The sequence below is a fragment of the Meridianimarinicoccus roseus genome, from assembly GCF_003172915.1.
GTDB classification, from domain to species: Bacteria; Pseudomonadota; Alphaproteobacteria; order Rhodobacterales; family Rhodobacteraceae; genus Meridianimarinicoccus; species Meridianimarinicoccus roseus.
The window spans coordinates 113,130-170,321 of record NZ_QGKU01000033.1; the positions used below are offsets into that span (position 1 = coordinate 113,130).

A 57,192-nucleotide genomic window follows, 5' to 3' on the forward strand; every position below is an offset into this window, starting at 1 on the left:
CTTGCGCCCGGTTTCCGCGCCGAGGGCCGGATATGGCTGGACGGGCAGGACATCACCCGCACGCCGCCGCATCTGCGCCGGGTGGGCATCCTGTTCCAGGACGATCTGCTGTTCCCGCATCTCAACGTGGCCGAGAACCTGGCCTTCGGCCTGCGGCCCGGCGGGACACGCCCTGACAGACTGTCCCGAATCGAGGCCGCGCTGGACGAGATCGGGCTGCCCGGCTACGGACCGCGTGACCCAGCGACGTTGTCTGGCGGGCAGAAGGCGCGCGTGGCGCTGATGCGCATGCTGCTGTCGGAGCCCTGCACGCTGCTGCTGGACGAAGCTTTCGGCGGCCTGGACGCCGCGCTGCGCCAGCAGATGCGCGCGCTGGTCTTCGACCGCGCGCGCGACCGCCGCCTGCCAGTGCTGATGGTCACCCATGACGCCGAGGATGCCGCCGCAGCCGGGGGCGAAATCGTCAGGCTGGGCTGAGGGCAGTCTGCCGACGCCGGATCAGAGCGCGCAGGAAGCGACTGGTGCCGTCGGCGCTTCGATGCCGAGCGCGTCAAGCTCGTCCGGGGTAAACACGCGGCTTCGCGACAGGAACCGCTTTTCCCGACCGTTATCGAGAGAAAACATACCGCCCCGGCCCGGCACCACGTCCAGGATCAGCTGGGTGTGCTTCCAGACCTCGTATTGCGGGCCACTGATCCAGACCTTAACGCCGTCGATCTCGCCAAGGCAGACATCGCTCTGGCCGATCTTGAAGTCATCAGCCGGGTAGCACATCGGTGAGGAACCGTCGCAGCAACCGCCCGACTGATGAAACAGGATCTCGCCGTAATCTGCCTTGATCTCGGCGATCAGGGCGCGGGCCTCGGGCGAGGCAGTTACGCGCGCGGGCGCGGTTTTGGTTGTGGCAGCGTCGGTCATCGTGTCCTCCCAAGATGGTGCGCGGCCGATGCTGACCGCTTCAGGTACGGAATATGACACGAACCGGGGCCGCTGCCACCTCCCTAAGATGCGGGGCGCGCATTTCGCCCCGGTATTACCAGGAGTTGTAGCCGAGATACTTGCCCGACATCTTCACTTCGACCCGGTCGCCCTTGGGGTTCTCGACCCGTTCGACCGTCATGTCGAAATCGATGGCAGACATGATGCCGTCGCCGAACTTCTCCTGAATCAGCGCCTTGAGCGTCGGGCCGTAGACACCGACGATTTCGTAGAAGCGGTAGATGCAGGGATCTGTCGGCACGCTTTGAGTCCAGACCTTCGTGGGACTTTCGGCCAACACCTCGGCCGCGCCGTTCGGCAGGTTCAGAAGGCTGGCCAATGCCTCGGCCTTGTCCATCGGCATCGCGTTCATGCCCATGGCCGCCGAATGGGTCCAGACCGGCGACATGCCGATGGAGTCAGCGATGCCTTCCCAGGTCATCCCGGCCGACTTCTTGGCGGCGATGATATGCGCGGTCACGTCTTCCTTGGTCAGCATGTCGGGCATTTGGACAGAATCTTTCATGGTTGTCTCCGTTGGTCTTTCGTTCAGTGGTTGACGGCCCGCAGAACCGGCGCCTCGTCGGCCGCCTCCGCGTCGGTGGTCTTGTCGATGCGCACGGTTTCAGGCGTGGCCGGGGCACCATCCGTCTGGCGGCCGGCCAGTTCGCGCGACCGTGTTCCAAGGAACTGCACAAGGTGGTTGCGGATCGCATAGTAGTTCGGATGCTCGATGATCCCGGTGCGGGTGCGCGGCCGCGGGATCGTGATCTCTACTGACTCCGCGACGCGAGCATAGGGCCCGTTGGTCATCAGCAGAATGCGGTCCGCCAGCAGGATCGCCTCGTCGATGTCATGGGTGATCATGAACACCGTCTGTTCCGTGCCACCCCAGATCTTCAGCAGTTCGTCCTGTATCGTGCCCCGCGTCAGCGCATCGAGCGCACCGAAGGGTTCGTCCAGCAGCAGCAGCTTGGGATGGTTGGCGAAGGCCCGCGCGATCGACACCCGCTGCCGCATCCCGCCCGAAAGCTGGCTGGGCTTGCGGTGAATCACGTCGCCCGACAGGCCGACCATTTCAAGATACTTGCGGGCATGGTCGGTGACTTGCGCGCGGGTCCAGTCGGGGAATCGTGCCTGCACTGCGAAGGTGACGTTCTTCAGCGTGCTCAGCCAGGGCAGCAGCGAATAGTTCTGAAACACGACACCGCGGTCGAGGCTGGGCCCCGACACGGCATAGCCGTCCATCTTCACGACGCCGCTGGTCGGTTCGGCAAGCCCGGCGAGGATGTTCATGATGGTGGACTTGCCGCAACCGGAATGGCCGAGGATCACGACGAATTCGCCCTTCTCGACGCCGAAGCCGGCATTCTCGAACACGGTCAGCGTGCCGCCTTGCCCGTCCGGGTAGGTCTGGGTCAGATTTTCGACGCTCAGGAATGGTTTGGTCATGGAGTGCTCCTATTCCACGTAGGCGACGGCGCGCTGCAGGACCCCAAAGGCCGCGTCCAGCGCCATGCCCACCACACCGATCATCAGGATCGAGAAGATCACCGATGTCAGGTCGAGGTTGTTCCACTCGTTCCAGACGTAATAGCCGATGCCTGTTCCGCCCACGAGCATCTCGGCCGCGACGATCACCAGCCACGCGATGCCGATTGAAATGCGCATGCCCGTGACGATGGTTGGCGCGGCAGCCGGTAGGATCACCGTGAAGGCGGTGCGCAGGGGGCCAAGTTCGTGGGTGCGGGCGACGTTTACCCAGTCTTGACGCACCCCGGCCACACCGAAGGCGGTGTTAATCAGCATCGGCCAGATCGAACAGATGAAGATGACGAAGATCGCCGATGCCTCGCTGTCCTGAATGATGAACAGCGCCAGCGGCATCCACGCCAGCGGCGAGATTGGGCGCAGCACTTGGATGAACGGGTTGAGGGCCTTGTAGGCGACCGGAGACATGCCGATCAGGAACCCAAGCGGGATCGCGATGAGCGCGGCCAGCGCATAGCCCGTGAGCACCCGGTAGATCGAATACCCGATCTGGATGCCGATGCCCTTGTCGTTGGGCCCCGCATCATAAAACGGGTCGGACAACTGTTCCCATGCCTTCGCCATGACCTGGCTGGGCGGCGGCACGCCTGCGCGTTCCTGCCCGAGGCCCATGAGGCGCTCGTATTCCGTCAGTTCGGTTGCGGCCTTCTGGGCGGGAATGGACAATTCCCACACCAGAAGCCCGACCGCGAGCAGCAGAAGTGACAGCACCGCCGCCCGCTGATTCAGCGATAGACCCGCCATGCGTTACCCCTTGCCGATCGCGAAGCTGGAAACATAGGCCTCCGGTTCCGCCGGATCGAAGGTCTTGCCCATGATCGTGTGCGTCTTGTAGGTGACATCGGGCGCGTCGTAGCCCAGTTCCTCCATCACCTTCTTGGCGTCGGCGGCCAGATAAACCTGCTCGGCCACGGCGCGGTAATCCACGTGCTCTTCGATGTAGCCCCAGCGCTTCATCTGGGTCAGGATCCATACACCCATCGAATGCCACGGGAACGGGTCGAAATCGATGCGGTCCGGCACTTGCTTTACCTCGCCCAGACCGTCGGCATAGGTGCCGGTCAGTACCTGTTCGATCACCGGGACCGGCTGGTTCAGGTAGTTCGTGGGCGCGATTGCAGCCGAGATTTCCTTGCGGTTTTCCGGATTCGACGCGTATTGCGTCGCGTCGATGATCGACTTCAGCAGTGCGCCATAGGTGTTGGGCAACTCCTGCGCGAAGGACAGCGGCGCCGCGAAGGCGCAGCACGGATGGCCTTCCCAGATTTCCTTGGTCAGGATGTGGATGAAGCCGATGCCCTCCCAGACCGCGCGCTGGTTGAACGGGTCCGGCGACAGGTAACCGTCGAGATTTCCGGCGCGCAGATTGGCGACCATCTCGGGCGGCGGGACGACACGGATCTGGATGTCCACATCCGGGTCCAGCCCGAATTCCGCCACATAGTAGCGCAGCAGGAAGTTGTGCATGGAGTATTCGAACGGAACGCCGAAGGTGAAGCCCTTCCACTGTGTCGGGTCGCGCTTGTCGAGATGCTCGTTGCTCAGGACGATGGCCTGCCCGTTGATATTCTCGACCGCTGGCATGATGTAAGGCTGCGCAACCGACCCCGCGCCCAGCGTCATCGCCAGCGGCATTGGCGTCAGCATGTGGGAGGCGTCGTATTCACCCGACAGCGACTTGTCGCGCGCCACGGCCCAGCCGGCGGTCTTGATGACCTGCGCGTTCAGACCGTAGCGTTCGTAGAAGCCCATCGGCTGCGCCATGATGATCGGAGTGGCGCAGGTTATCGGCACGAAACCGATGTTCAGGTCGGTCTTCTCGGGCGGACCCAGATCATCGAGGATAGCGGCCTTGGCCTTGTCGAGCGGGAAAACCGACGCCAGCGCAGCGGCCACTGTGCTGCCCCCCAGCATCCCCATGAACGAACGGCGCCCGATATCGCTTTGGCCGAAGACCGACCGCACGATCGCACTTTCGACGGCCCGGTCCAGCATGTCCTCGCGGCTCATGCGGGCCGGATCGGTGCCCGCGGGTGCAGTGCAGGCATGGCAGCCGCAGTCGGCGCCGTGGCGCAGGTCGGTCTTTTCGGAAAACGGGTTTCCAAGGCTTTTGATGGTCATCGCTTACCCCACTGAAATTGATCTCTATCAGTTTCGGCCGGTCAGCACGACGGGAGAAGCGCAAAGCACGAAAAGCCGTGATGCCATCAAGTATATGTTAATAATTTATAAAACACGGAATGTCGCAGTCGGCATATTACTATTTTTCGTAAGTTACGTTTTTTCGTATTGCCCAAGGCAGCCCGCCATGCGCTCATAGCGCCATGCGAGACACCCCCGACCGGGACGATTCCCTGGACCTGATGTCACTGGCCCCGACGCTGATCCTCGATCCGGCGAGCGATACGGTTCTGGCCACGAACCCGCAGGCTGCGGAACTTCTGGGGCTCGATCCGGCGCAGGGCGCGCGCTTCTCGCGCCACCTGGCGGACGGGCCGGCGCAGATGGTCGTCTTCGCCGACGAAGTCGCCCACCGCGGCACGGCATGGACACGGCGGGTCAAGATGCTGGCGGCCGACGGCACCGCGCTTGATGTGGAACTGCGCGGGAAGTTTCTGGAACACACCGAAGGCGCCCGCCTGCTGCTCACACTTATCGACCTGCACGAGATGAACCTGCGGGCCGAGATCGCCCAGGCCGCCGAAATGCAGCGCGCAGGCCTGTTCGAATGGCACCGCGCGCAGGCCTTCTTTTCGGAACTGGAACGCCGTAACCAATTGATCCTGAACGCGGCAGGCGAAGGCATCTATGGCGTGAACGCCGATGGCAAGACGACCTTCGTGAACCGCGCCGCGCAGGAGATGCTAGGCTGGACCGCCGACGACCTTCTGGGCACCGATATCCATTCCAAGATACACCATCACCACCTGAACGGCGAATTCTATCCGTCTCACGACTGCCCGATCTACCAGTCCTTCCGCTTCGAACAGGTCAATCGGATCGAGGACGAGGTGTTCTGGCGCAAGGACGGTCGCCCGATCCGCGTCGAATATGTCTCTACCCCGATATACGACCAGCAGGTGCTGGCTGGCGCCGTGGTGATCTTCCGCGACATCACCGAACGCAAGGAAAACGAACGCCTGCTGCGCGAGGCGCTGGACGAAGTCGCGGCCTTGCGCGACCGGCTGGAACAGGAAAACGCCTATCTCCAGGAGGCGATCATCTCGGAACGGGCGCATCACGACATAATCGGCACTTCGCCCGCGACACGGCAAGTGCTTGCCCGGATCGAGATGGTGTCGCGCACCACCGCCAACGTCCTGATCACCGGCGAGCCCGGCACCGGCAAGGCTCTGGTCGCGTCGGCCATACACAAGGACAGCGACCGCCGCCGCCGCCCGCTGATCCATGTCAAATGCGGCGCGGTGTCGTCGGATACGCTGGAAAGCGAATTCTTCGGTCACATGCGCGGCGCCTTTCCCGGCGCGCTGCGCGATGCGCCGGGAAAGCTGGAACTGGCGCATGGCGGCACGCTCCATCTTGACGACGTGACCGAACTGCCGATGGAAATGCAGGGCCAGTTGCTCAGCGCACTTCAGGCCGGCGAGGTGCGGCGACTTGGCGACACCCGCGCGCGGCAGATCGACCTGCGGGTCATCGCTTCGACCAGCCGCGATCTGGACCGCGAGGTCGCGGCTGGGCGCTTCCGCGAAGACCTTTTCTTCTACCTGAACGTGTTCCCGATCCACTGCACACCGCTGCGCGACCGGCCGGAGGACATTCCGCCGCTGGCGATGCACCTGCTGCGCCTGGCCTGCAAACGGCTGAACCGGCGCACGCCGGTCATCACGGAAGGTACGATGCAGACACTGACGCGATACCCCTGGCCGGGCAATGTGCGGGAACTGGCCAATGTGATTGAACGCGGGGCCATCGTGTCGACCGAAGGCAAGCTGATCGTGGAACTTCAAGGCCGTCCATCGCCGGAACCGCGCCCCGCCGCAGCCGTAATGACCGAGGCCGAGATCGAGCAACTCAAAGTCCTGAACCTGATCGCCTGCCTACGAGAGACGGGCGGGCGGGTGGCGGGCCCGAACGGCGCGGCGGCCCTGCTCGGCATCCGGCCGACCACGCTTTATTCCCGGATCAAGACCTACGGGCTGACGGAGGGCGACTGGCGCTGACCCCCCGCCCCGCGTGCCTTCGATCCGGGCGCCGTGCCCTGCGGTTACTGCGCAGCGGACAGGCCGACCGTGAGTATCTCGGCGGCCTTCTTGTGAGCGGTCGGGTCCGCCTCCAGCACGCGGGCAGCGCGCAGGGCGATGCTGTCGGCGACGGGCGCGCCCGACAGGGTTTCGATAGTGCTTGCGATGTCCATCAGGCGGTCCACCATCGCGGCCTCATCATCGCCGTCGGCGTCCAGCAGCGCATCGCGCATCGCTTTCAGTTCGTCCGACACCTCGCCGATCGCAAGATCGTCAGGCCGGGTTTCAATGTAGGTGCGGATGGCCCACGCGGCTTCCTGGTTCAGCACTTCCTCGAAGGCGGGCATCTTCGTGATACCACCCTGCGTATAGCCGAGGCGGAAGCGTTCCACGAACCATTCGTCATCGTATTCGGACGCCTCGAGATAGCGCAGATCGGGCGCGAGCCCGCCCGAGATCACCTCGAGCCCGTGGCACCGCGCGCAGTTCTGCGTATAGCCCGATGCGCCGATCTGGATGGCGCGCAGCCAGGTTTCCTCGCCCGCGGCATCGGCGCGATAGGGGTTTTCCGTCAGCCAGTCTTCGCCGACCTCGGGCAGACCGGCGGTGTCAACCGGCTGCGGCGCAACATCACCGTGTGCAAGGGCGGAGCCCGCGGCCAGGACAAGGGCAAGGGCGGTCATGGAGAGGGCGGGCAGGCGCGGCTGGTGGGTCATTGCGGTCTCCTCCGGAGTTGATTTTCCGCAGCATCGCCGGTTCCGTCCGGTCCCGCCATAGGACCATCGTGGGGTGCTGCATCGCAGCGCGCCGCGCTGCGGCACCGCAGGCACCGCAGCGTCCCAAGCGCCATCAAGCCCATGCTATACCTACGCAATATCGAAGTGGCTTGCAGACTCGCCCCGCGCGCGGCGCCCCTCCCCGAGCGCCCGGGCGCACGCGTAACCGGCCCGCCAAGAGCAGGGCAGACCTTGGTCGCAGATCCGGCACGCGGGGATCAGTCGAACGAAAAGAACCTGGGTCGGGCTTCGGCATCCACCTCCCCCGGCAGCGCACTCAGCAGGAAGCGTTCCAGCTTTCCCGCGTCGATAGGCTTTGCGATCAGCGGCAGACCCGCATCGCCGCATCGGGCGCGGAATTCGGACGACCGGTTGGCGGAGAGGATGCAGGTCGGCAACGGCCCGTGCCGTTCGAACAGCGCCTGTGCGAGCGCCACCCCGTCCATGCTGCCCTCAAGCTGGTAGTCGACCAGGACGGCATCGGGCGTGATCTCGATCTCGTCCAGCAGATCGATCGCCTCGTCAGCAGACGCGGCATCAAGCACGCTGACATCCCATTTGCCCAGCAGCACGGTGATCGCCCGGCGCAAGTCGTTGTCATCCTCCACCAGCAGCACGATCATACCCCGGTTCTTCAGCCGCCAGCCCGCCGCGACCTGCGGCACCATCGGGTCGGCGGCCCGGCCCGGACGGTTGGCGATCGGCAGGTTCACGAAAAACCCACTGCCACGGCCCGGCTGACTCCACAGTCCCAGCGGGTGCCCCAGCCGGGCGCAAGCCCTTTCCACGATGGCCAGCCCGAGGCCAAGCCCTTCGTTGGCGCTGGCCGAGGCATCGAGGCGCTGGAATTCCTGAAAGATCAGTTCCTGATCCTCTTCCCGGATCCCGATGCCCGTGTCCCAGACCTCCAGCCGCACGGCATCGCGCATCCGTCGGACGCCAACCAGCACCTTACCCCGTTCGGTGTAGCGCAGCGCGTTGCCCATCAGGTTCTGCAGGATGCGCCGCAGGTAGGACGGGTCGGACCGGACCGACAGGCGGCTGGGCACGACCCGCAGGTCCAGACCCTTGGACGCGGCCAGCGGCGCCAGTTCGTCGCGCAGGGGCAGCAGAACCTCGTTCAGTGCCACGTCCCGGAAGTCGAACTGTGCCGACCCGCTGTCCAGCTTCGAGATGTCGAGCAGGGCATCGATGATAAGCTCGACGCTCTCCAGCGCGCGGCCCGCCTTGACCAGAAGCGGGTTCGCGTCGCCGTCCGTGGCCGAGGCAAGATACAGCTTCGCCGCCGACAGCGGTTGCAGAAGGTCATGGCTTGCCGCGGCCACGAAGCGCGACTTGGAGGCATTGGCCCGCTCCGCCGCATCAAGCGCGTCTTCCAGTTCCAGCGTGCGCTCCGTGACTCGCGCTTCCAGAGTTTCGTTGGCGATGGACAGCGCGCGCGTCGCCTCGCGTTCGGCGGTCACGTTCGTCACGGAAATCACGAAACCGCCATCGGGCATCTGCCGCGCGAACGTGTCGAGGGTCTGGCGGTTCGCGCCCTGCAATTCGAACGACAGCGGGGTCTGCTGCACCACGTCACCACGCCAGTGTTCGAGCGTGCGCAGGAAGCTGTCCTGCGACACCGAAAACCGTTCGCGGAAATCCTGCGCGATCCGGTCGAAGCGCACGCCGATATGCATCCGGATCGGCGACAGGGCCAGAAGATCGACGAAGCGCCGGTTCCAGCCTACCAGCCGCGCCCCCCGGTCGAAGATCGCGACGCCCTGGTTCAGATGCTCAAGCGTGGCGCGGATCATGCGGGCCTGCTCGTCCAGCAGTTTGTCGCGCTCCTCGCGGCCGATGCGGATAACGTCGGTGATGTCTGTCTGCAGGATAACCGTGCCGCCGCCGGGGGTGCGGTGCTCGCTGACCTGAAGCCAGTGATCGTCCTTCAATTCGACGTTGAACATGACATGGGTGTCGGAATGGCGCTGCAGCCGCTTGGCAGCCCAGACCTCGGGCGACGTGCCGCGCGGAAGCGCCAGAAACCGCGATCGGCTGACCAGCACAACGTATTCGCGGAAATGCAGGCCCGGTTCGAGTTGCGGCTGCACGTCCCGAATCTGCTGACCGAAGCGGCTGTTGCACATTACCAGCACATCGTCGCCGTTGAACAGCGCGAAGCCTTCTCTCACAGCCTCGATGGCGTTGGAAAGGTCGGCGCGCGCGGCATCCGCGTCGCGGCTGGCCTGCGCAAGCTGCGCGTTGGAGTGGTTCAGCAGGTTGAGCGCATGTTCCAACTCGGCGGTGCGCTGCTGGACCTGGTCTTCCAGCACGACCGCGCGTTCGAACTGGGCATAGGCCGCGCCAACCTCGTCCATTTCCTGTTCCACCCGGCGCATCAGCGCCTCGGTGATGACCAAAAGGCGGGCGTGCTGTTCCTCCAGCGGCTCGCGCGGGTCGATCAGGTTCGATGTCACTGGATCAGTCCGGGTCCGGCACAATGGCGGGGGCATAGATCGCCACGCCGGTCATGGTCTGGTTCACGTGCTTGGCTCCGACCTGTTCGCCATAGGTGTTGAACCCGATCACCTTGTGTTCCATCAGCGTTTCGGACATGCCGCGTACCGCCTGTTTCTGAGTTGCTTCGATCCGTCTCAGGATGCAGTCACAGGCAAGGATCATGTCAAGCGGGCCATCCGCCGCAAGATCCGCCATCGCATCCTTCAGATGGCCGCCGATATCCCCGACCTTGGCAAGCGTCAGCACGATCCCCTCGTCGATGGCCGAGAAGAAGATCAGCGCACCGTCCTCGGTCACGCGCTGTATCGCGCGGACATGATGCTGCCCGCCCACTCGCACGACCAGCGGATGCGCGGCGAAGGTGAACTGGCTCAGGTAATCCGGATTCTTGCCGAGGATGCGGGCGTATTCCCGCGCGGCCGGGCGGGCGTTGATCTCCTGAACCATGCGCTGCGATGGGTTCGCCTTTGTCACAACCATGCGTTCGGTGCCCGGCTCGAGGTGGTTGAGGCTGAACACCCGCACCGGGCACGAGGTGCGCAGGAAACTCACCACCGCTGCGTTCGGGTGGCTGACCCCGTCCAGCGCCACCCGTGTGCGGTCGAAGCGGACCCCGTCGCCGGCAGAGCCGCCAAAGACCGGCAGCGTCGAAAGGCCGGATGCAAGGCAGGACATCAGTTGGTCCTCGCAGCGCGACAGTCCGTCCACAACCACGAAGGCGAAAGCATGGGGAAACTGCGGCGCCCGCGCGTCCAGCGCCATGCGGGTGCGGATCACCTCTCCGATCACCTCGCGGCCATCCAGCCGGTCGAGATCGGTGATCAGCAGCGTGGCCGAGGTGAAATGATCTGCGGGAAAACCGACCGCGACAATGTCGCCATCGGTGTAGCCCGCATCGCTGATTTCGCCCGCGGTGGTGCAGGCAACGACGCGCGCGGGGGCGAACACCTTGCTGGCCTTTGCCGCGATTGCGTCGAAATCGGCATTGGCGTCGATGAACATGCAGACATGCGCCAGCCCCGAACCAAGGTCGCGGGCCAGGCCTTCCAGCGCGTCGGGATCATCTGCGCGCACGGCTGCACGGCGGACAATCCCGCCGGCCGCTCGTGCCAGATCGGCCGCAGGCAGCACAGGGCTGCTTTCCATCTCGTCCTCCGCTCCGCGCCTCCCCCGGCGCGGCCCCTTTCAAGCGTCGGGCAGCAGATGCGCGTATTTCGCCTGTTGCGCGATTAGCACGGCCTGTGTCCGACTTTGAACACCCAGTTTCCGCATGATCGCGGTCACATGGGCCTTCACCGTTGTTTCCGCGATCGACAGGTCGAAGGCAATCTGCTTGTTCAACTTGCCGTCGCAGATCAGACGCAGGATACGCGCCTGCTGGTTCGTCAAGGACGACAGCCGGGACACAGCGTCGTCCGGCTCCGCGCCCTGCGCACCCGGTTCTATGTAGCCGTCGGGCGTATAGACATTGCCGGCCTCGATCGCGCGGAACGCCCGCTGGAACACGTCCCGCTGGCTGTGCTTGGGCACAAAGCCAGCCGCACCGGCCTGCAATGTCGCGCTGATCATGCGATTGTCCGACATTGAGGACACGACCACGATGGGCAGGCGCGGTGCCTTGGCACGCAGCCGCATCAAACCGTCAAGCCCGTTGACGTCCGGCAGGTTCAGGTCCAGCAGCACGATGTCAGGTGCCCCGCCGGCATCGAGGTGATCCAGCGCTTGCGCCAGCGTTTCGGCGGTTTCGACCGTATCCACCCCCGCGACCATCTTCAACACGATCGACAGGGCATCGCAAAACAGCGGGTGGTCGTCGATGATCATGGCCGTCTGCACCTGGGCAAGCGGCGTCGCGCGCGTCTGGACTTCCATGTTCAACCTCGCCTCCTCGTTGACTGCGACGCTAGCACGCGGTTCGGCGACCTCCAAATGCGGCTATGGTCGTATCTTCCGGATAGATTTCTACAACTTGAACAATACCACTTGGAGCGCGGCGGATTCTGTGCGAGATATTAGACTGGATTTGATTTCCCAACCGGATGGGGTAAGCACCATGAACAAACTTCTGATCGTAGCCACTGCGGCAATGCTGGCATCCGCCGGAACAGGATTCGCACAAGATGCCGGCGCAAGCGGCGGCGGTGCAGCTATCAATACCGGTGGTGCAGCCGGAGCCGGTGGTGGTGGCGCAGGTCTGGGCGGCGCGGGCGCCGCGGGTCTGGGCGGCCTTGGCGCCGGGTCCGTCGGTCTTGGCATCTTCGGCGTGGCGGCTCTGACGTCCGCGGTTGCCGTCGGCGGAAACAATGATAGCAACACCTCGTCGACAGCGACAGCGACGAGCACCCAGTAAGCCGGACTTGGCAACTTATCTAAACCACCTGCGCCATCGCGCGGGTGGTTTTTTCGTGTTCAGCGCAACCGTCTGACGGTCAGGTATCCGTTCTCGGGGCCGTGCCATTGCACTGAAGTTTCGACCCGACCATCGCGCCCGAAGACATAGCTGTTGCGGAACTCCATGCCAGCGGAACCGCAATACTCTGTGAAGGTCTGCGCGCGGTCTGGATCGGGCCTCAGGTCGCAGTCCACGGTAAAGCTGCTCACCTGCTCCTCGCTGTCGAGATAGCGCAACTGGCGCCGGTACTGCCCGGGTTCGCGCGCGGCAAGCAGGTCAGGCAGCGGTCCGACATCCGATGACATGAGGTCGTTTCCAAAAGCCCGCGTCGCCACGAGGACAGGTCCGTTCAGGCTGATCGTCGCCTGCGCGGACGAGCCATAACTCGCCACCGGCCCGTTCACGGCAGCCAGCGCAAAAAACGCAGCAAGGTCGAATTTGGGCTGTTCCACAAGAACCAGCGGCGCATCGGTGTTTTGCAGGGCGACAGGAATATAGGCGCGCTCCGCCGCGATCACCGATCCGTCCGGCTCTTCCCTGTTCAGCGCGGCAAGTCCGGCCTGGAATGTGGCGCGCCGGTCTGCAGCCTCGTCGCTGTTCCCGCAGGCGGCCAGCGTGCAGGCGGCCACCAAGGCCGCGAGGATGCCCGAATGCCTCATCGCCAGAACCTTCCAAACCCGCGGTCGAACTCTGCCCGGTGATAGTCGCTGACCTGCGGATAGAGCCGATCCGGCACGCGCAACCGCGCTCCGCCGTTGCGCTGGATCGGCTGCAGGTCAAGCCGAACGTCCGCCTTTCGCGACGTGCCGAGGATCCAACTGGTCGGGATCACCACCTCAATCCCCTTGTCGAAGCTGCCTTCACCGAAATCGTCAGCGGATGCGTCTGTGAAGGTTGCGAATGCCCCCACGCGCCACCCGTTGGCGAAGGTCCGGTCAAGCGAGAAGGTCGCGCCCACGTCGCCAGCAAGATAGCGGCCGGCGTCGACCTGACCCAGGTAGCCCGACCCGAATTCGTAGTAGGCCGATACGTGTCCCGTGGTCACGTCATAGTCCTGAAAACCGAAGCGGCGGTCGAAATCGCGCTGCACTGCGTGGTTCAGCTCGACCCCGAGACCCAGTCGGCTGTCCACGGGTTTCCAAAGCAATTCGCCCGACACGCCGCCATACATGCTCTCGAGATACCCCACGCTGATGCGGCTATAGAGATCGCGCGCAGGCCGCCCGAAGGCCGCGAAGACCAAGTTCTCGATCCCCGGATCGCCTTCGGTAAGATACAAGGGAAAGTTGGTCCGAACGGGATAAAGCCCACCGGAATTGTCGATCTTGGTATCATCGAGATTGCCCACGACGCGCTTCGTCACGGCACCCGACAGCTTCGTGTTGTAGGTCGGCCGGAACGCGGCGGAGGCGCGTACCCCGACTTCGACCCGGACCGGAATATCGGGATCGAAAAAGCCGGTCTGAACATATGGGGTGATCCCCCATGAAAAGCGTGGATAACGGTCCGGGTCGATCGGGCGCGCCGCGTCTGCTGCGTCGGTCAAGGCGACCCGGCGGCGCATCGCCTCTGCCTCGCGGAATTCGAAGTCCTCGACATCCGACCGGCGCAGCGTGACCTTCGACAGCGCCAGCCCGTTGCGCACCGGGATGATCTCGAACAGTTCCACCGACCCGGGAAGCGTCCGCGCCATACTCCGTGCCGTGCGACCTATCGCCTGCGGCGATAGCGGAAAGCGCGGGTTCTCGATCCGGATGGTTGCCTTGGTCGGGCCGAGAGACAACCCTTCGAAAGTCAGCCCGTCCCGCGCGAGATGCTCCCGAAGCGCTGTCTCGATCCCGGGCTCGGGTGCCACGACCCAGGATGTATCGCTGACAGTAGCGGGAGCGCGACGCAATACCGGCAGAGGGGCTTCCTCGCGCCCGCCGGGCACGGGCGCCGTCTTCGGGTTAAGCAGGAAGGTCACCTGCGCCCCAAGCTCCGTGCCGAACAGCGAGTAGACAGAAATCTGGCCGGAATTGCCGAAGCGGTAGTCGAGCCCGAAGTTCCACGGCGTCCGACGGTCGATCTGCCCGCCGACCTGCCCGTCCTCGTAATCGTCCGACGAATACTCTGCCTCAAGCCTCAGGTTTCCACCAAGGTTCAGCCCGATGCCGCCGAACGCGGCGTAGTCCCCGCGAAACCACTGCTCAACGCTGGGCACACCACCCTGGCCGGCAACGTCTTCACTGCGCGAGCCGGTGCTGCCGATGCGGCCGTAGGTGCCAAGTCGCCCCCAACCGATGCCAGCCGTCACGTCGAGAACACGGGTCAGCTGCTTCGTCGCGACGATGTATTCGCTGCTGAGCTTGCCGGTCCCGGCAAGGTCCTGGAGACCGATCGCCAGCGCCGGGCGCACCGAAGTTTCATCTACGAAGCGATAGCGCAGATCGAAGCTGCGATCGAAGATGAGGTCCGCAGGCTCGCTCGGCAAACCGGAATAGGTCCTGCCGTCGAACCCGGCATAGCGGAACGTGCCCGACAGGCGCGGTGTGATCTGGAACGTGAGCGCAGTGCGTACATCCCCCGAAAATCCGCCGAAGCTGGTGGCGAGTTCGGCGTCCGGTGCGCTTTGCGCTGTGGGCATGTCGATCAGCCCGGGCGTGCCGTAAAGCGAATAGCTCGGGCTTGGCTCCGGCGCCTGGGCCAGCGTCGCCCCGGCGCAAGTCGCAGCTGCTGCTACCGCGGCAAGGCGGATCAAAAATGCCCGTGGAAGCATCGTACTCGGCCGATCAGCAGGACACAAAGTCAAGCGCCCCCGGTGCGATCCGCGCGGCCGTCAGACGGCCAGTGAACCATGCGCCGGTGTCCACCGCGATGCGACCGTTTTCCGCTCCGGCCTGATCCACCACGGTGTGTCCATGCACGATCCAGTTGCCGTCCGTGCGCGGCGTGGCGAAAAATGCCGGGTGCCCCCATATCAGGTGCCGTGGGTCCTGTGCCGACATCGGAAGCGCAGGGTCGGCAGCAGCATGGACGAAATGCACATTGCCGCTGGCTGCCTGCCGCGGCAATGCGCGCAGCCATGCGTCCAGTTCGGCGCCCAGCGATTTCCGCAGGGCATCGGCCGCCACTTCCGCCTGTTCGGGTGTCGGCGCTTCGGTGATGTTGCCGATGCCGAAGCTGGCCAACGTCTGCAATCCCCCGTTGCGCAGCCAGCGCGCGGCGCCGTCTTCCGGTTTATCGAGAAAGTCGAGCATCATCTGTTCGTGGTTGCCCAGCAGGCAGGTCACGTCGTCCGGGCGCGCGTCGCAAAGCCGCGCAAGGCTGGTCAGCACATCCCGGCTCTGCTCGCCGCGATCGACGTAATCGCCAAGGAACACCATCCGTTCGGTCCCGTCGGCCACGAGCTTTTCAAGAAGCCGGTCAAGCAGATCGGCGCGCCCGTGAATGTCCCCGATCGCGTGGAGCGGATCATCCGGGGCAAGCGGGGCATCGAACGCGGGTGCGGCTGGCGCGGATCTGGACTTGCCGGCAAGGCGCTTGATGAAGTTCAAAGGCATGGATGGCTTTCGTTCGCTCGGCGCCGCTGCGGTCAGTTCTGGTAGTACCCACCGTAGTTGCCGCCGTATCCCCCGTACTGGCCATAGCCGTAACGCTTCAGCCCTTTGGGGTCCACCTGCGACAGAACAAGCCCGGTGACCTTCACACCCACCGTGGTGAACATGTCGATCGCCGCGCTGACCTGCTGTTTGTGGGTCGAATCCCAGCGCACTGAAAAGACGACGGCATCCACGTGCCGCGCCGCGACCCGCGCATCGGGCACAACGAGGACGGGCGGCGTATCGAGTATGATGATGTCGTATTCCTGCCGCATTTCGGCCAGCATTTCTCCGAAACGGTCGGAGGAATAAAGATCGGCCGCGTTGGCGTTCGGCTGTTCGCTGGGCAGGATGTCGATACCAAGTGTCTTGTCGTGGCCAACTGCCTCTTCCAACGGAACGGAACCGGTCAGAACGCCGACAAGACCGACATGGGCCGGCATGTCGAAATAGCTGGAAAACACGCGGCGGCGCATATCCCCTTCGATCAGCAGCACCTTTTTGCCCAGCGACGCCAGGTTCTGCGCCATGAGGATGGACAGCGTGGTCTTGCCTTCGCTCGGGATGGAGGAGGTCGACAGGATCACCTGCGGCGGGTGATCGACATTTGACAGCATCAGCGAGGTGCGCAGGTTGCGGATCGACTCCGCCGCGCTGGAGGTTGGTTTGTTGACGATGTAGGACAGCATCTGCCCGCGCTTGCGCACCGGGATGCGCGGGATCGTGCCAAGCACCCGCGCGCCGGTATGGTCCGCCAGTTCTTCGGCTGACCGGAAGGTGTTCTGCAGCGCCTCGCGGCCCAGCACGACTGTGACGCCGACGCCAAGGCCCAGGATCATGCCAAGCGCCAGCACCATCGAGGAACGCGGCGCCGATTTGGACTGAGGGATGACCGCTTCGGACAACATCCGGCTGTCGGGCTGCTGGATGCCGCGCTGAACCTCGGTCTCCTTCAGGCGGTTGAGGAAATAGGTGTAGATCGTCCCGGTCGCTTCGGCTTCGCGGCGCAACTGTTGCAATTGCACAAGATCGTCGGACTGCGCCTCGATGCGGGCATTCAGGTTCTCGTATGAACTTTCCAGTGCCGCGAGCTGCGCACCCGCGCGGTCGCGTTCCTGTTCGACCCGTGCGACGATCTGGTCGAACCTGGCGAAGAATGCCTCGGGCGCGTTGTCGGCTTCGGAAACCATGATCCGATCCAGCGCCGGATCCTCGGCCACCTGAGCCATGAACGGCATATCACCGCTGTCGCGCGCGGTGGTCAGACTCACCAGTGCCGTCTGGGCCGACCTGAAGTTGTTGCCAGCCTCGTCGATCCGGCCACGCAGATCCTTGACCTGCCTGTTGAGCAGTTCCAATGCTTCCGGGCTGATCAGGTCTGTCGAGGCATTGAAGTTCTTGGCCGCCTGCTCGGCCTCTTCCACCTCGATCTTCAACTCGCTGACCCGGTTGGCGAGCCATTCGACAGCGGTATCCGTGGCGGCGTATTTTACCGCGAGCTGGTCCGCGATGTAGACTTCGGCCAGCGTATTGGCCATAAGCGCCGACTTCTCGGGCGATGTCGTCTCCATCGTGATGCTGAACACGTAAGTCTGCCGCGCGTTGGATACAGACGTTGCCTTCAGCACGTTTTCGACCGTCTTGTTCAAGATCGCCGCCGCAGTCGGCTTTGCGTCGCCGCCCGTGAGGAACGCGATGATCGCCGATGGCGAAAACGGCGAGGGTGTGCGCAGCGTGCGGTTGAACTCAGGGTCTTCCAGAAGCGACAGTTCAGACACAAGCTTACGCGCAAGGCCACGGGACCGGATCACCTCAACCTCGGTGTTCACAGTCGCCTGGTCGCCGGACAAGCCCGACATCACGTTCTGCAGGTCGACAACCTGTTCCTGCCGGTTTTCCAGCACGACCGTTGCGGTGGCCTGGAACATCGGTGTTGCGACATACTTCAGGTACGTCACCGATCCGGCCACGGCGAGCGCCAGGCACAACGCGATCAGCCACTTGCCATTCCAAAGCGTGAACAGAAGCCCGAGCAGGTTGATCTCGTCACCCGAGTCGACGGCTTTGCGCGCCGGAGCGCGATTTTCATCGCTGGGCCCGGGCAGTGCATGGATCGAATGGATCGTGCGAGTCTGGTTCAAACCGGCGCTTCCTGCTGTCTCGTTCCGTCATACCCGTTCCGGGCGTGTGTGTCCCCTATTCCGGGAAAGGGACCAGTGCAATTGTCAAACCCCCGACACCAGGGCATCACGCCACCTGAATGGTCTGCACGGCACTGTCGTCCAAGCCGGTTTCGTCTACGATCTTGCTGCCCGGTGTATAGAGTGTCGGCGCTTCGGCCAATGCCCGCCTGAGACGGGCAAGATCGTTATCCGTGCAGGCCGACTTGATCGCATCGAGATGCAGTGCAAGGTCACGTCGCGACAGGCTAGTTTCCAGCGAAGTCAGGATGCGTGGGTGCGATGTCCCACTGGTATCAGTACCGATGAACAACTCTTCATAGAGCTTCTCCCCCGGCCGAAGCTGCGTGAACCGGATCTCGACCTTGCCGGCGTCGGGTTCAGATGCGTCCTGCGGGTCAAATACAGGCTTGCGCCCGGCAAGGCGGATCATCCGCGCAGCGAGGTCGGCGATTCGCACCGGCTCTCCCATGTCGAGCAGGAACACGTCACCGCCCCGCGCCAGCGCGCTGGCCTGAATCACAAGTTGCGCCGCTTCCGGGATCGTCATGAAGTAGCGCGTGATGTCGGGATGCGTCACCGTAACCGGCCCGCCCCGCTCGATCTGTTCGGAAAAAAGCGGGATGACCGACCCCGAAGAGCCCAGTACGTTGCCGAACCGAACCATGGAAAACAGGGTTGCGTTGTCCTCTCGCCCCAGCGCCTGGCAGACAAGCTCGGCCATCCGCTTGGACGCGCCCATCACGTTCGTCGGCCGAACGGCCTTGTCGGTCGAAATCAGGGTGAAAGACCCGACGCCCGCCCGCGACGCCGCCTCGGCCAGCGCCAAGGTGCCGAAGACGTTGTTGCGGACGCCTTCGATCATGTTCTGTTCGACCAACGGCACATGTTTGTAGGCAGCGGCATGGAACACCGTGTCCACTCCGAAATGCTTCATCAGCCACTCGGCGCGCGCGCCATCCTGCACCGATCCTATCAGGGGTATGATCTCCACCTGACCCGCTTCCGGGGTCGCGCGCAGTTCCTGGTCCACGCGGTACAGGGCATACTCGCTCAGTTCGAAAAGGATCAACCGTGCCGGACCGTTCCGAACGATCTGGCGGCACAGTTCGCTGCCGATAGACCCACCGGCACCGGACACGAAGACCGTGCGGCCCCTGATATGGGCTTGCATCAGATCGAGGCGCGGCGCGACAGGATCCCTGCCAAGGATATCCTCGATCGAAACGGCGCGGATTTCATCCACTGCAGCCGAGCCGGAAATCAGATCGACCATCCCCGGGACGGTCTGCACCCGCACCGGAAACGGTTCGAGAAATTCGATGATGGCGGCGCGGCGGGCCCGCGACACACTCGGCATGGCCAGCAGGACGACTTCCACCTCGCGCTCTTCGATCAACTCGCCGATGCGGTCGGGCGCATGGACCGACAAGCCACCGATAACAGCGCCTCGCAGCGCCGGGTTGTCGTCCACGAAACCTACAGGACGGTATTCGTGGCTGTGGTGCAGAGAGTGGAAAAGTTGCCGACCGGATGCCCCCGCGCCATAGATCAGCACGTTGGGAAGCGGGCCACCGATGCGGGTGCGGTAGATTGCACGCATCACGAAACGTATCGCTCCAACGGCGATCAGCGCCACAAGCGCGTAGATCAACGGCACGGAGCGAGGCAGCCACAGCCCGGAAATCTGGCTTATCGCAAACATCGTAACCGCCGAGGCCAGCACGCCGATCGCGATCACCCGGAACGCCCGTGCGCTGATGTAGCGCACGACTGCCCGATAGAACCCGACCCGGACAAAGACCCCGATAGTCACCGGCAGCGTGACGAAGAAGACGACCCAAGGGTCGGGCCGCAGCGCGGCACCAAGGCTTTCCAGCCGCAACACCAGCGCCAGCAGGAAACAAAGCGACAGGGTCACAAGGTCGGCGACGACCTGAATGGCCCTTTTCTGACCCCTCGGAAGATCCAGCAGCCAGACCAGAACAGACTGCGCCCAGCTATTGATGTCTTTGATTTCCATTAAAACCACCCGCACGCAATACTTGCAGGTAGCATCCACAAAGACGTGAGTCCAGAAGTGGGTCGCGGCGCGCAGATGCCCCCCTATCGCATGGCAAGCATCTCGAACAAGCGGGCGACAGCTTCGGCGCCGGGATCGTTGTGCCCTGCCAGCTTGTCCTCACCGACATAGCTTGCGCGCCCCGCCTTGGCCCGCACGATGCCCGCCGTCCGGTCCGCGCCCTCGCGAGCAGCCACGGCCGCGGGCGCGATCCCCAACGGAAGCGCGTCCAGCGCGGGCAGTAGCGCGTCGATCATGGTCCGATCGCCCGGCCCCGCGCCGCCCACCTGCATCACGCGGTCGAGGCCCGCGCGCAGCGCCGCCACCGGGCCGAGACCGCTGGCCGACGCGTCCCCGGCGGCGGTGAAGAAGATCGCCAGCAGCACGCCCGACGAGCCGCCCATGGTCTGGCTCAACTCGAGGCCGATTGCCCGGTAGAGCTGTGTCAGGTCAGACAGCGGCAGGCGGTCCAGCGCGCCGTCCAGCGCACGGGCGGCCGTAGCCAGCGTCGATCCGGTGTCGCCATCGCCCGATTTCGCATCAAGCAGGTTCAACTCGGACTCGACCCCGATGAACAGCGCGCAGCACTCGGCGAGATAGGCCCGCCGTTCGGCGTGGGGCGACGGCATCGGCCGGATCGGCACCAGCCCGTCGGGCAGCGGCCGAATGTCGACCCCGCCTACCGCGTTGCAGCCCGGCCAGGCTAAAGGTCCCACCGGCGCGGCCAGCCCGGCGCGCACGCTGTCGTTCAGCGGCAGCAGCGAGACCGAGAAGCCCTGCATGTCGAGCGAGGTCATCAGCGGGGCCGGACCGACAAGGCATTCGATCCGCCCTGCAAGGTCGGACACCAGCAGATGATCTGCCAGGATCGACATCTCCAGCGGCGTTGCCCCACCGAGGTTGTTCAGCAGCGCCACGTGCGGACCGTCCCCCGCATGGGTCGCCAGCCGCGCCGTTACCATCGCCATCGCGTCTCGCGCGCCTTCGAAATCGACCTGCTCCACTCCGGCCTCGCCATGGATGCCGAGACCCAGTTCCGCCTTGCCAGCCGGAATGCGGTCCTCGCGCGGGGCACCGGGAACTGTGCAGGTTGACAGCGACATGCCGATCGAAACCACGCCGTCGATGACCGACTGCGCTGCGGCGGCCACGGTTTCAAGATCGGCCCCGTCTTCGGCCAGCGCCCCGGCGATCTTGTGCACGAACAGCGTGCCCGCCACGCCGCGCGGTTGCGGCAGGTCCGGCAGCGCGATGTCGTCGTCAACGATCACCATAGCGACCTTTAGCCCGAAGGCGCGCGCCCGTTCCGCCGCCAACCCGAAATTTAGCCGATCGCCGGTGTAGTTCTTCACGATCAGAAGGCAGCCCGCCGGCCCCGTAACCGCGAGGATGCCGGCCAGCACCGCATCGACCGATGGGCTGGCGAACACGTCGCCACAAACCGCGGCGGTCAGCATCCCCTGCCCGACGAAGCCGGCATGGGCGGGCTCATGTCCCGACCCGCCGCCCGACACCAGCGCGACGCGGCTGGCGTCCCAATCGGTGCGGTGCACGACCTTGATGTGCGGATAGCCGTCCAGCCGGGCCAGACGCCCGCCCGAGCCGCGCAGCAGCCCGTCAAGGGCATCGGTCACGACGGCGTCGCGCGCATTGATGAACTGGGTCATGGTCACGTCCTTTCGGGATAGGCGGATTTTCAGGCGAGGCGGACGCCGGAGGCGTCGAAATACAAGGGCTTGCGCGGGGCGATGGCGATGGACTGCCCGCCGCGCAGGTCGGTATGCGGGTCGGTCAGTGTGATGATGTCATGGCCATGCAGCGACAGATGCAGGCGGGTCTGGTCGCCAAGATGTTCCACCCGCGTGATCTGCGCCGTCTGCCCTTCACCCTGCGCGATATGCTCGGGCCTCAGCCCGATGGTCGCCGCCCCGGCGGGCGCGCCGGGAAACAGGTCCGCGGGCAGCGCGTTGATCCGCGGCAGACCAAGCCGACCGGCCACAGTCAGGCTGACCGGGTTTTCGTAGATTTCCCGCGGCGGGCCGAACTGCGCCAGCCGCCCATGGTCCAGCACACCCACATGCGACGCCATCGTCATCGCTTCGATCTGATCGTGCGTGACGTAGAGGAGCGTCGCACCAAGGGCCGAATGGATCCGCTTCAACTCGATCCGCAGGTCGGCGCGCAGCTTCGCATCGAGCGAAGACAGCGGTTCGTCCATCAAGAACAATTGTGGCGCGCGCACCAGCGCACGGCCGATGGACACGCGCTGCATCTCGCCGCCCGAAAGGGCGGTGGCCTTGTTGTTCAGCTTGTGCGCAATGTGCAGGACCTCGGCCACCTCGTTGATCTTGCCCGTAATCTCGTGCTCGGGCGTGCGCAGGATCGGCGAGCGCAGCGGAAAGGCAAGGTTGTCGCGCACGGTCATGTGCGGATAAAGCGAGTATTGCTGGAACACCATCGCCACGTCGCGCTGCGCCGGGGTCAGGCCCAGCACGGACTCCCCGCCGATGGTGATGTCGCCCGCATCGGGCGTCTCGAGTCCTGCGATCAGCCGCAGCGTCGTGGTCTTGCCCGCTCCGGTGGGACCGAGCAGCACGACGAACGCTCCGTCCGGCACGGTGAGAGAGACGTCCGAAAGCGCCGTATCGCGTCCGAAACGCTTGGTGATCCCGGTCAGAACGACCTCAGCCATGGGCCAGCACCTCCGCGTTGGCATCGGACAGCAGCGCGCGTCCCGAGTCGGTGTCAAACAGGCTCAGCGTGCGGGAATTGAACCCAAGGCCGGTGGTCGTGCCCGGTGTAACCGCCCGGTCCGAGGGCACCCGCGCCTTGACCTCGCCGTGCGGGGTGTCCAGCGTCACGATCTGTGTTGTTCCTAGGTATTCAACGGCTTGCACCGTGCCGCGATAGGGCGCCCCGTCATCCAGCGCGACATGTTCGGGCCGGACGCCAAGCGCAAGCGCGCCCTTCGCCCCCGCCCGCAGACGGGGCATGTCAAAGGCGATCCCGTCCATCGTGACCTGGGTGTCGCCGGGCTGCACAACCCCGTCGAAACGCAGCACGTTCATTGCCGGAGAGCCGATGAAATCCGCGACGAACAGCGTGGCGGGCCAGTCGTAGATGTCTTGCGGGACACCGAACTGTTCGACGACCCCATGATTCATGACGACGATCTTGTCGCCCATTTGCATCGCCTCAAGCTGGTCATGGGTCACGTAGACGGTGGTCGCCCCCATCCGGTCATGCAGCGCGCGCAGTTCCTCGGCCATGCGTTCGCGGAACTCGGCATCCAGAGCGCCCAGCGGTTCGTCCATCAGAAAAGCCTTTGGTTCCCGCACGATGGCCCGCCCGAGCGCGACGCGTTGGCGGTCGCCGCCGGATAACCCGCCGACCGGACGGTTGAGGATATCCTCAATCCCGAGGATGCGCGCGACCTCGGCCACCTTGGCGGCGACCTGCGCCTTCGGCAGCCCCTGCGAGACCAGCGGATAGGCAATGTTGCGCCGGACATTCAAATGGGGATAGAGGGCGAACATCTGGAAAACGAAGGCAATATCGCGCTGGCTGGCGGGGCGCTGCCCGACCTCCTCGCCGTCGATCAGGATCTCGCCCGAGCTGGGCAGTTCCAGCCCCGCGATCATCCGCAGCGTCGTCGTCTTGCCGCAGCCGGACGGGCCGAGCAGCATGAAGAATTCGCCGTCCTCGATCACGAAGCTGGAGGATTTCACGGCGTTGAAATCCCCGAAATCCTTGCGCAAGTTCTTGATTTCAATACGGGCCATGGATCACTCGGGAAAATGGGAAACGATGATGAACATCACCGTTCCGGTCAGCGTGACAAGGAAGGACCACGTGTAAGCGACCAGCAGGAAGGGCTGCATCAGCATTATCACGCCCAGTCCGATCAGGGTGGAGGCGAGCGCCTCCCAAGGGCCGCGGCGCAGGCGGGCGAGGCCGCGCAGAAAGTCACGCATGGCGGCCTCCCTCGCGGAAAATCGGGTATATGACTCGCATATGACTCCCATATGACTCCTGTAGGACTCCGGTCGTTGCCATTTTGCGCGTCGGGCGGGCCATCTGCGCACTGCGCCGAAGGGTGACGGCCGTCCCGGAAAGGCTGAGGGGAAGCGTTTCAGGTCGGAACGGGCGGAGCCCCGGGATACCGCGCACAGGTATCATTTCCGCACCGCCCCGAAGGTGATCCCGCGCAGCAGGTGCTTGCGCAGCAGGATCGTGAACACCATCACCGGCACGAGAAAGATCGTCGCGCCGGCGGCAACGGCCGGCCAGTCCTGCCCGCCTACGCCGATGATCGTCGGAATGAAAGGCGGCGCTGTCTGCGCTGTGCCCGAGGTCAGCAGCACGGCGAAGGCGTATTCGTTCCACGCGAAGATCAGGCAGAAGATCGCGGTGGAGGCTATGCCGGTCGCAGCCTGCGGCAGAACGACCTTCGTGAAGGCCTGAAAGCGGGTGTAGCCGTCGATCAGCGCGGCCTCTTCGTATTCGCGGGGAATCTCGTCGATGAAGCCCTTCAGCAGCCACACCGAAAGCGACAGGTTCACCGCAGTATAAAGCAGGATCATTCCCGCGTGCGTGTCCGACAGACCAAGCTGGCGGAACATCAGGAAGATCGGGATGGCGACGGCTATGGGCGGCATCATCCGGGTGGAGAGGATGAAGAACAGCAGGTCGTCCTTAAGCGGCACCTTGAAGCGCGAGAAGGCATAGGCGGCGAGTGTGCCGAGGAACACCGACAGGAAGGTGGAGCCGAAGCCGATGATGACGGAGTTCAGGAAGCGTTCGCCGAAGCGCGACGGCCCTGCGATGACCATGTCGTACTGGCGCACGATGCGGTCATACCAGGTTGTCGGCTCGCCAAGCGCCTCCAGCGTTTCCGGTGTCACGCGGGTGCGGGTGGTAAAGAGGTTGACGTAGCCTTCCAGCGTCGGATCGAACACGATCTTCGGGGGATAGGAGATCGCGTCGGCCGGCGTCTTGAAGCCGGTGGCGATGATCCACAGCAGCGGCATGATGGTGATGACCGCGTAGAGCACGACGAGCGTGCCTGCGAGCCATTTCTGCGCGGGCGAGGCGGCGGTGATGGAATAGTCGCTCATGGCGCGGCTCCGTCAGGGCTGGATGCGGGGCAGAAACTGTTTCGCGAATTTTTTCGCCCAAGGGTTGCGGATGGCACGCGGCGTGCAGAGGTTAGCCTTGTCGGGTACGTTCCCTCCCCGACAAACGCAGCCGGGCGGCGTGGGTGGTGTTCCCTCCCTCCTCCCTCGTAGCCCGCGTGGCCCGGCTGACCGTTCTCTCGACCCGACGCGTGCGCGCGATCTCGGCCCCTCATCGTTCCTTCACCTTGTTGAGCGCCTTGACGTAGATCGAGGCAAGGCCGAACACTGTGACGAAGAGGATCACGGCATAGGCCGATGCATAACCGGTGCGCCATTTCTCGAACGCCTCACGCTTGAGGTTGATCGAGGTGAGTTCGGTAACGGAGCCGGGCCCGCCCCCGGTAAGCTGCACCACAAGGTCGAACATCTTGAAGTTTTCTATGCCGCGGAACAGCACCGCGAGCATCAGGAAGGGCAGCGCCATCGGGATAGTGATGGTCCAGAACTGCCGCCACTTGGAGGCGCGATCCACCTCGGCCGCCTCGTATATGTAGTCGGGAATGGAGCGCAGACCGGCGAGGCAGATCAACATGATGAAGGGCGTCCACATCCAAGTGTCCACAATGACGATGGACCACGGTGCGAGGTTGACCTGCCCGATCATCGAAAACGACGATGGGTCCACGCCGGTGAAGAAGGATACGACGTAATTGAACAAGCCGATCTGCGGCTGGTATAGGAAGGTCCAGAAGTTGCCGACGACAGCAGGCGACAGCATCATCGGCAGTACGATAATGGTGGTCCATAGATCGTTGCCGCGGAACTTGCGGTTGATCAGCCAGGCGAGCGTGAAGCCGATCAGGACCTGGAAGAAGATCGTCCAGAACAGGAAATGCGCGGTGGCCTGCATCGTCAGCCAGATGTCGCTGTCCGTCAGGATTCGTTCGTAGTTTCGCAGGCCGATGTATTCGACCTCCCGGTTCCGGTTGGCGCGGAAATTGGTGAAGGACAGGTTGATCGTCCAGATCAGCGGGAAGATGTTGACCGCCAGCAGCAGGAAGATCGACGGCGCGACGAAGATCCACGCGATGGCGCGGTCCGACAGGCCACGGATGCGGCGGGCGACGCGCGGCGGCGTGGCGCGCGCGAGCTTGTCGGCGGGACTTTCGGCGGATGGTTCGGTCATGTCGACCCCTCGGGCGCGGTTCGGCCGGCGTCCCGGGCTTGACCCGGGAGCTTGTGCCTGTCTGGACGGTGGAGTGTGCCGTAACGGGCGGCGGGGCGCGCCGGGCGCCCCGCCGTCGGCGGATCAGAGCTTGCCTTCGTCCTCGAAGGTTTCGGTCCAGTCCTCGATCAGCTTGTCAAGCGCTTCCTGCGCGGTGCCGACATCGGCCACGATGTAGTCGTGCAGCCGCTTCTGCATCGCCAGCAGCAGTTCGGCATAGGCCGGCTCCTGCCAGAAGTCCTGAACGTTCTCCATCGCCAGCAGGAAGTCGCCGGCAAAGGGTGCGCTGTCGGGGAAGCCCGGATCGTTCAGCACCGAGTTATGCGCCGAGTAGCCGCCAAGCGCCCACCATTTCGCCTGCACGTCGGGCTGGGCGAACCACTTGATGTATTCGAGCGCCGCATCCTGCTTGTCGGAATACGCCACGACCGAAATGCCCTGCCCGCCCAGCGTGGAGGCGGCCTGGTTCTGCGGCGGGTTGACGAAGAAGTCGATCTTGTCGCCGCCGGTGGTCGGATCGGCATAAAGACCGGGGAAGAACGCGAACCAGTTCATCGCCATGGCCACCTGGCCGGATTTGAACGCGTCGAGCCCCTGTTCCATGTAGCTGTCGGTGTATCCCGGCGGGGTCGCGGTTTTGTAAAGCTCCTTGTAGAACTCCAGCCCGGCCACCGCTTCGGGCGAGTTGACAGCGCCTTCCATGTCGTAGCTGCCCGGTTCGTTCTCGTACTTGAAGCCGAAGGTGTAGAGCGCGCCGGTCGCACCCATGGTGATCCCTTCGGAGCCGCGTTCGGTGAAGATAGCGGCGCCATAGCGGGTCTGGCCGTCGATCTCGCGGCCCTGGAAAAACTGCGCGATCTGCAGCAGTTCCTGCTGGGTCTGCGGCTCGCGCAGATCGTCGCCGGTGGCCTCCTTGTAGGCTGCCATGATCTCGGGGTCGGTAAACCAGTCCTTACGATAGAACCAGCCGTTCGCGTCGCCCATCGCCGGCAGCGCGTAGTAGTTCGGCGTGCCCTTGGGCCAGGTCGAATAGGCATAGACGGTCGCAGGCGCGAAATCGTCCATCGAGATGCCTTCGGCCTCGAAAAAGTCGTTCAGCTTGACGTAATGGCCGTTTTCCGCGCCGCCGCCGATCCACTGGCTGTCGCCGATCAGCAGGTCGCACAGCTTGCCGCCAGAGTTCAATTCGTTCAGCATCCGGTCCGCGAAGTTCGGCCAAGGCACGAATTCGAAGTTCATCGTGTGGCCGGACTGGGCCTCGAATTCCTTGCTGAGTTCGACCAGCGCGTTTGCCGGATCCCAGGCGGCCCAGCACAGCGTCAGGTCCTCGGCCTGTGCGCCGGAGGCGGCCGCAGCCGTCAGGGCGGTCGCCGCCCAAAGTGTCGTGCGTCTCATGGTGTCATTCCTCCCGTTGGTGCCTGTCCGGCGCGTTAGCCCGCCATCGTTCCAGGTCTTGGCCAGCATAAATGAGGTGCGTACCTCAAAGCAAAGGAAAACTTCCCTCGCCGTAATCTCGTGATCGGCGAAGACGCGGCACGCGGCGGGTGAGCGGCCCACGGCGCGCCGCTGTCAGTCCGACAGCGTGACCCAGGCGGCATTGCGCTTGGACGACCGCAGGCAGGCATCGATGAAGGCCATGCCCTCCAGCCCCTCGGCGATGCCGGGCACAAGGCATTCGCCCGTCGCATCGGCGCCGCCGCCCTCCTGCCGGGCGCGGATCGCGATGGCCGATTCGGTGTAGAGATTGGCGAAGCCTTCAAGGTAGCCTTCGGGATGCCCGGCGGGCACACGGCTCACGGCGGCAGCGGCGGTACCCGATCCCGGCCCATTGCGGGTGATCCTGCGGGGCGCCTCGCCGAACGGAGCGAAGGTCAGCGCGTTGGGCTGTTCCTGATGCCAGTCGATCCCGCCGCGGTCGCCGTAGATGCGCAGGCGCAGCCCGTTCTCGTGGCCCACGGCGACCTGGCTGGCCCAGAGCATCCCGCGCGCACCGCCTTCGAAGCGAAGCATCACCTGCACGTTGTCGTCCACCCGCCGCCCCGGCACGAAGGTGTCGAGATCGGCCGAAAGCGCCTCGGGCGTCAGGCCGGTGACGAAGCGTACGAGGTTGTAGGCATGGGTGCCGATGTCGCCCACGCAGCCGCCCGCGCCGGACTGCGCCGGGTCGGTGCGCCAGCCGGCCTGCTTTTGGCCTGTCTCTTCGAGCGGTTCGGTCAGCCAGTCCTGGGCGTATTCCACCTGCACCACGCGCAATGCACCGAGATCGCCGCGCGCCACCATCTCGCGGGCCTGCCGGATCATCGGGTAGCCGGTGTAGTTGTGGGTGAGCAGCAGCAGCGCATCAGACTTCGCCGCCAATGCAGCCAGCTTGCGCGCCTCGGGCAAACTGGCCGAGAGCGGTTTGTCGCAGATCACGTGGATGCCGCGGCGCAGGAACTCGCGGGCGGCGGGCACGTGCATGTGGTTCGGGGTGACGATGGCGACGGCGTCGATGCCGTCCTTGAGCCGCGCCTCGCGCTTCGCCATCGCGGTGAAGTCCCCGTAGACGCGGTCTTCGGCCAGCCCAAGCGCTGCGCCGGAGCGGCGGCCCTTCTCGGCATCGGCGCTGAACGCGCCCGCCACAAGCTCGAACTGGTCGTCGATGCGTGCGGCAATGCGGTGCACGCCGCCGATGAAGGCGCCTTCGCCGCCGCCGACCATGCCGAGCCTGAGCCGCCGTGTTCCGTGTCGTTCCACGTTATATCCTCCCGTTTAAGCCCGCCATCTGCGGGCGGGTCGGGGTCAGGTTGGCCGATCCGGGCCGCCGTCGGCAAGGGGTTTTCGGAAGGCGAACGGGGGACGGGCGGAAGGCAGGACCGCGGGCTCCCGCCCGTCTTCGACATGGACATGTCTCATCCCGTTGGGCCGCGCACCTCCGGTGCGGGCGCGCGCTCTGGCCGTTGCGGCGCGACGAAGCCAAGGCGAGACGGCGCAGAACATGGCGGGCGCGGGGCCGCAGGTCTGCTGCCAGCAATGGGGACAGCGGTGCCCGGCCTGCCACCCATCGGGTCCGCAGGCGAAGCCTGCCGGACCCAACGGGATGAGACACCGGCAGGTGTCGAAGACGGGCGGGAGCCCCCTTCCCGGACAAGCCGTCAGACGAGACCGCGCGCCACCGTTTCCAGCATGTCCGCAAGCGACACCGCAAAGGACCGCGCGGCCATAACGCGGTAGCGCTGGCCCGGCACCTCGCAGATCACAAGGCAGCCCATGTGCTCTATCCCAGTGCGCTCGGCCCGGCCCGCATCCATCGCGCCGGTGTCCAGCGGGCAAAGGCGTTCAAGCAGCGCCCTGCAGCCCACGCCATCGAGATCGAGACAGACCCACCCGCCGGCCTGGTCAGTCACCGACGCCGCCGCGCCCAGCCGCGCGACCAGCATCCCGGCAAGATCCGGATGCCGGTCCGCGGGCGCCAGTGCCAGCCATTGCCCCGGCCCGGTCCAAGCCAGTTGCACCCCACCCGCCTGACCCGAGATCCGGCCCGGCCCCGGCGGCGGCGCCCCGGTCACATCGCGGACCAGCGCCTCCAGCGCCGCATCGCCCGCGCGCTGCGCCAGCGCGGCCAGCGCAAGATCCGGCCGTTCGGTGATCGTCACCGCCCCGTGACGCGCGAGGAGCGGTGCCGCGCCACCGCAGGCGAAGGTAGGGGCAAGTCGATATTCAGCCACGCAAGCGCCCTCCGTCCGGGTCCACGAAATGCGGCGACACCGCCCGCACCGGTATGTCGCGCCCGTCCACCGGGCTGACCGCCCTGAGCGTCGCGCCCATCCGCGCCCCGGCCAGCGCCACGAACCCCAGCGCGATCGGACTCTCCAGCGTGGGCGAGAAGGCGGCCGAACTGATCCAGCCCAGCACGTTCGCCGCTTCGGCCCGCGCACCCGGCCGCAGCAGATGCGCCCCGCCAGGAATTGCGCTTGTTCCGTCCAGCGGCACGAACCCCGCAAGCCGCCGGTCGTCGCCCGCCAGCCCCTCGCGGCGCGACAGCACCGCGCCGATGCTGTCCTTCTCGCCAGACACCATCCGACCCAGCCCCAGCATCGCGGCGGTGGTGCGGCCGTTCAGTTCGTTCCCCGCCGCATGCCCTTTCTCGATCCGCAGCACGCCAAGCGCCTCGGTTCCGTAGGGCGTCGCGCCGAGATCGGCGCCCCGGTCCAGCAATTCGTCCATCAGCGCGTTGCCGTAGCGGGCGGGGACGGCAAGCTCATAGGCCAACTCGCCCGAGAACGAGATCCGGAAGAGCCGTCCTCCGAGACCACCGCAGACGGTGACCGCCCCGCAGGCCATGAACGGGAAGGTCTGGTTAGACAGGTCGTGCGGCGGATCGACAATGCGCCGCAACAGGCGGCGCGCGTTCGGCCCCGCGACGGCGATCTGCGCCCAGGCATCGGTTACGGAGACAAGCTGCACATCCATGCCGGGCCACAGGCACTGGCGCGCGAACTCCATGTGCCGGGTCACCGCACCTGCATTGGCAGTGGTGGTCGTGACGATGAAATGGTCCGGGCCAAGCCGCGCGGCAGTGCCGTCATCCATCACGATGCCGTCCTCGCGCAGCATCAGCCCGTAGCGCACGCGCCCTATCGGGAGCGTGGCCATCCGATTGCAGTAGATCCGGTCGAGGAACGCGGCCGCATCCGCGCCCTGCACGTCGATCTTGCCCAGTGTTGTCACGTCACAAACGCCCACCGCGCCGCGAACCGCGCGCACCTCGCGGTCCACACTTTCGCGCCAGTGCGTCTCGCCGGGGCGGGGGTAATATTGCGCCCGCAGCCACTGGCCCGCCTCGGTGAAAACGGCGCCGCGCGCCTCGGCAAAGACATGGGTTGGGGTACGCCGCACCGGGCGGAAGCGCGGCCCGCGCGCCCGGCCCGCCAGCGCGCCGAGGCTGACCGGCGTGTAGGGCGGGCGGACCATCGTGGTGCCGGTTTCGGCGATACCCTGCCCCGAAAGCGCGGCCATCACGCCGATCGCGGCGGTGCTGGCGGTGCGCCCCTGGTCGGTCGCCATACCGAGCGTGGTATAGCGCTTCACATGTTCCACCGACCGGAATCCTTCGGCCTGCGCGAGCGCGACATCCTTCACTGTCACGTCGTTCTGGAAATCGAGCCACGCGCGCCCGGGCGCGCCGGTGACATGCCAGAACGCGGTGACACGGACCGGCGCGTCCTCGGTGCGGGGCAACGGGGCAGGCGCGCCCGCGGACAGGCCGAGATCTTCCAGCGCGGCGCGGGCGGCGGCGGCCCCGCCCGCCAGCGCCCCGGCTGTCGAAAACACCCCCGCCGCCGCGCCCGCCGCGCGCTGGCCCGGTACCGCGCCGGGCACGGGCACGAAAGCGGCGATGGCATCGTCCCAGGCCGGACGGGCGCGATGCTGCGCCGCGAGATGCAGGTTCGGGTTCCAGCCGCCCGACACCGCCAGCGCGCCGCAGGCGATGCGGCGGAGCGCGCCGCCCGCGGCGCGCACGGTGATCGCGGTCAATCGGCGCCGACCCGACGTGCCGATCACCTGTGCGCCGCGAAGGGTTTCGGCGGCAAAGGGGCAATCGGGTGCGTCGGCGCGGGTGTCGATCAGTGCTACCACTTCGATCCCGGCAGCGGCGAGGTCGGCGGCGCTGCGATGCCCGTCATCGTTGTTGGTGAACACCGCCGCGCGCCGCGCCGGTGCGGCGGCCCAGCGGTTGACAAAGGCGCGCGCGGCCCCGGCCAGCAGGATGCCGGGCCGGTCGTTTCCGGGAAAGGCGATGGGCCGTTCGGTCGCACCGGCGCAGAGTGTGCACGCGCGCGCAAAGATCCGCCAGAACGTCTCGCGCGGGGCGTGGGACGGCGCGTCAGGCGCTGCGCGTTCCAGAGCGCCGTAGGTGCCATGGTCGAAGACGCCGAAGACCGTGGTGCGCGGCATCACCCGCACCGACGGCAGCGCGGCCAGTTCGGCCCGCGCTGCGGCCGCCCAGTCGGCACCCGGCGCATCGTCAATGGCATGGGTTTCTGCGTTGAGCCGCCCGCCCGCGACCGTGTCCTCGTCGGCCAGGATCACCCTCGCGCCTGCCCGGCCCGCTGTCAGCGCCGCCATCAGCCCGGCAGGCCCCGCCCCGACGACCAGCAGGTCGCAATGCAAAAAGCCCCGGTCGTAGCTGTCCGGGTCGGGCGCGGTGTCGAGACGGCCCAGACCGGCAGCGCGGCGGATCGCCGGTTCATAGACCCGTTCCCAGAAGCCGCGCGGCCACATGAATGTCTTGTAATAAAACCCTGCCGTCAGCAGCGGCGCTGCGAGATCGTTCACAGCCAGCGTATCGAACCGCAGCGAGGGCCACGCGTTCTGCGGCGCCGCGACAAGCCCGTCCACCAATTCCACCATCGTCGCACGGGTATTGGGCGTGTGTGCCCCGCCATGCGCCAGCGTTACCAGTGCGTTGGGTTCCTCGGACCCGGCGGAGATCAGCCCGCGCGGGCGGTGATACTTGAAACTGCGCCCCAGCAGCGCAACATCGTTCGCCACCAGCGCCGAGGCCAGCGTGTCGCCAGGATGGCCCGTGTAGCGCCGCCCGTCGAAGCGGAAGGACAGCGTGCGCGCGCGGTCGATCCGCCCGCCCGCCAGCCGGTTCGGCTGCGCCACGGTCATGCCCCACGCCCCAAAGCCAGCGCCACGTCGCGCGCGAGTTCGACCTGCGTGATCTCGTGACTGCGCGTGTCGCGCGTCACCACAAGCCACGACCGGTCACCCTGTTCGTGATACCACAATTCGCGGTGCAGTCCGGCCGGGTTGTCGCGCAGGTAGAGATAGTCGTAGAACGCATCCTCCGCACCGGCGGCCAGTCCATCCGGGCGGTCGATCAGCGCGGCATCGCCGAGATAAGTGAATTCGCGCGCGTCGCGGGGCCCAAGCAGGGGGTGGTCGATGATCATGGCGCCCTCAATGCAGGTTGGGCGTCGCGCCCATCCCTTTTTCGTCGATCATCCGCCCGGCTCGGAACCGGTCCAGCCGATAGGCGGCGGCGGTTTCGTGCGGCGTGTCGGTGGCCAACAGATGCGCGAACGCCAGACCCGATGCCGGGGTGGCCTTGAACCCGCCATAGCACCAGCCACCGTTGAAATAGAGCCCCTCGACCGGCGTGCGGTCGATGATGGGCGAGCCGTCCATGCTCATGTCCATGATGCCGCCCCACATTCGCAGAAGCCGCGCGCGCCCGATCATCGGCATCAGCGCCATGCCACCTTCGCAGACGTCCTCGACCACCGGCAGGTTGCCGCGCTGCGCGTAGGAATTGTAACCGTCGATGTCGCCGCCGAACACCAGCCCGCCCTTGTCGGACTGGCTGACGTAGAAATGCCCGGCACCGTAGGTGATGACGCCGTCCAGCACCGGCTTCAGACCCTCGGTGACGAAGGCCTGCAGCACGTGACTTTCGATCGGCAGGCGCAGCCCGGCCATCGCCATCACGGCGCCCGAATGACCCGCCACAGCGACGCCGACCTTGCCTGCGGCGATCGGCCCGCGCGTCGTGTCGAGCCCCCGGATGCGCCCGCCCTCGATGCGCAGGCCGGTCACCGCGCAATTCTGGATGATGTCGACCCCGCGGCTGTCGGCGGCGCGGGCATAGCCCCAGGCGACCGCGTCGTGCCGCACTGTGCCGCCGCGCCGCTGCAGCAGCCCGCCCCTGATCCGGAAGCGCGCGTCGTCGAAATTCAGGAACGGGTACATTGCGCGCACCGCATCAGCATCCAGCAACTCCGCATCCGCGCCATGCAGCCGCATCGCGTTGCCGCGCAGCCTGTAAGCGTCGCGCTGCGCGTCGCTGTGGCACAGGTTCAGAACCCCGCGCTGGCTGACCATCGCGTTATAGTTCAGGTCCTGCTCCAGCCCCTCCCAGAGCTTCATGGACAGCTCGTAGAAAGGCTCGTTTCCGTCCAGCAGATAGTTCGAGCGTATGATCGTGGTGTTTCGCCCCACGTTGCCGCCGCCGATCCAGCCCTTTTCCAGCACTGCGACACGGCGCGCGCCGTACCGGGCTGCAAGGTAATGCGCGGTGGCCAGCCCGTGCCCGCCGCCGCCGACGATCACGATGTCATAGGACGGTTGCGGGTCCGCATCGCGCCAGGCCGGGCCCCAGCCGCGATGGCCCCTGAGCGCCTCTCGCAAGATCCTGAACCCCGAATACCGCACGCGCCGCCCCTTTCCTGCAAGGCAAGACCGGTCTGCCACTTCGGAACACGCCGCGCCTTTCCGAAAGGGACGGATTCTTGTCTTTTCCGGCCATATGGCTATGCAAGCCCGGAAAGGAGCTTCGCCATGCCGCGACGGATCGGTTTCTTGCTGCTCAGGGATTTCGCGCTGATGTCCTGCGCGGCGGCGGTCGAACCGCTGCGCGCGGCGAACCTTCTGCAGGACCGGGCGCTTTATGACCTGACTTTCCTGTCGGTGAATGGCGGGCGCGCCGCGGCGTCGGTCGGGGCGGGGTTCGATACGGTCGCGCTGCGCGATGTGACCGCGCCGTTCGACATGGTGTTCGTGGTCGCGGGGGGCAATCCGATGGGCGCGCGCCATGTCGAGGCATGGCGCTTCCTGCGTGCGCAGGGACGGCGCGGGGTCGCGCTTGGCGGGATCTCGGGCGGGGCTGCGGTGCTGGCGCAGGCCGGACTGATGGCGGGGCGCCGGTTCACGGTGCACTGGCAACACTACGACGCGCTGCGCGAGGAGTCCGCCGACTACCTGATGGAACGGCGACTGTTCGTGATCGACCGCGACCGGTTCACCTGCGCGGGCGGAGCGGCGCCGCTGGACATGATGCACGCGTTGATCACCACGCATCACGGCGCCGGGCTGGCGACCCGCGTGGCGGACTGGTTCATCCACACCCGCATCCGCGACGCGGACGACCCGCAGCGCACCGGCACCGCCGAACGGTACCGCATACACGACCCGGTGCTGGTGGCGACGGTGGACCTTATGGAAAGCCACATCGCCGACCCGCTGAGCCTGGATCAACTCGCCGCGCTGGCGGGGACCAGCCCGCGCCACCTGCAACGCCAGTTCCGGATGCGGATGGGCACCAGCCTGATGCGTTTCTACCGCGACCTGCGGCTGGACAAGGCGCGCGACCTGCTGGCGCAGACCGCCCTGCCCGTGCTGGAGGTCGCGCTGGCCACCGGCTTCGCCAACGGCGCGCATTTCGCCCGCGCGTTCCGCGACAGGTTCGGACAGCGCCCATCGGCCCTGCGCGCAGGGTCCGACGGGGACGCGGGCGACCAAGAGGGGCCGAAGTGGCGGGAGGGGCCCGAGCGGTCGGCGAACGCGGTTGCGGGCGGGGGTGCGGCATTGGCGGCAGGCCGAACCGGACAAAAGCCGGGGATCGGACTGGAAGGCCGGATGAAACTGACTTAGCCTCGAAACGGTGATCACGGGTGCGGCCCGGTCAGGAGCTTCATGACAGACACGGCATTCAGGCAGGATCCGCACAAGGTCCGCGACAGGCGCGAGAAGAACCTGGAGGTGGCGATCGGCCGCGAGGTGCGGGCCTTCCGCCACCAGCAGGACATGACCGTCGCCGAACTGTCCGAAAAAACCGGGCTGAGCATGGGAATGCTGTCGAAGATCGAGAACGGCAACATCTCACCCTCGCTGAACACGCTGCAGGTGCTCGCCGGCGCGCTGAGCGTCCCGCTGACCGCCTTCTTCCGCCGCTTCGAGGAACGCCGCGAGGCGGTTCATGTGAAGAACGGCGAGGCGGTTGAGATCCACCGCGCCGGCACGCGGGCTGGGCACCAATACAATTTGCTGGGGCACATCGGCTCCAACAGCAGTGGCGTGGTCGTGGAGCCCTACCTGATCACGCTGTCCGAGACGTCGGACGTGTTTCCGACCTTCCAGCATGACGGGATCGAGTTGCTCTACATGCTGGAGGGCGAGGTGCGCTACCGCCACGGCGACCGGCTTTATGACCTTGCGCCCGGCGACAGTTTCTTCTTCGACGCGGATGCGCCGCACGGGCCCGAGGAACTGACCCGCCTGCCCGCACGATTCCTGTCGATCATCGCCTACCCGCAATCCTCGTGACAGCCGCCAAGGACCGGTGAGGCCCGGCGCCTGCGTTTCGCGCGCGGGAGTGCCGCGCATTTGCGCATCCGTGGGATCATTTCTTGCTTTTCAGGAAACATACTTTCCTTTAAATGGGGTATGCGCCACAAAGGCGACGCGGGCACGGAGGGAAGTTCATGTGCGGCATTGTTGGGTTGTTCCTCAAGGACAGCCGCCTGGAGCCCGAGCTGGGCGCGATGCTGACCGCGATGCTGGTCACGATGACGGACCGCGGCCCGGACAGCGCCGGAATCGCGATCTACAACGCCGATGCCGAGAAGCCGTTCAAGATCACCGTGCAGTCGCCGGAGGGCGACACGGAATTCGGCACGCTGGCCGACCGGGTGGCCGCCCTGACTGGTGCGCCCGCGCGGCTGGAGCGCAAGGGCTCCCACGCGGTGCTGGCGCTGGGGCGCGACCGGGCGAAGGCCGTGCTTGCGATGATCCGGTCCGATTTTCCAGGCCTGCGGATCATGAGCCAGGGCAACCGGATCGAGATCTTCAAGGAAACCGGCCTTCCGCAGTCGGTCGCGGAGGCGTTCGGCGTTGCGGCGATGCGCGGCACCCACGGGATCGGCCACACGCGGATGGCGACGGAGTCCGCTGTCACGACGCTGGGCGCGCACCCGTTCTCGACCGGGCCGGACCAATGCCTTGTCCATAACGGCTCGCTCTCCAACCACAATTCGCTGCGCCGTCAACTCGTGCGTGACGGGATGCGCTTCGAGACAGAGAACGACAGCGAGGTCGCTGCGGCCTACCTGACCCACCGCCTGCAGGAGGGCCGCGACCTTGGCGGCGCATTGCGCGACGGATTGGCCGATCTCGACGGGTTCTACACCTTCGTGGTCGGCACCGAGACCGGCTTCGGCGTGCTGCGCGACCCGATCGCCTGCAAACCCGCCGTAATGGCCGAAACCGACCGCTATGTCGCCTTCGGTTCGGAGTACCGCGCGCTGGTGGACCTGCCCGGCATCCGCGAGGCCCGCGTCTGGGAACCGCAGCCCGCCGAAGTGTATTTCTGGGAGCGCGCCGCATGACCACCATGCTCGATCTGAACGAAACCCCGCTGCGCGATGTCAACGCGGCCCTGCAGGCGACCGCCGGGATGCAGCCGAATACCGCGTTCGAGATCGTCAATCCGCGCGGCAGTCACGCGCTGGCGGTCGGGCTGAACGCGCCGATCTCGGTGCGGATCAAGGGGTCCACCGGCTATTACTGCGCGGGCATGAACCAGCACGCCAACGTCATCGTGCAGGGGTCGGTCGGCCCCGGCGTGGCCGAGAACATGATGTCAGGCACCGTCGTTGTGGAAGGCGACGCCAGCCAGTACGCCGGGGCGACCGGGCATGGCGGGCTGCTGGTCGTGCGCGGCAACGCATCGTCGCGCTGCGGCATCTCCATGAAGGGGATCGACATCGTGGTACAGGGCAGCATCGGCCACATGTCGGCCTTCATGGCACAGAAGGGCAACCTTGTCGTACTGGGCGACGCGGGCGACGCGCTTGGGGACAGCCTGTACGAGGCGCGGCTCTTCGTGCGCGGGTCCGTTGCATCGCTGGGTACCGACTGCGTCGAGAAGGAGATGCTGCCGGAACACGTCGACCTGCTGAGGGACCTGCTGGCACGGGCCGAGGTCGAGGCCGACCCGTCAGAGTTCCGCCGCTACGGATCGGCGCGCACGCTTTACAATTTTCATATCGACAACGCGCAGGCGTATTGAGGCGTATGGCATGAAGGACAACGACACCCCACGCACCCTGCCCCGCCAGAGCGCAACCTTCACCCGGGAGGTGAACGCCGAGATCCGGCGCGCCGCCGCGACCGGCATCTACGACATCCGGGGCGGCGGGGCGAAACGGCGGGTGCCGCATTTCGACGACCTGCTGTTCCTTGGCGCGTCGATCTCGCGCTACCCGCTGGAGGGCTACCGCGAACGCTGCGACACCGCCGTGACGCTGGGCACCCGTTTCGCCGCCAAGCCGTTGGAACTGGCGATCCCGATCACCATCGCGGGCATGAGCTTCGGGTCGCTTTCGGGTCCGGCGAAAGAAGCGCTGGGGCGCGGCGCGACGCTGGCCGGCACCTCGACCACCACGGGCGACGGCGGCATGACTGAAGAGGAGCGCGGGCATTCGGAAAAGCTGGTCTACCAGTACCTGCCCTCGCGCTACGGCATGAACCCGGACGATCTGCGCCGCGCCGACGCGATCGAGATCGTCGTGGGTCAGGGCGCCAAGCCCGGCGGCGGCGGGATGCTGCTGGGCCAGAAGATCACCGACAGGGTCGCCGGAATGCGCGATCTGCCGGTAGGAATCGACCAGCGGTCGGCCTGCCGCCATCCGGACTGGACCGGGCCCGACGATCTAGAGATCAAGATCCTCGAGTTGCGCGAGATCACGGGCTGGGAAAAGCCGATCTACATCAAGATCGGCGGCGCGCGGCCCTATTACGACACGGCGCTGGCTGTGAAGGCGGGCGCGGACGTGGTCGTGCTGGACGGGATGCAGGGTGGCACAGCCGCCACGCAGGACGTGTTCATCGAGCATGTCGGCCAGCCCACGCTGGCCTGCATCCGCCCCGCCGTTCGCGCGCTGCAGGAGCTTGGGATGCACCGCAAGGTGCAGCTTGTCGTGTCGGGTGGCATTCGAACCGGCGCGGACGTGGCAAAGGCACTGGCACTGGGGGCCGACGCCGTGTCCATCGGCACCGCGGCACTGATCGCGCTGGGGGACAACGACCCGCGCTGGGAGGCAGAATACAACGAGCTGGGCACCACCGCCGGAGCCTATGACGACTGGCACGAAGGCCGTGATCCGGCCGGGATCACCACGCAGGACCCGTCGCTCATGGCGCGGCTCGACCCGGTGGCGGCAGGACGGCGCCTTCGCAACTACCTGAACGTTCTCACGCTGGAGGCTCAGACCATCGCGCGCGCCTGCGGCAAGAGCCATGTGCACAATCTCGAACCTGAGGACCTGTGCGCGCTGACCGTGGAAGCCGCGGCGATGGCCGGCGTGCCGCTGGCCGGGACCGACTGGATCCCCGGACGCGGCGGATATTGAGGAGAAGCCGATGACACGCGACCTTGCAGAGTTCGCCCGCGAGACGGGCATCCGGTATTTCATGATCTCCTTCACCGATCTTGCGGGCGGGCAGCGCGCCAAGCTGGTCCCGGCGCAGGCGATCGCCGACATGCAGGCGGACGGTGCGGGCTTTGCCGGTTTCGCGACATGGCTGGACCTGACCCCGGCGCATCCCGACATGCTGGCCGTGCCCGACGCGGACGCGGCGGTGGTGCTGCCGTGGAAGCCGGACGTCGCTTGGGTGCCCGCCAACCCGGTGATGGAGGGCTTGCCGGTGGACCAGGCGCCGCGCAACGTGCTGCGCCGCCAGATCGACCTCGCCGCGGCGGCGGGGCTGCGCGTGAAGACCGGGGTGGAGGCGGAGTTCTTCCTGCTTGAACCGGACGGACGCGCGATTTCCGACCCGCAGGACGTCGCGGAGAAGCCGTGCTACGACCAGCAGGCGGTGATGCGCCGCTATGACGTGGTGGCCGAGATCTGCGACTACATGCTGGAACTGGGCTGGAACCCGTACCAGAACGACCACGAAGACGCGAACGGCCAGTTCGAGATGAACTGGGACTACGCAGATGCGCTGGTGACTGCCGATCGCCACAGCTTCTTCAAGTTCATGGTCCGTTCGGTGGCCGAGAAGCATGGCCTGCGCGCGACCTTCATGCCAAAGCCGGTCGCGGGCCTGACCGGCAACGGCTGCCATGCGCATGTGTCGGTCTGGGACATGGACGGCACGACCAACGCCTTCGCCGACGACGCGGCGGAACTTGGACTGTCGGCGCGGGGGCGGCATTTCCTGGGCGGGATCATGACCCATGCCGCCGCGATGTGCGCGATCACCAACCCGACGGTGAACAGCTACAAGCGGCTGAACGCGCCGCGCACGCTGTCGGGCGCGACCTGGGCGCCGAACACGGTGACATGGACCGGCAACAACCGCACGCACATGGTGCGCGTGCCCGGGCCCGGGCGATTCGAGTTGCGGCTGCCAGATGGCGCGGCGAACCCTTACCTGCTGCAGGCCGCGATCATCGCGGCAGGGCTTGACGGGCTGGACAGGCAGGCCGATCCCGGCCCGCGCCGTGACATTGACATGTATGCAGAGGGGCATCTTGCAAGCGATGCGGAAAAGCTACCGCTGAACCTGCTGGACGCGCTGCGCGCCTTCGATGCCGACAGCGCGTTCCGGGGCGCGATGGGAGACGGCTTTGCCGACGCTTTCCTGAAGATCAAGCACGCTGAATGGCTGTCCTACACGGCCCATTTCTCGGAATGGGAGCGGGTGAACACGCTTGATGTCTGACCGCGGCGGGTGCGCCTAGCCGGTCACGCCAAGGCCCCCGCATGGCGGTGCCGCCATGGCCGCACCGATCGCGGCGCTCGCGTCCGACGGGGTGCAGAGCGCGGTATCGAGATGCAGCGCCGCGTCCGTCCATGGCGCGTAGTCGCGGGCCTGCACCCTGGTCCAGTCCGGCAGCACCAGCCCCGGCACGTCCGGCGCCCGGCCTTCCACGCGACGCCTGTGCAACGCGGCATCGCTGCACAGGATTTCCACCCCCAACAGCCGCGCACCAACCCGGTCCGCCGCAGCGGCGAAGATTGCGCGGGTCAGCGGCCACGGGTTCACGCTGTCGACGATGACGCAATGGCCGACCGACAGGTTGGACGCCGCCAGCGCCGCCGCGATGTGATAGCTGTCGGGCCCGATATCGCGTCCCGGATCACGGGCCCAGATGGCGGCGTCGATCTCGTCGATACGCAGCCAGACCGCACCGCTGTCCCGCGCAAAATGCCGGGCGATGGTGGATTTGCCGGTCCCCGGAAGCCCGGCTAGCGCAACGAGGGTGGACATGGGGCGTCTCCGTCAGGCGCCCCCACCCTAGCCCGGCGGTCGCCGCACGCCAAGCGGCGCAGTCCGGTTTACCCATCGTCGAGGATGCGGACGGGCCTTTCCCACTGGATCAGCACGGTGCAGCCCTGGTCCGAGCGAACGGAGTGCTGCGTCCCGGGCGGGTTGACCACAAGCGCGCCGACCTCGTGGCGGCCGTTCTCGTCGGTCTGCGCGCCGTCCAGCACCAGAACCGTCTCCAGCCCCGGATGGCTATGCAGCGGCACGGTCGCGCCCGGCGAATAGCGCAGCAGCGCCACGTCCGGCGGCCCCTGCACCAGGCGGCAGATCTCGACCCCGTCGCGGAATGGCTCGAAAACCATGTCGCGCCAGCCGCCGGCAAGCAGGGCGGGAAAGCTGCGCGCCTCAGCCATGATCGCCCCCGATCCCGGCAAGGATCGCCGCCACCGGCGCGGTCCAGCCCACAATCGCCCCCTGCGCGCGGATCATCTCGAACGTTGCCTGCCGGAAGGCCGGGAAGTAGCTTTCGGTCGCGTCCTCGGCCAGAAGGCATTCATAGCCGCGGTCATTGGCCTCGCGCATGGTGGTCTGCACGCAGACCTCCGTCGTCACACCCGCGAACAGAAGCTGCCGCAGTCCCATCCCGGTCAGCACCTCGGCCAGGGGCGTGGCGTGGAAGGCGCCCTTTCCGGGCTTGTCGATCACCGTCTCGCCCGGCAACGGCGCAAGTTCAGGCACGATTTCGGCCCCCGGTTCGCCCGCGATCAGGATGCGTCCCATAGGGCCGCGATCGCCGATCGTGGGCGTGGCACCACCCCGCGCCCGCTTGGCCGGTGGACAGTCGGACAGGTCCGGGCGGTGACATTCGCGCGTGTGGATCACAGGCAGTCCCGCGGCGCGCACCCCGTCCAGCAGCGCGCGCACCGCGGGGATGATCGCCTGCAGCGGCGCGACATCATTTCCCAGCGCGGCGCCGAAGCCCCCCGGTTCGATGAAATCGCGCTGCATGTCGATCACGATCAGCCCGATCCCGCCGCGCCGCAGCGGAAAATCGAACGGCTCGGCGCGGATCACGCTCATGCGTGGCCTCCCATGTGCTGGCCCAGTGTCGCCGGGTCCGATGCAGCGGCGGTGGTTTCGTGAACGATCCGCCCCTCGGACATGACCAGCACCCGGTCGGACAGCTCCAGGATCTCGTCCAGATCCTCGGACATCAGCAGCACACCGGCGCCCGCGTTCCGCGCTGCCATGATCCGCGCACGGATCTCGGACACAGCCGACACATCCAGCCCGAAGCACGGGTTGGAAATGACGAGCACATCCACGTCGCCGGTCAACTCGCGGGCCAGCACCGCGCGCTGCACGTTGCCGCCTGACAGCGCCGCGATGGGTGCATCAAGCGAGGCCGCCTTGACCTTGAACGCGGCAACAAGATCAGCCGCGCGGGCGCGCATTTCGCGCCCCGACAGCCAGAAACGGGTGCCGCTGCCGTTCAGATCGAAGCTGCGAAAGCCGATGTTCTCGGCCACCGACATGCGCGGCGCGCAAGCGTTGTGCAGCGGTTCCTCGGGAAGATAGCGCACCGCGCGCAGCCGCGCCTCGGCCCGGCTGGCGGTGTAGGGCGCGCCCTTGACCTCGATCTCGCCAGCCTCCAGCGGGCGCTGCCCGGTGAGGATTTCCATCAGTTCCATCTGGCCGTTGCCCGAGATGCCTGCGATGCCCACGATCTCGCCCGCGCGAACCTGGAGCGCGTCGATGGCGATGTCCTTCAGACCGGACCGGTCCCGCGCCCGTGCGGCGCGCAGCGCCAGCACCGGCGCGCCCGCTCTGCCGGTGCGCGGGGCGGGTTCGGCGATGGCGGCGTCTCCCATCATCATCGCCGCCATGTCGGAATGCGACAGGTCAGCGACGCGCCCACCGCCGACCAGCCGACCGCGCCGCAACACCGACACCTCGTCGGCGAAGGCGGTCACCTCACGGAACTTGTGGGTGATCATCAGCACGGTGATCTGCCCAGCCTCGCACAGCGCGCGGACATGGCCCAGCACCTCATCCGCCTCGTCGGGCGTGAGAACGGATGTCGGTTCGTCGAGGATCAGGAAGCGCCGCCCGAGATAGAGCTGCTTGAGAATCTCCAGCTTCTGCTTCTCGCCCGCCGCGAGCGCCCGGACCGGCTGATCGAGCGGCACGCGGAACGGCATCCGGTCCATGAAGGCCGCCAACGCCGCGCGTTCGGCGCGCCAGTCGATGACCCTTGGCGCGTCGGGGCGGCTGATCACGAGGTTCTCGGCGGCGGTCAGCGACGGGACCAGCGTAAAATGCTGGTAGACCATCCCAAGACCCAGCGCATGCGCCGCGCGCGGATCTGGCACCCGCGCCTCGCGCCCGGCGACCAGCATCTCGCCCGCCGTGGCATGGTAGAAGCCCATCATGCATTTGACGAGCGTGGACTTGCCCGCGCCGTTCTCGCCCAGCAGCGCGTGAAAGCTGCCCGGCGCTATGCGGATCGACACGTCGTCAAGCGCCGTGAACGCGCCGAAGCGCATCGTCATGTGCAACGTTTCGACCCCGATGGCGCCCTGCGGCAGGTCGGGGGTCATGGCAGCGCAGCCAGCAGCGTGGCGCTGTCCGCGACCGCACCGAATACGCCACCCTGCATCGTGACCATCTTCAGCGCGGCGTCGTGGTTGCCCTTGTCCGTCGCGCCGCAGCAGTCGGACAGAACGAGGCATTCGAAGCCGCGATCGTTCGCCTCGCGCATGGTGGTGGAGACACACACGTCGGTTGTGATGCCTGTGAGTATCAGGTTGTCTATCCCACGGGTGCGCAGCATGAGTTCCAGATCGGTTGCGCAGAAACTGCCCTTGCCGGGCTTGTCGATGATCGGCTCGCCTTCCAGCGGGGCAAGTTCGGGGATGATGTCCCAGCCCGGTTCGCCGCGCACGAGGATCTTTCCGCAGGGGCCCGGATCGCCGATGCCCGCGCCGATCTGCCGGGAGCGCCAGCGCTTGTTGGCGGGCAGGTCCGACAGGTCGGGCCGGTGCCCTTCACGGGTGTGGATCACGTGAAACCCACCTGCGCGCATCGCTGCCAGCACCGCGCGGATCGGTTCGATCGGGGCGCGGGTCAGAGACAGGTCATACCCCATCTTGTCGACATAGCCGCCCTCCCCGCAGAAATCGGTCTGCATGTCGATGATCACGAGCGCGGTGTTGCCGGGGCGCAGATCGCCGTTCCATGGCCAGGCATAGGGGTCGGCCACAACGGTGCGGGGCGCCGCATCCTTCATTCCGCTGCCTCCTTGCGGACCGGCGCGTAGGTCCGCGTCGGTGCATCGAAACCGCAGGAGGTGCCGTCGGTCACTTTCACTTCGTCCTCCCAGGGCAGGCGGTACTGCCCCGCCGCAAGGTCTGTCATGTAGGTATAGGGACAATCCTGCGCGCCGCCCTTCACTGCGACATAGCCGCGATGGCCGAACTGGTAGATGTTGTTCTCCACCCCCCAGTGCACGCGGGCCTCGCGCACGAGGTCGGGACGCACCTCGGCGGTGATGATCTCGTCGGCGCGGCCGGTGGTGCCGTGGGCGATGGTGCTGCCGTCGAAGTTGCAGATCATCCCCTCGCCCATGCTGTCGAAGGTGCCGTCGGACCCGCACATGCAGACATTCGCCGTGACCATCAGGTTGCAGAAGGCGTTGGACTGGTTGGTAAAGCGCCAACTTTCGCGGATCGGCGCGGTGTAGCCGGCGGTACGAAGCATGATCTCGGCCCCCTTGTAGGCCGCTTCGCGGGCCATCTCGGGGAACATGCCGTCGTGGCAGATTATCAGGGACAGCTTGCAGCCCTTCGGCCCGTCGATCACCGGGATGCCCAGGTCGCCCGGCTCCCATGGTTCGACGGGCACCCAGGGGTGCAGCTTGCGGTAGTAAAGCTGCATCTCGCCGGTGTTGTCGATGACGATGCCTGAATTGAAAGGATTGCCGTTCTGGTTGGCCTCCATGATGGAAAAGCAGCCCCAGATGTCATGCTCGATGCAGGCGGCCTTGAGCGCGGCGACCTCGGGCCCGTCCAGATCGCACATGATCTCGGGGTTGGTGTCCATCGACAGGCCGTGCAGCATGTATTCGGGGAAGACGACCAGATCCATGCCCGCGTTGTTGCGCCGGGCCTTGCCGACCAGCTCAACCACGCGCGCGGTCTGCGCGGTCAGATCGGCCTTCGTCTTCACGTCGGGCAATTGCAGTTGCACCAGCCCGATGACGACGCCGTTCGGTGACTTGTTGAGGCCTCCCAGACCGTTCATGGCGTTCTCCTTACTTGGTGATGGACAGTTCGCCCGGCGCCCCGGTCATGGCGCGGTGCGGCGACGAAGTGGCGATCAGCACGCCGAGCGTCAGCACGTAGGGCGCGGCGTAATAGAGGTAGTAGCCTTCCGACACGCCGACCGATTGCAGCGCCGGGCCAAGCGCCCCGGCCCCGCCGAACAGCAGTGCCGCGCCGAAGCAGGCGACCGGATTCCAGCGCGCGAAGATCACGAGCGCGACCGCCATCAACCCCTGCCCCGACGAGATGCCTTCGTTCCAGCTGCCGGGATAGTAGAGCGACAGGTAAGCGCCGCCGACCCCGGCGAAGGCGCCGCCGGCCGCCGTGGCCAGCGTGCGGATCAGCGCGGGACGCAACCCCATCGCGCGGGCCGCATCGGTGCTGTCTCCAACGACACGGATGATCAACCCGACGCGGGTGGCGCGGAACATCCACCACATGGCGAAGGCCGCGGCAGCGCCGATCAGGAATAGCACGTTGACCTGCAGGGCGGCCTGCACCTGCGGCAGGTCAGACCACCAGCCCAGCGGGATCGCCGGCAGATCCGGCGCGACGGGTTGCACGAAGGGCTTGCCAAAATAGAACGCAAGCCCCATGCCGAGGATCATCATCGCGATACCGATAGCGATGTCGTTGACCCGCGGCAGCGAACATATAAGCCCGTGCACAAGGCCGAACAGCGCTCCGGCGACCGCTGCCGCCAGTACCCCTGCCCATGGCGACCCGGTCAGGTAGGCGACCGCGTAGCCGGACATCGCGCCAAACACGAGCGTGCCTTCGAGCCCGAGGTTGATGCGTCCAGACCGCTCGGTCAGCACTTCGCCGAGGCTGACGAACAGGAAGGGCGTCGAGACGCGGATCGCGCCGGCAAGGATCGCCAGCGGCACCGCCCAGATCCCAAGATCGGTCATCGCGTGCTCCAGCGTTCGGGGGCGAAGATCCGCAACCGCCCGTATAAGGTTTCACTGATCAGGATGGCCACGAAGACAAAGCCCTGCAGAACCAGCGTTGTGGCGTCGGGCAAGTCCATGCGGCGCTGCACGAGGCCGGAAGACGCCTCGAACCCCGCCAGCAGGATCGCAACGGGAATGATGGCCAGCGGGTTGTGCCGTGCGAGAAACGCTATGAGGATCCCGGTATAGCCGTAGCCCGAGGCAAGCGAGGCGTTGGCCGACCCGTGCACCGCCGCGACCTCGAAGAAACCAGCCAGTCCGGCGAAGGCACCGCCAAGCGCGGTGAACCCGAGGATCAGCCGCCCCACAGGCAGGCCCTGCACCTGCGCCGCGCGCACGTTGCCGCCCGCGATGCGCGCCGCGAAGCCCCATGTCGTGCGATCGATCAGTGCCCAGGCCAGCACGCAGCCCGCAATGCCGGCCAGCAGCCCCCAATGGACATCCCAGCCCGGCATGTCACCGACCCGAAGCGCATCGGCAAGCGGGGCGGTGGACGGCTTGTTGAGGCTGGCCGGATCGCGCAGCGGACCTTCGACGAGGTGGTTCATCAGCGCGATGGCGATATAGGCCAGCAGCAGACTGGCGATCGTTTCGTTCACCCCGCGCAGGTATCGCAGCGCGCCGACTGATCCGATCCACAGCCCGCCCACGACGCAAGCCGCCAATGCCATCAGCGGCAGCGCGACAGCGGCAGGTGCACCGGCCAGAGAGACGCCAAGTGCCCCGGCGGCCAGCCCGCCAAGGACGATAGCCCCCTCCCCGCCGATGACGACAAGACCGAGCCGGGCCGGAAGGGCGACACAAAGCGCTGCAAACAACAATGGCGCTGTGCGCGACAGGGTATTCTGCCACGAGAATGCCGTTCCGAACCCGGCCTTGTAGACCAGCGAAAAGAACTCCGCCGGCGATTTGCCCTGCATGAGCAGGAACAGGCTGAACACGGCGAACCCGGCCATCAGCGCCGCCAACGGCAGCACAACCGCCTCGGCCCGGCGCGCCACGCGGGCAAGCATGGCCCGAAGCGGCGCCCCGGTGGCGGGGCCGGAGATCCCGTGATCGGTCATGCCCGGCGCCGCGTCAGGAGGTCGACCCGATCACGCCTTCGACGAGGTATCCCATGCTTTCCAGCGCCACGTCGGTTTCCGCGAAGGCCTGCCCCTCGGTGGCGATGACATTGCCCGCGTTGTCCTTGAGCGGCCCCTTGATGACGGCGAAACCGCCCTTCATGATCTCGGCCTTCGTGGCCTCGAACTGGGCGCGTGCGGCGTCGGACACGGCCGGACCCAGCGGCGACATCTTGATGAATCCCTCGGCCAGACCGCCGCGCACGAAATTGTCGATCGACCCGCCGTTCATTGTGGTCGTGACCATGTCGGTATAAACCTGTGCCCAGTTCCATTCCGCCCCGGTCAGATACATGTCGGGTGCCAGCGGCGACTGGTCGGCGTGATAGCCGCACAGGAAGCAGCCACGCGACGCGGCGGTTTCCATCACGACCTTCGGTCCGTCCACGTGGCAGGTGATGACATCCGCGCCGCCGTCTGCCAGCGCGTTTGTCGCCTCGGCCTCTCGCACGGCCATCGACCATTCGCCCGTGAAGATGACCTGGCATGTGATGGACGGATCGACGGCCCGCGCGCCCAGCAGGAAAGAGTTGATGTTCAGCAGCACCTGCGGGATCGGCTTTGCGGCGACGAAGCCGATCTTCTTGGTCTTGGTGGCGTGCCCTGCGGCGATGCCGTTCAGGTACTGACCCATCCCGATGTATCCGAAATAGCTTCCAACGTTGGACGGGTGCTTGTCCGCCGACCAGAGCCCGCCGCAATGTTCGAACCGCAGGTCGGGATATTTCGGCGCGACCTCCAGGATATGGGGGTCGAAATAGCCGAACGATGTCGGGAACAGTAGCGTCGCGCCATCGAAGTTGATCATCGATTCCATCGACTTCTGCACATCGGTGGTTTCGGCGACGTTCTCCTCTTCCACGACGGTCACGCCCGCCATCGCCTTCACGGCTGCAGCCCCTTCGGCGTGGGCCTGATTATATCCGAAATCGTCCTTGGGGCCGACATAGATGAACCCGACCGTCAGATCGCCCGCAGCACTCACGGGCAGCGCCGACAGCGGCGCGACGGCGGCGGCACCGGCAAGGGCAGCACCCGACCGCAGAAAACCGCGCCGGGAAAAAGGATGGGTGGGCATGGGTGGGAACCTCCTGAAGGCTGAACGGGCCTGCGGCAGGGGGAAGTCCACCGCAGGCCGTCTTGGATAGGGCAACTATGGAATCTTGTTCCGCGCAGGTCGTCTGCTATGTTTGCACCGAAGCGATGCATTTCTTGCAGCAGTCAGGGCCGGATGCGCCACCTCACCCCACTGGGCTACATCGACGCGATCGCGCGCGCGGGGTCGATCCGCAAGGCGGCGGAACAACTGTCGATCACCTCGACGGCGCTGAACCGTCGCGTGCTCGCGCTTGAGGAAGAATTGGGCGCGCCGGTGTTCGAACGGCTGCCGCGCGGGGTGCGCCTGTCCACCGCGGGCGAGCTGCTGATCCAGCATATCCGCACTCAGGTGTCGGATGTTGAGAAGCTGAAGAGCCAGATCGCCGATCTGGCCGGGGAACGGCGCGGGCACGTATCCGTGGCCTGCAGCCAAGCGCTGCTGCCCTATGTTCTGCCCGAACAGATCGCGCGGTATCGTGCCAGCCACCCTGCGGTGACCTTCGGCGTGCATCTGCGGGACCGCGCTGCTGCCGAACAGGCGCTGGTCGATCATTCAGCCGACATCGCCGTGGTGTTCGAACCCGTCCGCCTGAGCGAGGTACAGGTGCTGGCCAGCGTGCCGCAGACGGTCTGCGCTGTGCTGCCCGCCGATCATCCGCTGGCTGCGCGCGACACGCTGCGTCTGCGCGACCTTGCGGGGGTGCCAATCGGCCTGCCGACCACGCCCTACGGCGTGCGGCACCTCATCGACCTTGCCTTGCAGCGGTCCACGGTGGAACTTTCGGTGGTCGTGCAGTCCGACAGTTTCGAGTTCCTGCGCAATTACCCGGCGCGCGAGGCGCTGGTCACCTTCCAGATCCCGTCCGGCCTTCCGTCCGGTGACCGCGACACCACGGCGGACGGGATCGTCAGCCGTCCGCTCGATCCGCGCGACGTACCCGCAGGGTTGTTGTACCTGTGCCAGTTGCGCGGGCGTACGCTTCCGGTCGCGGCGGCCAAGTTCGCAGCGCAACTGGAACGGTCCCTGCTGGAGGACTGATCCTCAGCGTTCGCCGCGCCGGTAGGGTTTCATCAGCGCCTGCGGCACCCGCGCCCGGCGCGACATCACCACCAGAGCGACGATGGACAGGATATAGGGCATCATCAGGAACAGCTGATAGGGCACGGCGCTGCCGAACACGGTCTGCAAACGGAGCTGGTAAGCGTCGAACATTGCGAACAGCAGCGCGCCGAACAGCGCTCGCCCCGGTCGCCATGTGGAGAACACTACCAGCGCGATGCACACCCAACCGCGCCCCTGCACCATCGTGGGGAAGAAGCTGTTGAATGCCGCCAGCGTCAGGAACGCACCGCCCATCGCCATCAGCGCCGATCCGACAATCACGGCGCCGTAGCGGATGCGGATAGGGTTCAAGCCCTGCGCCTCGGCGGCATGCGGGTTCTCGCCGGTCATGCGCACCGCAAGCCCCAGCGGCGTGCGGAACAGCACATAGGCCAGAACACCCGCCAGCGCGATCGCAAGGTAGGTCGGCGCGGTCTGGGAAAAGAGCGCCGGGCCGATCAGCGGCAGGCCCGATAATCCGGGGATCACGAGGGGCGCGAACGGTTCCACCGTGGGAGGCGTGCCCTGCACTTCGACCGCGAGACGGAAGATGTAGTAGGACAGCGAGGAGGCGAGCAGCGTGATCCCGAGGCCGGTGACGTGCTGCGACAGGCCAAGCGTCACCGTCAGCGCGGCGTGCACCAGCCCGAAGGCAGCGCCGGTCCCCGCCGCCACCAGCATCCCGGTCCAAAGATCCGCGCCCATGAACACCGCAAGCCAGCCCGCCATCGCGCCGAAGGTCATGATGCCCTCGATCCCGAGGTTAAGCACCCCTGCCCGCTCGCAAAGCAGCGCGCCGAGGGTGCCGAAGATCAGCGGAGTGGCGATGCGCAGTACCGACGACCACAACCCGACGGTGAACAGGATGTCGATCAGATCGGTCATCGGCGCACCCGGTAGGCGGTGAAGAACAGCGCTACGAGCATCGTGAGCAGTGACAGAGCGACAGTGACATCGGCGATGAAGCTGGGCACGTCCAGCGTGCGGGACATGCCGTCCGCGCCCACGAACATCGCCGCGACGAAGACCGCCGCCAGCACCACACCCAGCGGGTTCAGCCCGGCCAGCATAGCCACGACGATGCCGGAATAACCGAAGCCCGGCGACAGATCGGTGGTGACATAGCCCTTCACGCCCAGTACCTCGACCGCGCCGGCAAGGCCCGCCAGGCCGCCCGACAGGCAAGCGACACGGATCAGGGTGCCGGGGATCGGCACCCCGGCAAAACGCGCGGCCGCCGGGTTCAGGCCCGCCGCGCGCGATTGCATACCGAAGACGGTATGGCGCCCGATCAGGAACACCAAACCGGCCAGCGCACACGCGATGGCCAACCCGAGATGCAGGCGCGAGCGTTCGACGATGCGGGGCAGCGCGGCCTCTTCGACCACAGGCACGGATTGCGGCCAGCCGAAGGCCAACGGGTCCTTCAGGAACCCCTCCACCGCAAGAGAGACGAACAGGAGTACGATGAAGTTGCCCAGCAGCGTGGTGACCACCTCGTCCACCCCGAAGCGCAGGCGAAGCACAACCGGGATAACCAGTAGCATCATCCCGGCCAGCGCGCCCGAGAGCATCAAGGCTGCGATCAGTGCTGCGGGGGGCAGGCCCAGCGGGTTGGCAGCGCCAAGCGCGGCAACCGCCAGCGCCCCGGCATAGAGCTGCCCCTCGGCACCGATGTTCCAGACCTGCGCGCGGAACGCAACGGCAGCAGCAAGCCCGGTCAGGATCAGCGGCGTGGCGCGGGTCAGCGTTTCCGTGATCGCCAGCCGCGAGCCGAATGCCCCGGCAGCGATGCGCGCATAGGCTTCCAGCACCGGTGCGCCGGACAGCGCGATCAGCCCACCCGCAATCGTCAGCGCCACGGCAACGGCGACAAGCGGCGCCGCCAGCCCGAGCAGTGGTGAGGTTCGCGCGCGCCGTTCAAACCGCATCGGCCAGCCCCTCCCAGACGCCTGCCATCATCAGGCCCAGACGCCGTGCGTCCAGATGCGCGGCATCCACGGGCGGTGACAGCCGTCCGTTGACAATGGCCTGCGCACGGTCCGCGAGCGCGATCACCTCGTCAAGATCCTCCGAGATCAGCACGACGCCGGTCCCACCCCGCGCGGCGGCCAGCAGTTCGGCATGGACTGCGGCGATGGCGCCCTCGTCCAGCCCGCGGGTCGGCTGCGCGGCGACCAGCACGCGGGGCGCGTCAACAAGGTTCCGCCCGAGGATCAGTTTCTGCATGTTACCCCCGGAGAGTTGCCGCGTCTCGGTGTCGGGGCCGCCGCCCCGCAGATCGAACCGCGCGGCGATGTCGGAGGCGAAGCGCCGCGCGGCCCCGCGCCTGACAATGCCCAGACGTGCGAAGCGCGGATCCGACAGCCGTTCAAGCACGGCGTTCTGCCAAATCGGGAAGCTTCCGACCGCGCCTTCGGTGTTGCGATCCTCGGGGATGCGGCCGACGCCCATCGCCGCCATGGTCCGCGCTGTCAAGCCACGCGCGTCCTGTCCGAGGATTCTGATCTGCCCGGCGGACGGGGTCGCGAGGCCGGACAGCAGGTGCGCGAGGGTGGTCTGACCGTTGCCGGAGACACCGATGATTCCCAGGATCTCGGACCCGCGCAGGGTGAAGTCGGCCCCCCGAAGCGGCGTGCCGCCCGGCATCGGCACATCGACGCCCCGCGCCTCGATCACCAGCGGTCCGGGCTGGGTAGGCTGCCGGACGGGGCGTTCCACCCGGCGACCGACCATCAGTTCCGCTAGCTCGGCCTGGGTGGTGGCGCCGGTCCGGCGCTCGGCGGTCACCCGCCCTGCGCGCAGCACGACGACGCGGTCGGCCCCGGCCATGACCTCGTGCAGCTTGTGCGAGATGAAGATGATTGACAGCCCCTGCCGCGCCATGTCGCGCAGCGTTTCGAACAGCCGTTCCGCCTCGGGGCGGGTCAGAACCGCCGTCGGTTCGTCGAGGATAAGGATGCGGGCGTCGTTGTAGAGCGCCTTGAGAATTTCGACCCGCTGCTGCTGGCCCACCGACAGCGCGCTGACATGGGCATCCGGATCCACAGCCAGCCCGAACCTCTCCGCCAGCGCCGCAAGCCGCTGCCGCGCCCGACCCTTGGCGGAGCGGGGCGCGAGCAGGGATTCTGTGCCGGTCATCACGTTCTCGAGCACGGTCAGGTTGGGTGCCAGCGTGAAATGCTGGTGCACCATGCCGACCCCGGCGGCGATGGCATCGCGCGGCACGCCAAGTCGCAGCGCCCGTCCATCCACCGTCACACTGCCCTCGTCGGGCATGTAGTGACCGAACAGGATGTTCATCAGCGTGGTCTTGCCAGCGCCGTTCTCACCCAGAAGGGCAAGAACCTCGCCACGGGCAAGATCGATGCTCACGTCCTCGTTCGCGGTGATCGCCCCAAACCGCTTCGTGATTCCGTCCAGACGAAGGATCGAATCGCCGCTCATGCGCGCGCTGTGCTCAAATCGGTCATCCCGTCGTTCGAGTCGGAGTACGCCCGCGCCACCGCCCGGCAGCGGCCACGGGCGCACCGGACAGGTCAGGTCAGGTCGGTTCGGACATGTCCACCGGCACTTCCAGCGTACCGGCCTTGATCGCCGCGCGCGCTTCTTCCATCGCGGGGATGGCGTCGGCGGGCACCATGCTTTCGGTATAGAGGATGTCGTTGCCGCCCTCCTTCATCAGGCAGTAGGGCGTGTAGTCGCGCGCATTCGGGCCACCCGCCTGCTTGTCCGCGACCGCTGCATCCAGCAATGGGCGGAAGTACCACATCGCGTTGGCGAAGACGGTTTCAGGGTAGCGCGGTGTGTAGTCGATCAGCGATCCGATCGCCTTGATGCCCCGTTCCTTCGCGGCGTCCGCCGTACCGATCCGTTCACCGAACAGGATGTCTGCCCCAGCGTCGATCTGCGCCAGACCCGCCTCGCGGGCCTTTGGCGGGTCGAAGAAGGTGCCGATGAAGCCGATCAGGTGTTCGGCATCGGGGCGCACCGCATCCACGCCGGCGCGGAAACCGTTGATCAGCAGGTTCACCTCGGGGATCGGGATGGCGCCGACCGACCCGAACTTGCCGGTCTCGCTCATCCGGCCGGCCAGCATACCGGCAAGGTAGGCCCCTTCGTGGTTCCATGTGCCGAACGTGCCGAAATTGTCGCCCGAGGGTTGGCCGCTCGATCCCATCAGGAAGGCGACCTGCGGATAGTCCTCCGCGATCTGGCGGATTTCGCGTTCAACGGCATAGGCCTCTCCGACGATCAGGTCCACGCCGCTTTCGGCGTATTCACGGGCCGCGCGACCATAATCGGTCGCGGCGATGCCTTCCGAGAACACGTATTCGATCGCGCCGTCCGACGCAGCTTCGACCATCGCGCCATGCAGGCGGGAATTCCACGCGTTCTCCACCGGGGAGGCGTGCAGCCCCGCCACCTTGAAGGTCGCCTGCCCGATCACCGGCGGCGCAGCCAGCACGAAGGTGCTTGCAGCGGCGCCTTTCAGGATGGTGCGGCGGGTCGGCCGGATCAGTGTTGCCATGGTCTGTCTCTCCTGTTGGTCTGCTGTGTCATTGCGATGCGGGGGCATAGGCGGCTGGGTCCACCGAAGCCGGGCGCCCCGGCAGATCGAGGGTGGCCACCTGCGGCGGGCTTGCGGCGATCACTTTGCCTGCGCGGATCACATGGAGGCGGTTGGCACGCAGGCGGATCGCCTCGATCGGGTCGGCGGCTTGCAGGATGACCATGTCGGCACGATTGCCCACCGCGATCCCGTAACCGTCAAGCCCGATGGCACGGGCGGCGTTGACCGTGACGGCGTCGAAGCACTGTGCGATGGCGGTACGGGATGTCATCTGCGCCACATGAAGGCCCATCGATGCGACTTCCAGCATGTCGCCGGACCCGAGCGAATACCACGGGTCCATCACGCAATCATGCCCGAAGGCGACGTTCAGCCCGGCCGCCATCAGTTCCGGCACACGCGTCTGGCCGCGCCGCTTGGGATAGACGTCATGGCGGCCCTGCAATGTGATGTTGATGAGGGGGTTCGCGACGACCTGAAGGTCAGCCTCCGCCATGAGCGGAATAAGCTTGGACACGTAATAGTTGTCCATCGAGTGCATGGAGGTGAGGTGCGAACCGACCACCCTTCCCTGCAGCCCATACCGCAGGGACTGCGCCGCAAGCGTTTCCACATGGCGCGAATGGGGATCGTCGCTTTCATCGCAATGCAGATCCACCGGCAGGCCCCGGTCTGCGGCGATCCGGCACAGCGCTTCGACCGAGGCCGCGCCGTCTGCCATCGTCCGTTCGAAATGCGGGATGCCGCCCACGACGTCCAGCCCCATGTCGAGCGCACGGTCGAGAAGCTCCACGGCGCCGGGGCTGCGCAGGTAGCCATCCTGCGGAAAGGCCACGAGTTGCAAGTCGATGTAGGGGCGGACCTGTTCTCGAACGGCGATCATCGCCTCGGCGGTAAGTAGGCGCGGGTCGGACACGTCGACATGGCTGCGGATCGCAAGCAGCCCCTTCGAGGCGGCAAGGTCGCAATATCGCAAGGCGCGATCGACCAGCCCGTCGAAAGTCAGAATCGGCTTCAATTCGCCCCAAAGCCCGATGCCTTCCAGCAAGGTGCCTGACCGGTTCATCCGAGGCATGCCAAGCGACAGTGTCGCGTCCATGTGGAAGTGCGGATCCACGAAAGGGGGACTGACAAGCCGACCATGAGCGGCGATGCGGGTGCCCGCCTCGGCGGCAACGCCGGGTTCAAGCGCTGCAATGCGCCCGCCTGATACCGCTATGTCCATGTTTCGCCGCCCGTCCGGCAGCGTCGCCCCTTCCACGATCAGATCGAACATGCCTGTCCCTGCCCTTCCACGCTGCTGTCGGGGGTTCCGACGTGCAGCATCATCCGCCCGGCCACGGTATTGCAACCCTGCCCCATCTTGCGGGCGCCCGATTCTTCATCGGCGCACATAAATGCAGCAATCTCTGCGCCGCACCGCCCCAGACTAGAGACCCAGCATCGCCCGGTTCGCCGCATCGTCGGTTCCGGCCCCGGCAAAATCATCGAACGCCTTTTCGGTCACGCGGATGATGTGATCCCTCACGAAGGCAGCGCCCTCCCGCGCGCCGTCCTCGGGGTGCTTCATGCAGCATTCCCATTCGACCACGGCCCATCCGTCGAAGCCGTATTGGGTCAGCTTGGAGAAGACTGCGCCGAAATCGACCTGCCCATCGCCGGGGCTGCGGAACCGTCCGGCGCGGTTCACCCACGACTGGTAGCCGCCGTAGACACCCTGCCGCCCAGTTGGGTTAAACTCGGCGTCCTTGACGTGAAACATCCCGATCCGCTCGTGATATATATCAATATTATCAATATAATCAAGAGCTTGTAAGACATAGTGAGATGGGTCGTACAGCATTCGTGCACGGGCGTGGCCCTGCACGCGTTCCAAGAACATCTCGAAGCTGATGCCGTCGTGCAAATCCTCGCCCGGGTGGATTTCATAGCAGATGTCGACGCCGCAGTCTTCGGCGTGATCCAGCAGCGGGCGCCAGCGGCGCGCCAGTTCGTCGAACGCCGCCTCGACCAGACCTGCCGGGCGCTGCGGCCACGGGTAGACATAGGGCCAAGCCAGCGCCCCGGAGAAACTCGCCATCGCGGTCAGGCCGAGATTGGCCGACGCGCTCAGCGCCTTTTTCACCTGGTCCACCGCCCAGGCCTGCCGCGCCGCCGGATTTCCATGCACCGATGGCGCCGCGAACCCGTCGAAGGCGATGTCATAGGCCGGGTGCACGGCCACCAGCTGTCCCTGAAGATGGGTGCTGAGTTCGGTGACGGTGATGCCATGTTCGGCAGCCTGGCCCTTGAAGGTGTCGCAGTAGTCCTTGGATCGCGCCGCTGCCTCCAGATCGAACAGGCGCGAATCCCAACTCGGCACCTGAACGCCCGCATAGCCGCATTCTGCCGCCCAATGGGTGATGGCAGGCC

52 protein-coding genes (2 of these 52 running past the window's edge) are annotated in these 57,192 nt (G+C 66.1%); 10 read left to right on the top strand and 42 right to left on the bottom strand.

Features of this window, described 5'->3' with window-relative positions:
* On the top strand, positions 1-477 hold the 3' portion of the coding sequence (locus DKT77_RS10680; RefSeq protein ID WP_109811687.1) for an ATP-binding cassette domain-containing protein. 156 nt of this gene lie to the left of the window's left edge; only the last 477 of its 633 coding nucleotides appear in the window; its start codon lies beyond the left edge, outside the window; it ends in the stop codon at positions 475-477.
* 21 nt (positions 478-498) lie between these two features.
* On the opposite strand, the gene DKT77_RS10685 is transcribed toward DKT77_RS10680, so the two are convergent.
* The 5 genes from DKT77_RS10685 to DKT77_RS10705 form a co-directional block, all read right to left on the bottom strand.
* Positions 499-918 carry a DUF779 domain-containing protein gene (locus tag DKT77_RS10685; protein ID WP_109811688.1) on the bottom strand — a complete coding sequence of 140 codons (420 nt, stop codon included), beginning with the start codon at positions 916-918 and terminating at the stop codon, positions 499-501.
* 115 nt (positions 919-1,033) lie between these two features.
* Positions 1,034-1,504 (bottom strand): cyanase, encoded by a 471-nt coding sequence (gene cynS, locus DKT77_RS10690; protein WP_238547808.1) that lies wholly within the window; start codon positions 1,502-1,504, stop codon positions 1,034-1,036.
* 23 nt (positions 1,505-1,527) lie between these two features.
* Positions 1,528-2,430: an ABC transporter ATP-binding protein gene (locus DKT77_RS10695; RefSeq protein WP_109811689.1), complete on the bottom strand. Its 903-nt coding sequence runs from the start codon at positions 2,428-2,430 to the stop codon at positions 1,528-1,530.
* Between the two features lie 9 nt (positions 2,431-2,439).
* The gene (gene ntrB / locus DKT77_RS10700) at positions 2,440-3,273 is read right to left on the bottom strand and encodes a nitrate ABC transporter permease (RefSeq protein WP_109811690.1); all 834 of its coding nucleotides are present in this window, start codon (positions 3,271-3,273) and stop codon (positions 2,440-2,442) included.
* Positions 3,274-3,276: 3 nt separating this feature from the next.
* Positions 3,277-4,650: a CmpA/NrtA family ABC transporter substrate-binding protein gene (locus DKT77_RS10705; protein ID WP_109811691.1), complete on the bottom strand. Its 1,374-nt coding sequence runs from the start codon at positions 4,648-4,650 to the stop codon at positions 3,277-3,279.
* A gap of 203 nt (positions 4,651-4,853) precedes the next feature.
* Here DKT77_RS10705 and DKT77_RS10710 point away from each other — a divergent pair, with 203 nt between their 5' ends.
* Positions 4,854-6,713: a sigma 54-interacting transcriptional regulator gene (locus DKT77_RS10710; protein WP_109811692.1), complete on the top strand. Its 1,860-nt coding sequence runs from the start codon at positions 4,854-4,856 to the stop codon at positions 6,711-6,713.
* Between the two features lie 44 nt (positions 6,714-6,757).
* On the opposite strand, the gene pedF is transcribed toward DKT77_RS10710, so the two are convergent.
* The 4 genes from pedF to DKT77_RS10730 form a co-directional block, all read right to left on the bottom strand.
* Positions 6,758-7,450 (bottom strand): cytochrome c-550 PedF, encoded by a 693-nt coding sequence (pedF, locus tag DKT77_RS10715; RefSeq protein ID WP_238547809.1) that lies wholly within the window; start codon positions 7,448-7,450, stop codon positions 6,758-6,760.
* A 278-nt stretch (positions 7,451-7,728) separates the two neighbouring features.
* A complete protein-coding gene (locus DKT77_RS10720) occupies positions 7,729-9,969 on the bottom strand; it encodes a hybrid sensor histidine kinase/response regulator (protein WP_109811693.1) in 2,241 nt (746 codons plus the stop codon).
* Positions 9,970-9,973: 4 nt separating this feature from the next.
* Complete coding sequence (locus DKT77_RS10725) at positions 9,974-11,158, bottom strand: FIST N-terminal domain-containing protein (protein WP_109811694.1); 1,185 nt, start codon at positions 11,156-11,158, stop codon at positions 9,974-9,976.
* 39 nt (positions 11,159-11,197) lie between these two features.
* On the bottom strand, positions 11,198-11,836 hold the full coding sequence (locus tag DKT77_RS10730) for a response regulator (protein ID WP_338016077.1): 639 nt from the start codon (positions 11,834-11,836) through the stop codon (positions 11,198-11,200).
* Here DKT77_RS10730 and DKT77_RS20970 point away from each other — a divergent pair.
* Positions 11,829-12,362: a hypothetical protein gene (locus DKT77_RS20970; protein WP_238547820.1), complete on the top strand. Its 534-nt coding sequence runs from the start codon at positions 11,829-11,831 to the stop codon at positions 12,360-12,362. The genes DKT77_RS10730 and DKT77_RS20970 overlap by 8 nt on opposite strands.
* A gap of 59 nt (positions 12,363-12,421) precedes the next feature.
* Here DKT77_RS20970 and DKT77_RS10740 read toward each other — a convergent pair whose 3' ends face one another.
* From DKT77_RS10740 to DKT77_RS10820, 17 genes are all read right to left on the bottom strand, one after another.
* A complete protein-coding gene (locus tag DKT77_RS10740) occupies positions 12,422-13,063 on the bottom strand; it encodes a YjbF family lipoprotein (protein WP_109811697.1) in 642 nt (213 codons plus the stop codon).
* Positions 13,060-15,144, bottom strand: a complete 2,085-nt coding sequence (locus tag DKT77_RS10745) for a YjbH domain-containing protein (protein WP_238547810.1) — start codon at positions 15,142-15,144, stop codon at positions 13,060-13,062. The genes DKT77_RS10740 and DKT77_RS10745 overlap by 4 nt, the downstream gene beginning before the upstream one ends.
* Before the next feature lie 31 nt (positions 15,145-15,175).
* Positions 15,176-15,946, bottom strand: coding sequence for a metallophosphoesterase family protein (locus tag DKT77_RS10750; protein ID WP_109811699.1), 771 nt, complete (start codon positions 15,944-15,946; stop codon positions 15,176-15,178).
* Between the two features lie 32 nt (positions 15,947-15,978).
* The gene (locus DKT77_RS10755; RefSeq protein ID WP_238547811.1) at positions 15,979-18,126 is read right to left on the bottom strand and encodes a GumC family protein; all 2,148 of its coding nucleotides are present in this window, start codon (positions 18,124-18,126) and stop codon (positions 15,979-15,981) included.
* A gap of 106 nt (positions 18,127-18,232) precedes the next feature.
* Positions 18,233-20,188 (bottom strand): polysaccharide biosynthesis protein, encoded by a 1,956-nt coding sequence (locus DKT77_RS10760; protein WP_109811700.1) that lies wholly within the window; start codon positions 20,186-20,188, stop codon positions 18,233-18,235.
* Positions 20,189-20,271: 83 nt separating this feature from the next.
* Entirely contained in the window at positions 20,272-21,894 is a 1,623-nt protein-coding gene (locus DKT77_RS10765) for a dihydroxyacetone kinase subunit DhaK (protein WP_109811701.1), read from the bottom strand.
* 29 nt (positions 21,895-21,923) lie between these two features.
* The gene (locus DKT77_RS10770; RefSeq protein WP_109811702.1) at positions 21,924-22,919 is read right to left on the bottom strand and encodes an ABC transporter ATP-binding protein; all 996 of its coding nucleotides are present in this window, start codon (positions 22,917-22,919) and stop codon (positions 21,924-21,926) included.
* Entirely contained in the window at positions 22,912-24,009 is a 1,098-nt protein-coding gene (locus DKT77_RS10775; protein WP_109811703.1) for an ABC transporter ATP-binding protein, read from the bottom strand. The genes DKT77_RS10770 and DKT77_RS10775 overlap by 8 nt, the downstream gene beginning before the upstream one ends.
* 3 nt (positions 24,010-24,012) lie before the next feature.
* Positions 24,013-24,201, bottom strand: a complete 189-nt coding sequence (locus DKT77_RS10780; protein WP_109811784.1) for a hypothetical protein — start codon at positions 24,199-24,201, stop codon at positions 24,013-24,015.
* A 201-nt stretch (positions 24,202-24,402) separates the two neighbouring features.
* Positions 24,403-25,344, bottom strand: coding sequence for a carbohydrate ABC transporter permease (locus DKT77_RS10785; RefSeq protein ID WP_109811704.1), 942 nt, complete (start codon positions 25,342-25,344; stop codon positions 24,403-24,405).
* A gap of 229 nt (positions 25,345-25,573) precedes the next feature.
* Positions 25,574-26,530: a carbohydrate ABC transporter permease gene (locus DKT77_RS10790; RefSeq protein ID WP_109811705.1), complete on the bottom strand. Its 957-nt coding sequence runs from the start codon at positions 26,528-26,530 to the stop codon at positions 25,574-25,576.
* Between the two features lie 123 nt (positions 26,531-26,653).
* Positions 26,654-27,964, bottom strand: coding sequence for an ABC transporter substrate-binding protein (locus DKT77_RS10795; RefSeq protein ID WP_109811706.1), 1,311 nt, complete (start codon positions 27,962-27,964; stop codon positions 26,654-26,656).
* A 174-nt stretch (positions 27,965-28,138) separates the two neighbouring features.
* Positions 28,139-29,269, bottom strand: a complete 1,131-nt coding sequence (locus DKT77_RS10800) for a Gfo/Idh/MocA family protein (protein WP_109811707.1) — start codon at positions 29,267-29,269, stop codon at positions 28,139-28,141.
* Between the two features lie 434 nt (positions 29,270-29,703).
* On the bottom strand, positions 29,704-30,276 hold the full coding sequence (locus tag DKT77_RS10805) for a sarcosine oxidase subunit gamma (RefSeq protein WP_238547812.1): 573 nt from the start codon (positions 30,274-30,276) through the stop codon (positions 29,704-29,706).
* Positions 30,269-33,226, bottom strand: a complete 2,958-nt coding sequence (locus tag DKT77_RS10810; protein WP_109811709.1) for a sarcosine oxidase subunit alpha family protein — start codon at positions 33,224-33,226, stop codon at positions 30,269-30,271. Before DKT77_RS10810 ends, DKT77_RS10805 begins: the two co-directional genes overlap by 8 nt.
* Positions 33,223-33,510 carry a sarcosine oxidase subunit delta gene (locus DKT77_RS10815; RefSeq protein ID WP_109811710.1) on the bottom strand — a complete coding sequence of 96 codons (288 nt, stop codon included), beginning with the start codon at positions 33,508-33,510 and terminating at the stop codon, positions 33,223-33,225. Before DKT77_RS10815 ends, DKT77_RS10810 begins: the two co-directional genes overlap by 4 nt.
* Before the next feature lie 7 nt (positions 33,511-33,517).
* Positions 33,518-34,768: a sarcosine oxidase subunit beta family protein gene (locus tag DKT77_RS10820; RefSeq protein WP_109811711.1), complete on the bottom strand. Its 1,251-nt coding sequence runs from the start codon at positions 34,766-34,768 to the stop codon at positions 33,518-33,520.
* Between the two features lie 126 nt (positions 34,769-34,894).
* Here DKT77_RS10820 and DKT77_RS10825 point away from each other — a divergent pair, with 126 nt between their 5' ends.
* The 6 genes from DKT77_RS10825 (at position 34,895) to glnT (ending at position 41,062) form a co-directional block, all read left to right on the top strand.
* A complete protein-coding gene (locus DKT77_RS10825) occupies positions 34,895-35,986 on the top strand; it encodes a GlxA family transcriptional regulator (RefSeq protein ID WP_238547813.1) in 1,092 nt (363 codons plus the stop codon).
* A gap of 42 nt (positions 35,987-36,028) precedes the next feature.
* Positions 36,029-36,658, top strand: coding sequence for a helix-turn-helix domain-containing protein (locus DKT77_RS10830; protein WP_109811712.1), 630 nt, complete (start codon positions 36,029-36,031; stop codon positions 36,656-36,658).
* 158 nt (positions 36,659-36,816) lie between these two features.
* A complete protein-coding gene (locus DKT77_RS10835; RefSeq protein WP_109811713.1) occupies positions 36,817-37,719 on the top strand; it encodes a class II glutamine amidotransferase in 903 nt (300 codons plus the stop codon).
* Positions 37,716-38,402, top strand: coding sequence for a protein GlxC (locus tag DKT77_RS10840; RefSeq protein ID WP_109811714.1), 687 nt, complete (start codon positions 37,716-37,718; stop codon positions 38,400-38,402). The genes DKT77_RS10835 and DKT77_RS10840 overlap by 4 nt, the downstream gene beginning before the upstream one ends.
* A gap of 10 nt (positions 38,403-38,412) precedes the next feature.
* On the top strand, positions 38,413-39,744 hold the full coding sequence (locus DKT77_RS10845; protein ID WP_109811715.1) for an FMN-binding glutamate synthase family protein: 1,332 nt from the start codon (positions 38,413-38,415) through the stop codon (positions 39,742-39,744).
* 10 nt (positions 39,745-39,754) lie between these two features.
* Complete coding sequence (gene glnT / locus DKT77_RS10850) at positions 39,755-41,062, top strand: type III glutamate--ammonia ligase (RefSeq protein ID WP_109811716.1); 1,308 nt, start codon at positions 39,755-39,757, stop codon at positions 41,060-41,062.
* A gap of 15 nt (positions 41,063-41,077) precedes the next feature.
* On the opposite strand, the gene DKT77_RS10855 is transcribed toward glnT, so the two are convergent.
* From DKT77_RS10855 to DKT77_RS10895, 9 genes are all read right to left on the bottom strand, one after another.
* Complete coding sequence (locus tag DKT77_RS10855) at positions 41,078-41,611, bottom strand: P-loop nucleotide/nucleoside kinase family protein (protein ID WP_109811717.1); 534 nt, start codon at positions 41,609-41,611, stop codon at positions 41,078-41,080.
* Positions 41,612-41,679: 68 nt separating this feature from the next.
* A complete protein-coding gene (locus DKT77_RS10860) occupies positions 41,680-42,021 on the bottom strand; it encodes a cupin domain-containing protein (RefSeq protein WP_109811718.1) in 342 nt (113 codons plus the stop codon).
* On the bottom strand, positions 42,014-42,688 hold the full coding sequence (locus tag DKT77_RS10865) for a cysteine hydrolase family protein (protein ID WP_109811719.1): 675 nt from the start codon (positions 42,686-42,688) through the stop codon (positions 42,014-42,016). The genes DKT77_RS10860 and DKT77_RS10865 overlap by 8 nt, the downstream gene beginning before the upstream one ends.
* Positions 42,685-44,208: an ABC transporter ATP-binding protein gene (locus DKT77_RS10870; protein WP_109811720.1), complete on the bottom strand. Its 1,524-nt coding sequence runs from the start codon at positions 44,206-44,208 to the stop codon at positions 42,685-42,687. The genes DKT77_RS10865 and DKT77_RS10870 overlap by 4 nt, the downstream gene beginning before the upstream one ends.
* Positions 44,205-44,897 carry a biuret amidohydrolase gene (biuH, locus tag DKT77_RS10875; protein WP_109811721.1) on the bottom strand — a complete coding sequence of 231 codons (693 nt, stop codon included), beginning with the start codon at positions 44,895-44,897 and terminating at the stop codon, positions 44,205-44,207. The genes DKT77_RS10870 and biuH overlap by 4 nt, the downstream gene beginning before the upstream one ends.
* Positions 44,894-45,910: a formamidase gene (locus DKT77_RS10880; RefSeq protein WP_109811722.1), complete on the bottom strand. Its 1,017-nt coding sequence runs from the start codon at positions 45,908-45,910 to the stop codon at positions 44,894-44,896. The genes biuH and DKT77_RS10880 overlap by 4 nt, the downstream gene beginning before the upstream one ends.
* A gap of 10 nt (positions 45,911-45,920) precedes the next feature.
* Positions 45,921-46,841, bottom strand: a complete 921-nt coding sequence (locus DKT77_RS10885) for an ABC transporter permease (RefSeq protein ID WP_109811723.1) — start codon at positions 46,839-46,841, stop codon at positions 45,921-45,923.
* On the bottom strand, positions 46,838-47,947 hold the full coding sequence (locus DKT77_RS10890; RefSeq protein WP_109811724.1) for an ABC transporter permease: 1,110 nt from the start codon (positions 47,945-47,947) through the stop codon (positions 46,838-46,840). The genes DKT77_RS10885 and DKT77_RS10890 overlap by 4 nt, the downstream gene beginning before the upstream one ends.
* Before the next feature lie 13 nt (positions 47,948-47,960).
* Positions 47,961-49,085 (bottom strand): BMP family ABC transporter substrate-binding protein, encoded by a 1,125-nt coding sequence (locus DKT77_RS10895; protein ID WP_109811725.1) that lies wholly within the window; start codon positions 49,083-49,085, stop codon positions 47,961-47,963.
* Between the two features lie 153 nt (positions 49,086-49,238).
* On the opposite strand from DKT77_RS10895, the gene DKT77_RS10900 reads away from it, so the two are divergent.
* Positions 49,239-50,144, top strand: a complete 906-nt coding sequence (locus tag DKT77_RS10900) for a LysR family transcriptional regulator (RefSeq protein ID WP_109811726.1) — start codon at positions 49,239-49,241, stop codon at positions 50,142-50,144.
* Positions 50,145-50,147: 3 nt separating this feature from the next.
* Here DKT77_RS10900 and DKT77_RS10905 read toward each other — a convergent pair whose 3' ends face one another.
* The 7 genes from DKT77_RS10905 to DKT77_RS10930 form a co-directional block, all read right to left on the bottom strand.
* Positions 50,148-51,092, bottom strand: coding sequence for an ABC transporter permease (locus DKT77_RS10905; protein WP_109811727.1), 945 nt, complete (start codon positions 51,090-51,092; stop codon positions 50,148-50,150).
* Positions 51,089-52,138 carry an ABC transporter permease gene (locus DKT77_RS10910; protein WP_109811728.1) on the bottom strand — a complete coding sequence of 350 codons (1,050 nt, stop codon included), beginning with the start codon at positions 52,136-52,138 and terminating at the stop codon, positions 51,089-51,091. The genes DKT77_RS10905 and DKT77_RS10910 overlap by 4 nt, the downstream gene beginning before the upstream one ends.
* The gene (locus DKT77_RS10915; RefSeq protein ID WP_109811729.1) at positions 52,128-53,654 is read right to left on the bottom strand and encodes an ABC transporter ATP-binding protein; all 1,527 of its coding nucleotides are present in this window, start codon (positions 53,652-53,654) and stop codon (positions 52,128-52,130) included. The genes DKT77_RS10910 and DKT77_RS10915 overlap by 11 nt, the downstream gene beginning before the upstream one ends.
* Positions 53,655-53,751: 97 nt before the next feature.
* Positions 53,752-54,738 carry a BMP family protein gene (locus DKT77_RS10920; RefSeq protein WP_109811730.1) on the bottom strand — a complete coding sequence of 329 codons (987 nt, stop codon included), beginning with the start codon at positions 54,736-54,738 and terminating at the stop codon, positions 53,752-53,754.
* A 28-nt stretch (positions 54,739-54,766) separates the two neighbouring features.
* Positions 54,767-56,056, bottom strand: a complete 1,290-nt coding sequence (locus DKT77_RS10925; RefSeq protein WP_109811731.1) for an amidohydrolase family protein — start codon at positions 56,054-56,056, stop codon at positions 54,767-54,769.
* The gene (locus DKT77_RS21355) at positions 56,044-56,175 is read right to left on the bottom strand and encodes a hypothetical protein (RefSeq protein WP_274520078.1); all 132 of its coding nucleotides are present in this window, start codon (positions 56,173-56,175) and stop codon (positions 56,044-56,046) included. The genes DKT77_RS10925 and DKT77_RS21355 overlap by 13 nt, the downstream gene beginning before the upstream one ends.
* A 34-nt stretch (positions 56,176-56,209) precedes the next feature.
* Positions 56,210-57,192, bottom strand: the 3' portion of a protein-coding gene (locus DKT77_RS10930; RefSeq protein WP_109811732.1) for a sugar phosphate isomerase/epimerase family protein. 70 nt of this gene lie beyond the right edge of the window; 983 of the gene's 1,053 nt are visible here — the last part of the coding sequence; its start codon lies off the right edge, out of view; it ends in the stop codon at positions 56,210-56,212.

Bases quoted from the DNA above. Each gene is read 5' to 3' on its own strand.
- DKT77_RS10685 (WP_109811688.1), bottom strand. From the start codon at position 918: ATGACCGACGCTGCCACAACCAAAACCGCGCCCGCGCGCGTAACTGCC.
- cynS (WP_238547808.1), bottom strand. From the start codon at position 1,504: ATGAAAGATTCTGTCCAAATGCCCGACATGCTGACCAAGGAAGACGTG.
- DKT77_RS10695 (WP_109811689.1), bottom strand. From the start codon at position 2,430: ATGACCAAACCATTCCTGAGCGTCGAAAATCTGACCCAGACCTACCCG.
- ntrB (WP_109811690.1), bottom strand. From the start codon at position 3,273: ATGGCGGGTCTATCGCTGAATCAGCGGGCGGCGGTGCTGTCACTTCTG.
- DKT77_RS10705 (WP_109811691.1), bottom strand. From the start codon at position 4,650: ATGACCATCAAAAGCCTTGGAAACCCGTTTTCCGAAAAGACCGACCTG.
- DKT77_RS10710 (WP_109811692.1), top strand. From the start codon at position 4,854: ATGCGAGACACCCCCGACCGGGACGATTCCCTGGACCTGATGTCACTG.
- pedF (WP_238547809.1), bottom strand. From the start codon at position 7,450: ATGACCCACCAGCCGCGCCTGCCCGCCCTCTCCATGACCGCCCTTGCC.
- DKT77_RS10725 (WP_109811694.1), bottom strand. From the start codon at position 11,158: ATGGAAAGCAGCCCTGTGCTGCCTGCGGCCGATCTGGCACGAGCGGCC.
- DKT77_RS20970 (WP_238547820.1), top strand. From the start codon at position 11,829: ATGATCATGGCCGTCTGCACCTGGGCAAGCGGCGTCGCGCGCGTCTGG.
- DKT77_RS10730 (WP_338016077.1), bottom strand. From the start codon at position 11,836: ATGATCATCGACGACCACCCGCTGTTTTGCGATGCCCTGTCGATCGTG.
- DKT77_RS10740 (WP_109811697.1), bottom strand. From the start codon at position 13,063: ATGAGGCATTCGGGCATCCTCGCGGCCTTGGTGGCCGCCTGCACGCTG.
- DKT77_RS10750 (WP_109811699.1), bottom strand. From the start codon at position 15,946: ATGCCTTTGAACTTCATCAAGCGCCTTGCCGGCAAGTCCAGATCCGCG.
- DKT77_RS10760 (WP_109811700.1), bottom strand. From the start codon at position 20,188: ATGGAAATCAAAGACATCAATAGCTGGGCGCAGTCTGTTCTGGTCTGG.
- DKT77_RS10765 (WP_109811701.1), bottom strand. From the start codon at position 21,894: ATGACCCAGTTCATCAATGCGCGCGACGCCGTCGTGACCGATGCCCTT.
- DKT77_RS10770 (WP_109811702.1), bottom strand. From the start codon at position 22,919: ATGGCTGAGGTCGTTCTGACCGGGATCACCAAGCGTTTCGGACGCGAT.
- DKT77_RS10775 (WP_109811703.1), bottom strand. From the start codon at position 24,009: ATGGCCCGTATTGAAATCAAGAACTTGCGCAAGGATTTCGGGGATTTC.
- DKT77_RS10780 (WP_109811784.1), bottom strand. From the start codon at position 24,201: ATGCGTGACTTTCTGCGCGGCCTCGCCCGCCTGCGCCGCGGCCCTTGG.
- DKT77_RS10785 (WP_109811704.1), bottom strand. From the start codon at position 25,344: ATGAGCGACTATTCCATCACCGCCGCCTCGCCCGCGCAGAAATGGCTC.
- DKT77_RS10790 (WP_109811705.1), bottom strand. From the start codon at position 26,530: ATGACCGAACCATCCGCCGAAAGTCCCGCCGACAAGCTCGCGCGCGCC.
- DKT77_RS10795 (WP_109811706.1), bottom strand. From the start codon at position 27,964: ATGAGACGCACGACACTTTGGGCGGCGACCGCCCTGACGGCTGCGGCC.
- DKT77_RS10800 (WP_109811707.1), bottom strand. From the start codon at position 29,269: ATGGTCGGCGGCGGCGAAGGCGCCTTCATCGGCGGCGTGCACCGCATT.
- DKT77_RS10810 (WP_109811709.1), bottom strand. From the start codon at position 33,226: ATGACCGTGGCGCAGCCGAACCGGCTGGCGGGCGGGCGGATCGACCGC.
- DKT77_RS10815 (WP_109811710.1), bottom strand. From the start codon at position 33,510: ATGATCATCGACCACCCCCTGCTTGGGCCCCGCGACGCGCGCGAATTC.
- DKT77_RS10825 (WP_238547813.1), top strand. From the start codon at position 34,895: ATGCCGCGACGGATCGGTTTCTTGCTGCTCAGGGATTTCGCGCTGATG.
- DKT77_RS10830 (WP_109811712.1), top strand. From the start codon at position 36,029: ATGACAGACACGGCATTCAGGCAGGATCCGCACAAGGTCCGCGACAGG.
- DKT77_RS10835 (WP_109811713.1), top strand. From the start codon at position 36,817: ATGTGCGGCATTGTTGGGTTGTTCCTCAAGGACAGCCGCCTGGAGCCC.
- DKT77_RS10840 (WP_109811714.1), top strand. From the start codon at position 37,716: ATGACCACCATGCTCGATCTGAACGAAACCCCGCTGCGCGATGTCAAC.
- DKT77_RS10845 (WP_109811715.1), top strand. From the start codon at position 38,413: ATGAAGGACAACGACACCCCACGCACCCTGCCCCGCCAGAGCGCAACC.
- glnT (WP_109811716.1), top strand. From the start codon at position 39,755: ATGACACGCGACCTTGCAGAGTTCGCCCGCGAGACGGGCATCCGGTAT.
- DKT77_RS10855 (WP_109811717.1), bottom strand. From the start codon at position 41,611: ATGTCCACCCTCGTTGCGCTAGCCGGGCTTCCGGGGACCGGCAAATCC.
- DKT77_RS10860 (WP_109811718.1), bottom strand. From the start codon at position 42,021: ATGGCTGAGGCGCGCAGCTTTCCCGCCCTGCTTGCCGGCGGCTGGCGC.
- DKT77_RS10865 (WP_109811719.1), bottom strand. From the start codon at position 42,688: ATGAGCGTGATCCGCGCCGAGCCGTTCGATTTTCCGCTGCGGCGCGGC.
- DKT77_RS10870 (WP_109811720.1), bottom strand. From the start codon at position 44,208: ATGACCCCCGACCTGCCGCAGGGCGCCATCGGGGTCGAAACGTTGCAC.
- biuH (WP_109811721.1), bottom strand. From the start codon at position 44,897: ATGAAGGATGCGGCGCCCCGCACCGTTGTGGCCGACCCCTATGCCTGG.
- DKT77_RS10880 (WP_109811722.1), bottom strand. From the start codon at position 45,910: ATGAACGGTCTGGGAGGCCTCAACAAGTCACCGAACGGCGTCGTCATC.
- DKT77_RS10885 (WP_109811723.1), bottom strand. From the start codon at position 46,841: ATGACCGATCTTGGGATCTGGGCGGTGCCGCTGGCGATCCTTGCCGGC.
- DKT77_RS10890 (WP_109811724.1), bottom strand. From the start codon at position 47,947: ATGACCGATCACGGGATCTCCGGCCCCGCCACCGGGGCGCCGCTTCGG.
- DKT77_RS10895 (WP_109811725.1), bottom strand. From the start codon at position 49,085: ATGCCCACCCATCCTTTTTCCCGGCGCGGTTTTCTGCGGTCGGGTGCT.
- DKT77_RS10900 (WP_109811726.1), top strand. From the start codon at position 49,239: ATGCGCCACCTCACCCCACTGGGCTACATCGACGCGATCGCGCGCGCG.
- DKT77_RS10905 (WP_109811727.1), bottom strand. From the start codon at position 51,092: ATGACCGATCTGATCGACATCCTGTTCACCGTCGGGTTGTGGTCGTCG.
- DKT77_RS10910 (WP_109811728.1), bottom strand. From the start codon at position 52,138: ATGCGGTTTGAACGGCGCGCGCGAACCTCACCACTGCTCGGGCTGGCG.
- DKT77_RS10915 (WP_109811729.1), bottom strand. From the start codon at position 53,654: ATGAGCGGCGATTCGATCCTTCGTCTGGACGGAATCACGAAGCGGTTT.
- DKT77_RS10920 (WP_109811730.1), bottom strand. From the start codon at position 54,738: ATGGCAACACTGATCCGGCCGACCCGCCGCACCATCCTGAAAGGCGCC.
- DKT77_RS10925 (WP_109811731.1), bottom strand. From the start codon at position 56,056: ATGTTCGATCTGATCGTGGAAGGGGCGACGCTGCCGGACGGGCGGCGA.
- DKT77_RS21355 (WP_274520078.1), bottom strand. From the start codon at position 56,175: ATGTGCGCCGATGAAGAATCGGGCGCCCGCAAGATGGGGCAGGGTTGC.